Below are 57,671 nucleotides of genomic sequence, written 5' to 3'. Positions count from 1 at the left end.
GCGGATATAGGCCGCCGTGCTGTCGGCGTCGATGGCTTTGGGCAGGTCGGGCACCGACGGCAGGGTGCCCTTGAGTCCTTCTTCGTTCAGCACGCGCTCGCCCTGGATGAAACCCTGCATCTGCGGCGAGCGGCGCGGGTCGGCCACGCCCTCACCCTCGGTGCCGCGCAGCAGCAGCGCATCGGCCTTGACCAGCGCGAAGGTGGCCGCCATGGACAGCGCGTATTCGGGATGCGTGTAGCTGCTGACCACCAGCGCCTTGCCGGCGACCGGGTTCATCAGCTTGACCAGGCTGTGCGCCGGGTTGCGCAGGCCGACGGCGCGGCGCACGTCAAGCAGGCGCTTGAGCGCCGGGCTGAGCAGTTCGGTGGGGGCAAACGCCACGTCGCCAGGTGCTATGGGTTTGATATCTGTCAGCGCAGGCACACCCAGCGCAGCAAGCACTTCCGATGAAAAAACGCGTTTGGATTCGGTGGGCGTGCCATGCATCAGCACCGCCACGCCTTCGCGCGCCAGCAGCAGCGCCAGCAGCGGCGTGAGCACCGGCAGCTTGCGCGCGCCGTTGTAGCTGGGCAGCACCACGACCGGGCCGTCGCTGGCCGCCAACAAGTTCAGGCGCTGGTGCACGGCGTCGAGAAAGCCGGCCATTTCCTCGGGCGTTTCGCCCTTGATGCGCATGGCCAGGCAAAAGCCGCCGATTTCCAAGTCGGTGACGACGCCGTCGAGCACCTGGCCGAGCAGGTCGGCGGCCTGTTCGCGCGACAGCGGGCGGGCGCCGTCCTTGCCGCGCCCGATTTCCTTGATGTAGTGGCTGATGCTCATGCGGCGATTGTGCGTGAATGCAGATGACTTGCGGTTATGAGCTTAAGCCACCTGCCGAATCGGAATCACGGCGCGCGTCGGCGCTGCCATGTCGGCTCTGGCCGAGCGCAGTCTGCGCTTGAGCTCGGGAACGCAGGAGCCGCAGCTGGTGCCGCATTTCAGTGCCTGCTGCAGCGAAGCCAGGCGCGCGTCGTCGGTGTCGGCAACGGCCGCATCCTGCGCCAGCAGCGCCAGCTGGTGGTCGATGGCCACGTCGGTGACGTTCAGGCAGCTGCACACGACCTTGCCGCGCGACTGGATGGCCACCGGCGGCTTGGCCCCCGGCAGCAACAGCAGCCGGCCATAGGCCTGCGCCGGCAGCTCGTCCCGCAACAAGGTACTGATCCATGCCTCGGCACTGGTGTCGCCGGCCAGCACGAAGCCAGTCAATTCGGCCGCTTCGTGGGTGCGTGCCAGCCGCACGGTGCGACGTTGGCCTTTCCTGCGGTCGGCATAGCGCAGGATGTAGGAGCCATCAAGTCCAAAGATTCGTTCCAGCAGCGCCAGGGTTTCGTCGTTCGGCGCCTCATGGGCGGCTGCACGGAACATGATGCCGCTGCGTTCAGGCTGGGGTCCGGCCAGTGGCTTGTTGTTGGAAAACGGCACGCAGCTGGCAAAGGCAAAGGCGGCCAGCAGGGGTTTGAGCTGTTCGTGGGCGGCCAGCGCATCGCCTTTGTCGAACCACGCCATCGCCAGCAGCGACCAAGGCAGTTCGGCCTTCAATATCTTGACGGCGGCGTGCTTGAGTTCTGGCTGCTTGGAGCTTGGGCAATAGGCCGAGGTGGTCAGGGCGTTGACGCCTGCCAGCGGCTGGCCAACGCTTGACAGGCCGCTCAGGTATTCGCTGCCCCAGTGCATCGCCATGAAGGCCTGGCTGAGCGCGACTTCCGGTGAAGCCTGCACTGGCACCACGATGGAGCCGCACTTGGAGGTGACATGCACCAGGTCGCCGTCTTTGAGCAAGCGGCGCGCCATGTCCTGCCCGTTCATCTGGATCGACGGCTCGGCCACATGGCCGAACAACCGGCCCAGCGTGCCGGTGCGGCTCATTCCGTGCCACTGGTCGCGCAGGCGGCCGGTGGTCATCGAAAACGGGTAGCGTGATTCGCGCGGCTCGGCCACGGGCCGGTACACGGTGTTGACAAAATTCGCCCGGCCGTCGGGCGTGGGGAAGATGCCGTCTTCATACAGCCGGGTTTTTCCCGCCGTTTCGCCTTCATGCATCGGCCATTGCAGCGGCGCCTGCTCCAGCAGCGCATAGCTCATGCCGGTGATGTCCAGGTCGCGGCCGCGCGTCGATTCGCGGTGCTCGTTCCACAGGGCTTCGGCACCCATCGATGCATCCCCAACTGAATAAGGAAAGAGAGGCGCGGCGCTTCGTCCAGGCAAAAGCTGCTCAAGCCTGTGGGCAAAGGCCACTGCAATCGACCAGTCATGCCGCGTTTCGCCGGGCGCTGCCACGGCGGGCCGGACCCGGCTGATGCGGCGTTCGCTGTTGGTCACGGTGCCGGTCTTTTCGCCCCAGGTGGTGGCCGGCAGCAGCAGGTCGGCGTACGCGCAGGTGGCGGTGGTGGAAAACGCTTCCTGCACGATCACCAGTTCGGCCCGCTCCAGCGCGCGCCTTACAGTGGCTTGGTCGGGCATGGACTGCGCCGGGTTGGTGCAGGCAATCCACAGCGCCTTGATCTCGCCGTCAGCTGCCGCCTGGAACATCTCGACGGCGGTCTTGCCCGGTTTTTCCGGCACGGAATACACACCCCACAGCGCGGCGACTTCAGCGCGGTGTTGGGCATTCGACAGGTCGCGGTGGCCGCTCATCAGGTTGGCCATGCCGCCCACCTCGCGCCCGCCCATGGCATTGGGCTGGCCGGTGAGCGAAAACGGCCCTGCACCGGGCTTGCCGATTTGCGCAGTCGCCAAATGCAAATTGATGAGCGCGGCGTTCTTGGCCGTGCCGCTGCTCGACTGGTTCAGGCCCTGGCAATACAGGCTGAGCGTGGCGCTTGAGGTGGCAAACAGTTTGGCGGCAGCGAACAAGTCTTCTTTTTTAAGGCCGCAAACCTGCGCCACCAGGTCGGGCGTGCAGTCGCGCACCGTGGCTTTCAGTGCCTCGAAGCCGGAGGTATGGGCGGCAATGTAGGCCGGGTCGATCCAGCCTTCCCACAGCATGATGTGCAGCATGCCGTTGAACAGCATCACATCGGTGCCGGGCTGCAGCGGCAGGTAGAGGTCGGCGATCTCGGCGGTGTCGGTGCGGCGCGGGTCGCAATAAATAATTTTTAGCGCCGGATTGGCAGCTTTGGCGTCTTCAATGCGGCGGAACAAAATCGGGTGCGCGAAGGCGGTGTTGCTGCCGGTGATGAACAGGCACTGCGCGTGATTGATGTCCTCATAGCAGGCTGGCGGCGCGTCTGCGCCCAGCGTCTGCTTGTAGCCAGCGACGGCGCTGCTCATGCACAGGCGCGAGTTCGAGTCAATGTTGTTGGTGCCGATCAGGCCCTTGGCCAGCTTGTTGAAGGCGTAATAGTCTTCGGTCAGCAACTGGCCCGAAATGTAGAAGCCCACCGCGTCGGGGCCGTGATCGAGGATGATCTGCGCGAAACTTTTGGCGGTGAAATCGAGCGCGTTGTCCCAGGACGTGCGCCTGGGCGCTTCGCCACGGTGCTCGCGCCGCATGGGATGGAGCAGCCGCGTCTGCAGCGTGACCGCGCTGGATGCGGTCAGGTGCAGCGTCGAGCCCTTGGTGCACAGCCGCCCGAAATTGGCCGGATGGTCCGGGTCGCCGCGCACGCCGGTGATCTCGTTTCCCTGCGATTCGATGATCACGCCGCAGCCAACGCCGCAATAGGGACAGGTTGATCGCGTTTCAGTCATGGCGGCTCCTGCTGGCTTGGGTCAAAAAAAAGGCGTGTTCAGGCGCTGTGCGGAGTCTGCACATCAAAGGTCGCGTCGCCAATCGCGCCGGCGGATGCAGCACCCGGGCCGGCCCTGGGCGGCATTAAATCGAGCGCCAGCGATGCCAGTTCGCCGGCATCGAGGTACACCTCGCCGCCATCGACCCTGCAGGCAAAGCGGGTGGTGCAGCCTTCGTCGGGCAGCGCGGCCTGGCCGTCGCACAGGCCGATGCTCCAGTTGTGCAGCGGGCAGGCCACGCGGGTGCCAAAAACGATGCCCTGGCTCAGCGGGCCGCCCTTGTGCGGGCAGCGGTCGAGCAGGGCGAACACCTGGTCTTCGCTGTTGCGGAAAACGGCCACGTCCATGCCTTGCGGGCGCCTGACCCGGCGCGAGCCGAGCACGGGGATGTCATCGACCAGGCAGATTTTTTTCCATTCACTCATTGCGCTAACTCCTCATTGATTCCCAGGATGCGGGCGTTGTCCATCAGGCTGTGACAGCTGAAATGGCGCTGAACTGGCGCGTGTCCACGGCCGCGTCCTTGTGCTCGAACCACGGGTCGGGCTCGCCGTCGAGGGAGAACTGCAGGCGCTCCCACAGCGCTTTTCTGCGCTCGCTGTCTTCCAGCACCTGCTTCTTGACATGCTCCAGCCCGACCCGGTGGATGTAATGCACCGTGCGCTCCAGGTACCAGCCTTCCTCGCGGTAGAGCTGCAAAAACGCGCCGCTGTACTCCATCACTTGGTCGCTGGTCTTGAGCTTGACCAGGAACTGGGCGACTTCGGTCTTGATGCCGCCGTTGCCGCCCACGTACAGCTCCCAGCCCGAGTCCACGCCGACGATGCCGATGTCCTTGATGCCGGCCTCGGCGCAGTTGCGCGGACAGCCGCTGACCGCCAGCTTGACCTTGTGCGGCGAATACATGGCCCACAGCGCGCGTTCCAGGTCCTTGCCCATCTGGGTCGAGTCCTGCGTGCCGAAGCGGCACCATTCGCTGCCCACGCAGGTCTTCACCGTGCGCAGCGACTTGGCGTAGGCAAAGCCGCTGGGCATGCCGATGTCCTTCCAGACGTTGGCCAGGTCTTCCTTCTTGACGCCCAGCAGGTCGATGCGCTGGCCGCCCGTGACCTTGACGGTGGGAATGCTGTATTTGTCGGCCGCGTCGGCGATGCGCCGCAGCTCGTCGGGCGTGGTGTGGCCGCCCCACATGCGCGGAATCACGCTGTAGGTGCCGTCTTTCTGGATGTTGGCGTGGCTGCGTTCGTTGATGAAGCGGCTTTGCGGGTCGTCCTTGGCTTCCTTGGGCCAGCTGCTGATCAGGTAGTAGTTGATGGCCGGGCGGCAGCTGGCGCAGCCGTTGGGCGTGCGCCATTCCAGGAACTGGTACACGTCGGCAATCGTCAGCAGCTTGCTAGACCGGATGGCGTCGCGCACCGCCTGGTGGCCGTGGTCGGTGCAGCCGCACATGGCTTTCAGCTTGGGCGTGGCCGAGTAGTCGCCGCCGGCGGTGAACATTAGTATCTGCTCGACCAGCCCGGTGCATGAGCCGCAACTGGCGCTGGCCTTGGTGTGCTTGCGTACCTCGTCGAGCGTGAACAGGCCCTTGTCCTTGATCGCCTTGCAGATCGTGCCCTTGTTCACGCCGTTGCAGCCGCAAACCTCGGCGGTATCAAGCATGGAGGCGGCCTTGTTGTGGCCTTCATGGCCCACGTCGCCAATGTTGGACTCGCCAAACATCAGCTTGTCGCGGATTTCGGCCACGCTGCGGCCGTCGCGCAATAGCTTGAAGTAGTAGCTGCCGTCAACCGTGTCGCCGTAGAGGCAGGCGCCAATCAGCTTGTCGTCCTTGATGACCAGCTTTTTGTACACGCCGCCGAACGGGTCGCTCATGATGATTTCCTCGGCGCCGTCGCCGCCCATGAAGTCACCGGCGCTGAACAGGTCGATGCCGGTGACTTTCAGCTTGGTCGAGGTCAGCGAGCCGGTGTAGCGGCCAATGCCGAACATCGCCAGGTGGTTGGCCAGCACTTTGCCCTGCTCGAACAACGGCGCCACCAGGCCGTAGGCGATGCCCCGGTGCGCAGCGCATTCGCCGACGGCGTAGATGCGCGCGTCGGTGGTGGTCTGCATGGTGTCGCTCACGACAATGCCGCGATTGACATGCAGGCGCATTTTTTCAGCCAGCCCGGTGTTGGGGCGGATACCGACAGCCATGCAGACCAGGTCGGCCGGGATCTCGGTGCCGTCTCCCGGGTCGGCGCCCGGGACAGGCTTGAACTTGACAGTCTTGACGCGGCCGTCTTCGCCGCCGACAAGCTCCTGCGTCTGGGCACCGATCAAAAATTTCATGCCGCGTTCAGCCAGCGACTTTTGCAGCAGCTTGCCCGCCACGTCGTCGAGCTGGCGCTCCATCAGCCAGTCGCCCACGTGGACCACGGTGACTTGCATGCCGCGCTTCATCAGGCCGTTGGCCGCTTCCAGGCCCAGCAGGCCGCCGCCGATGACGACTGCATGCTTGTAGAGCACGGCGGCATCGATCATGGCCTGCGTGTCGGCAATATCGCGGTAGGCCAGCACGCCTTTCAGGTCCTTGCCCGGAATCGGCAGAATGAACGGGTTCGAGCCGGTGGCCATGATCAGCCGGTCGTACTCGGCGCTGACGGTTTCGCCTGCTGCATTGCTGGCATGCACCACGCGGCGCACACGGTCCACTTCAGTGACGGTCCAGCCGGCATGCAGCGTGATGTGGTTGTCTGTGTACCAGGACCAGTCGTTCAGCACGATCTCGTCTAACGTCTGTTCGCCGGCCAGCACGGGCGAAAGCAGGATGCGGTTGTAGTTGGGATGCGGCTCGGCACCGAACACGGTGATGTCGTAAAGCTCGGGCGCAATCTTCAGCAGCTCTTCAAGCGCACGCACGCCGGCCATGCCGTTACCAATCATCACCAGTCTGGATTTTTTCATCATGACCCCCGTGGGCAGTTCGCAAAAACAAAAAAGGCGCCCGCACGGGTTGCAGGGCCTGAGCCAGCATATCCGTGGGGACGCCATCGTCCTGAAGACCCAATCCGCCATTGCACCGGGCCTGCATGCAGCCACCATTGACCGCGTCGTTATTCATGCAAGGGTTGTGCCATGCCTTGTCCATGGCACGGTCGAGGAACAAAAAGTCTGTTTACGCATGCTGAATAAGCGCATACAGCTATCAAATAGATAGCCGCTATCGGGCGTGGCCAAGACCTTGGGTGGTGCATGGGTGCCTTGAAATTGTGCGTTGCACCCTGGCGGTGGAGGCCAGCCGGGCGCATGCCGGGGTTTCCCCTGCCGATCTTGTGCGTTCATCGCGCTTGCAAGTGGCTTGCAAGGTTTTAACACCACAATCAGCCCTTGCAGGTGTCAGGCCGCTTGCATTGCCTGCCCGTCTGGCCTGAAACTCGCATGTGCCTGTCCATTGTTTCAAGAGGGAGATCGCCATGACTGCTGTTGCCGACATTCTCAAAGCCAAGGGCGATGCCATCGTCCATTCGATCGGACCGGACGACTCGGTCTTCGATGCCCTGCAGCGCATGGCCGACAAGGGCATTGGCGCTTTGCTTGTGCTGGAAGGCGAGCAGATTGTCGGCATCGTCACCGAGCGCGACTACGCCCGCAAGATTGCCCTGAAGGGCCGCACCTCGGCACTGACGCAGGTGCGCGACGTCATGACCACGTCGGTCATGTTCGTCAAGCCCAGCCAGACCAGCGAGGAATGCATGGCACTGATGACCGACAACCGGCTGCGCCACCTGCCGGTCGTGCAGGACGACAGGCTGATCGGCCTGATTTCCATCGGCGACCTGGTCAAGAACATTATTTCCGAGCAGAAATTCGTCATCGAGCAGCTGGAACACTACATTTCCGGCCAGCGCGGCTGAAGAACCGGATCGTCACGGTTGAGAAGGAGACCGCAGTAGCAAAGCTGCCGCCTCCTGTCGTTCGCAAAGCGCTCTTAGAGACGCTTCCCTGGCGCGTCATCGGCACCACGCATGTGGCCTGGCGCGTCATCGGCACTGCGGGCGCGGCCGCGACTGCCAGTTGCGCCATCATCGGCCCCATTCCGGCCCCGGCTGTCTTCGCCACTGCTGGCTGACTTTCCGCTGCCGGAATTGGAACTGCCCGCTGAGCTGCCGCTGCTCGAACCGCTGCTTGAGCCGCCGCCTGAGTGGCCCCCGCCTGATCCGCCGCCGCCAGAGCCGCTACCGGAGCCGCCACCGGAGCCGCCACCAGAGCCGCCGCCAGAGCCGCCGCCAGAGCCGCCGCCACCGTGCGCCAGGGCGGGCGCTACGGCCAGGCCGAGAGTGACCATGGTTGCGACAGCCACTGTCAATTTCTTGAGGTTGAACATGAAAATTCTCCTGACCAAAAGCTGAAAAAAAACATGGAACCAGACAAATCAGTTATTTTGATTTGAGTAAACGCAGGTCGCAAAACTTGGCTTGAACCGGCTGTCTTTTTCTTGTTCCGCTTTATGTGTGAATATTTCCCACACACGCATTGACTTTAAAGGAAGAAGTGCTCGGGTTAAAATATTTGTGTAACTATTTCCCACGCCACGTGGTAGAGTTGTTTTTAACAAGGGCAACTTCCCCAACATGCTGACCTCGCAAACCCCTGCCACGCCTTCACCAGCACTTGTTCTGGCGCTGCGCCGCGTGCTGCGCCCCATGGTCAAGCTATTGCTCGCGCAGGGCATCACCTATCCTTACCTGGCCGAGCTGCTCAAGGCACTTTTTGTTGACATCGCCGACAAGGATTTCCGCCTTGACGCAAAGCCGCCGACCGACAGCCGCGTCAGCCTGATCTCGGGCGTTCATCGCAAAGAGGTCAATCGGCTGCGTCAGGAAATGGCTTCGGACGCTGAAATTGTTCCGTCTGTGGTCTCGCTCGGCGCACAGCTGGTGGCCGTCTGGCTGGGTTCGGCCCACTACATTGATGAATACAACCGCCCCAAGCCACTGGCGCGGTTTGTCAGCGACGGCGGTGCCCTGTCGTTCGAGGCGCTGGTGGCCGGCGTGAACAGCGACATCCGGCCGCGCGTCGTGCTCGACGAGTGGCTGCGCTTGGGGGTGGTGCGTTTCGACGAGGAGCAGCGGGTTTGCCTGAATGTGGCCGCCTTTGTTCCGGTCGAAGGCTTTGATGAAAAAGCTTTTTACTTTGGCCACAACCTGCACGACCACGTGGCCGCAGCGGCGCATAACCTCATGGGTGTGGGCAAACCGTTTCTTGAGCGCACGGTCCACTGCGACGAACTCAGCGCCAACTCCATCGCAGCACTGGCCGCGCAGTCGGAGCAAGTGGGTATGCAGGCCTTGCTGGCCATCAACAAGAGCGCCATGGCGCTGGAAGCGGCCGACGCCAGCGACACGGCGCCGCGCCAGCGCATGACGTTTGGCATCTACTTTTATGCAGAGCCGGCGATGCCCGGCAAAGAGCCGCCGCCCGACGCTTGACAAACAGAAAGAAGCACGCCGTGAACACCAGCTCAACTTTCATGCCGCGTCGTGTCTTAAGTCCTGCGGTGGCTGCCCTGGCCGCAGGACTTTTGTTGTGCGCGTCCGTGCAGGCGCAAAACATGTGCGAAACCCAGGCCTCTCTGGTCAATCCAGCCGCGCTGACGCCGGGTATTGGCGGCACCGGCGCGCCGCGGGATGAAGTGGTCGCGGGCCGACCGGGCATGGGGGGCACAGGCGTCAGCGGCGGTGGTATCGGTGGCACAGGCATCCTTGAAGGCGCGATGGGCGACACCGGCGCGGCGCGTGATGGCGTGGTTGCAGGTCGCCCCGGCATTGGCGGCACAGGCATCAACAACGGCGGCGTGGGCGGCACCGGCATTGTTGGGGTGATCACCGGTTTTGCCAGCATTTGCGTCAACGGCCTGGAAGTCAACTACGACAGCAGCACGCCGGTCATGGCCGATGGCCGAGGGGCGACGGCACGCGAACTGGCGGTGGGCCAGGTGGTTGCCGTCCGGGCTTCAGGCGCAGGGGCGCAGTTCTCGGCACGCCACATTGCCGTCATCCATGCCGTGGTCGGTCCGGTGAGTCATGTCGATGCCCGCACGGGCCAACTGGAACTGCTGGGCCAGTCGGTGTTCGCCAGCGCTCCGGGCGAGTTGTCGAACTTGCGGCCCGGCGACTGGGTGCAGGTGAGCGGCTATCGCCTGGCGTCGGGCGAGGTGGCGGCTTCACGCATCGAGCCGATTGCCGCGCGGTCGCAGGCGCAAATTACCGGGCAGATCGGGCAGGTCGACACTTTCGGTTTCACGCTCCACGGCAGCCGCGTCCGTCTGGCCAGCCTTAGCCTGCCCCCCGGCGCCGTGACGGGCTCGGAGGTGCTGGTGCGCGGCACCTGGGACGGCAGCAGTTTGCTTGCCCAGGCTATCGAGATGGATCCGACGCGCCAGGGCGTGGGCGGTGTGGAGAGGGTGGTGCTGGAAGGCTACGTGCATGCCTTGAGCGGAACTGAACTCAGCCTTGGCAGCAGCAAGATGACGCTGGCGCCCAACGTGCAGATTTCCGGCAGCAGCGGCACGCCGCTCGCGGTCGATCAACGGATCCAGGTCAGTGGCCGGGTCGGTGCTGACGAGCGCATCACGGTGGACCGGGTTGAAGTCAAAGGCGCAGGAGGGGGCTCGGGCGGTGCACAAAGCGGCAAGGGAGTGAGTTCGGGCAGCCGCAGCAAAGGCAACTCGGACCGTGGCAGCAGCGGCAAAGGCAGCTCCGACGGTTCGTCAGGATCGAGTTCCGGCTCGTCTGGGTCGAATTCTGGCTCCTCTGGCTCATCGGGTTCATCCGGCAGCGGATCCTCAGGAGGCGGCTCGTCTGGCGGTGGCAGTAGCGGAGGTGGCGGTGGCGGCGGCCGGTAAAACGACCTGAAATGCCTTCAGTCCTCGCGCGCAACAGGCCGGCCCCGTTTCCCCCTGCTGGGTCGTTGACGCAGAGGCATCCGTATTAACCGGCAAGCGGTTTTTCAACATAAAATATGCCTTTTCCGGATGGCTGGTGAGCGCGAGTAGCTATAAATTCAGTAGCAAAAATTGTCAGGCACCTTGCTCGCCGCGCGTGCCAGTCAGGGATTGCGCACCAACTCTTTCCTCTACCGCAGCCTGCAGAACCTGGCCCAGCTGCAAAGCTGATTTTGCTGGGCGGATTGCAATGCACCCATGTTGGGCGTAACACTTATCAGGCTTGGTGCATGGCATTCAACATAGACATCGGTTTTGCAACGCAGGCGGGGCGCAAGCCCGGCAACGAAGACTTCTGCGCGGCCATGCTGCCCGATCCGGGGCAGGAAGGCATGGGGTCCATCGTGGCGATTGCCGATGGCGTGAGCGCCGGCGGCATGGGCCGCGAAGCCGCCCAGACCACCGTCACCAGCCTGGTGCGCGACTACTACGCCACGCCCGAAACCTGGGACACCACCGTCGCGCTGGACCGGATCATCGCCGCCCAGAACACCTGGCTGGCTGGCATCAACCGGCGACGCCAGCCTGTCATGGGGCTGACCACGCTGACCGCGCTGGTGCTTTGCGGCCAGTCCTACACCGTGGCGCATGTCGGCGATTCGCGGGCTTATCTGCTGCGCGGCGGCGAGATGCGCCAGCTGACCCATGACCACGTGGTCAATCATCCGGATTTCAGGCACCAGCTGCTGCGCTCGGTCGGCGCTGAAGACCATGTCGTGGTGGACTACCTGCAGGGCGAACTGCTGGTGGGCGACATCTTCGTACTGGTGACCGACGGGGTGTACGGCGTGCTGACCGACCGCCGGTTGCAGGCCTTGGCCGGCCTTCAGGCGACCGACAGCGCGCCGCTGGCCAGCCAGAACCTCGTCAATGCCGCGCTGGCCGCCGGCAGCCAGGACAACGTCACCGCTGTCGTGGTGCGGGTCCTTGGCCTGCTGGACGCCAGTCTGCCCGATGTCAACCGCAGGGTGGAGGGCCTGCCGATTCCACCGCGCCTGATGAAGGTGGGCGAGGTGATTGATGGCTTGTGCGTGACGGCGCTGGTCGCCGACAGCGGCATCAACCTGCTCTACCAGGTGCGCGACAGCGCCAGCCAGTCGCTGTATGCGCTGAAGACGCTGCACCCCGCCCGGGCGCACGACGCGCAGGAGCGCACCATGCTGGCGCATGAAGCCTGGCTGGCCACCCGCATGCAGACCGGCCGCGCGGCGGACCACCTGGTGCATCTGCACGAGCGCCTGCCTAGCGGCCGCGAGCGCAGCGCCTTTTACCTGCTGTACGACTGGCACAGCGGCGACACGTTGCAGCAGCAGCTGGACCGTGGACAGAAGTTCACGGTTCAGCAAGCGCTGGCTGCCGCCACCCAGACTGCTCAGGCGCTGGCCCGGCTGCACCGCCAGTGCGTGATTCACCGCGACATCAAGCCGGCCAACCTGCACCAGGGCAAGGACGGCGTGCTGCGGCTGCTTGATCTGGGCGTGGCGCTGAGCGGGCGCGAACCCGAGGCGATGCGCCAGCTGCATGCCGGTACGCCGAGCTTCATCAACCCGGAGCAATGGGGCTACAGCGCGCTGGCGGCCGTCGGCCCGGAGGAGCTGCCTGACGCGCAAAGCGATTTGTTCGCGCTGGGCGTGACGCTGTACCAGCTGCTGACGGCCCGGCTGCCTTATGGCGAGGTGCTGCCTTACCAGTCGGGCCGCTACTACCGCGACCCGGTGGCGCCCAGCCGCACCAGGCCTGAGGTGCCGATCTGGCTGGACCACATCGTGCTGAAGGCCGTGGCGCGCGACAAGCGCCAGCGCTTTGAAACCGCAGAGGAATTGCTGCTGGCGCTGGAGCGCGGGGCTTCGCGGCCTTTGACGGCGCCGCAGGCGTCTCCTTTGATGCAGCGTGATCCGACGGCCGTCTGGAAATTGGCGCTCGGGGTGTCGCTGCTGTTCAATTTCCTGCTGGTTTATTGGTTGCTGTTTTTGCCGAAGTGACTGGTTTTTTTTGGATGAAATCGGTGTTGGAGCATATCCAGCTTTGGTTGTTTGCTATTAAATTAATAGCTTATCTGGCTCTGCATGGTTGGGCTGGCCGGGGGCTGCCCGGCCCAGCAGAGCCAAATAACCACCAAACAAGCCACAAGCACAGCAGGAAGCCATAGCGCAACTCAAGCCGAACGCGCCCGCCCACCCTTCTCCGCCCAGGTCCGCGTCCAGCGCATCTGCATCACCCGCAGCATCACCAGCATCGCCAGCGCCAGAACCGCGAACAGTAAAAATCCCCAGGCGTAGGTGCCGCCATACTGCTTCGACAAGCCCATCGCGCTCGGCACCAGGCCGCCGCCCAGCGCGCCAATTTCGCCGATCATCGAACCGGCCACGGCCGTGGCCATCGGCCAGCGCAGCGGCACCAGCTGGAACAAAGCGCCATTGCCAGCCCCCAGCGCGGCAAAACAGAGCATCACCAGCAGCGTCGTGAGCACCAGCGAACCACCGGCCAGACCGCACAGCATCAGCGTGACGGCCACTGTGACCAGCACGATGGTCAGGGTGTTGATGCCGCCCCAGCGGTCCGAAATCCAGCCGCCAAACACGCGCAGCGCCGCGCCCATGAAGGCCGCCAGCATCGTCAGCTGGCCAGCCTGCACCTTGCTGACCGAGAACTGGTCGTAGTAGTAGGTCGGCAAAAATGTCGCCAGGCCGATGAAGCCGCCAAACGTCACGGCGTAGATCAGGCTGAAGGCCCAGCCGTCTTTTTCATACAGGCAGGCGATGTGCTGCTTGAAGCTGGCATGCTTGTCGAGGTCGTCGGGTTCCTTGGCGAACACGATCATCACCACCATGGGAATGCTGATGGCGACAGCGGCAAAGCCGTACACCGTGACCCAGCCAAAGGCCTGCGCCAGCGGCGGCGCGATCAGCACCGAAACGGCGGTGCCGACATTACCCGCACCGACCAGGCCCATCGCCAGCCCCTTGTGCCGCGCCGGAAACGAGCCGGAACCCAGCGACAACGCCACGCCAAAACTGGCGCCGGCAATACCCAGCAGCACGCCCATGGCCAGCAGGTCGTTGAAGCTCTTGACAAAAAAGAAGCCGAAGAGCATGGCCACGGCAATCAGCCCCATCTCGACCAGCGTGGCCTTCTTGCGGCCGATGTACTGCGACAGCAGGCCGAGCGGGAAGCGCATCAAGGCGCCGGCGATGATCGGCACCGACAGCATCAGCCCCTTTTGCGCCGGGCTCAGGTTGAAGGTTTCCGAGATGAAGGGCGCCATGGCGCCGTTGAGCACCCAGATGCAGCACGAGAACGCGAAATACAGGAAGGCAGCGAACAGGGTGGGGGAGTGTCCGGACTTGAGGAATTGCTTGAAGAAGTTCACTGGAGAATGCCCGTGAAAAAGTGCGAATTGCCAAACAGGAAAAAAACCGGTGCCCGCCCGTGGGCTGTTGCATCGAGTTTTCCGGCACCCGCGTTGCGGGTGTTTGACGCGAAACGAGCGGCCACTCAGGCCGTCAGTTTTTCGACATGCGCCTGGCGCGTGTACAAAAAGTCGATCACCGCCTTGCGGTAGTGCAGGTACTGCGTGCTTTCGGCCAGTTCGACGCGGTTGCGTGGGCGCGGCAGGTCAACGCTGAGCACTTCGCCAATCGTCGCCGACGGGCCGTTGGTCATCATCACGATTTTGTCGCTCAGCAGCACCGCCTCATCGACATCGTGCGTCACCATGACGACCGTGCTCTGCGTGTTGGCGACGATCTGCAGCAGCTCGTCCTGCAGCTTGGCGCGGGTCAGCGCATCGAGCGCGCCGAAGGGCTCGTCAAGCAGCAGCACCTTGGGCTCCATCGACAGCGCACGGGCAATGCCGACGCGCTGCTTCATGCCACCCGAGATTTCGCCGGGGCGCTTTTGCGCTGCGGCCGTCAAGCCGACCATCGTCAGCACCGCATCGGTGCGCGCCTTCAGCTGGGCCTTGCTTTGCGTGGCGGAAAACACGCGCTCGACGGCCAGGTAGACGTTCTCGAAGCAGGTCAGCCACGGCAGCAGCGAGTGGTTCTGAAACACCACCGCGCGCTCCGGGCCGGGGCCGGCGATCTCGCGGTTGGCGCACAGCAGCACGCCCTGCGTGGGCATCGTCAGGCCGGCGATCAGGTTGAGCAGCGTCGATTTGCCGCAGCCCGAATGACCGATCAGCGCGACGAATTCGCCCTTGGCGACCTTGAGGTTGACGTTCTGCAGCGCGCAGAACGGGCCTTTCTTGGTCTTGAAAACCTGCTCGACGCCCTGGATGTCGATGTACTGGGGATTGACGGGGGTGTTCATGGTCATGTTCCTTGGGTTGGGTCGGCAGCTCAGTTCTTGACTTCTTCAAACGTGAACGCCGTGGCCAGCTTGATCAGCGCAAACTCCAGCGCCAGCCCGACGATGCCGATGACGAAAATCGCGATGATGATGTTCATGACGTTGAGGTTGTTCCACTCGTCCCAGACCCAGAAGCCGATGCCGACGCCACCAGTCAGCATCTCGGCCGCGACGATCACCAGCCACGCCGTGCCGACAGCCAGCCGCACGCCGGTCAGCATGTAGGGCAGCACCGAGGGGAACAAAATTTTGGTGACGATCTTCCATTCCGACAGGTTCAGCACACGGGCGACATTCATGTAGTCCTGCGGCACGCGCTGCACGCCAACGGCGGTGTTGATGACCATGGGCCAGATCGAGCAGATGAAAATCGTCCAGATGGCGGCCGGGTCGGCGCCCTTGAACACCAGCAGGCCGATCGGCAGCCAGGCCAGCGGCGACACCGGCCGCATCAGGCTGATGAGCGGGTTGAACATGCGGCTCAAAAACGTGAAGCGGCCAATCAGGAAACCGGCCGGAATGCCGACGATGGCGGCCAGGCCAAAGCCGAGCGCCACGCGCTTGAGCGAGGCCAGCACGTTCCAGCCGACGCCCTGGTCGTTCGGGCCGTTGCGGTAGAACGGGTCGCTGAACAGTACGACGGCTTGCAGGAAGGTGTCCTTGGGCGAGGGAATGCTGGCCTTGGTGGCCATGGATACCAATTCCCAGACAAGCGCCAGCAGGCCAAGTCCGAGCAGTGGCGGCAGGACGTGCAACCACAACGCAGAAAAATCCCGCCGGGGTGTCGCGGACAAGGCCGCACCCGTCTTTTTATGGTCTTTTACGGTCTTTGCGCTCGCCTCATCTACATTGGCAGCTATCGAATGCGTAGCGCTTCGCTCCACGCTGGCGGTAGTCGGCGGGGCGCTTTCAAGCGGGCTGTGAAATACGGCACTGACCATGGCGTCACCTCTTCAAAAGTAATTCAACGAAAAATCAAAGGGCGGTTTCAGGCGTGAACCTTGAAGCTGTCGGCGTACTTTTTCGGGTCCTTGCCGTCCCAGACCGTGCCGTCGATCAATTTGCTGGTGCGCATCACGTCCTTCGGAACGCTCACCTTGGCGGCGCTGGCAGCCTGCTTGTAGATGTCGATCCGGTTGATCTGCTTGGCCACGGCCAGGTAGTCCGGGTGCTCTTTCATCAAGCCCCAGCGCTTGTGCTGCGTCAAAAACCACATGCCGTCGGACAGGTAGGGAAAGTTCACCGCGCCGTCGTTGAAGAACTTCATGTGGTTCGGGTCGTCCCACGTTTTGCCCATGCCGTTCTGGTAGCGGCCCAGGATGCGCTGGTTGATGGCGTCGACGCTGGTGTTGACATAGGCCTTGCCGGAGATGGTTTCGGCCATCCTGCTTTTGTTCGCCAGGCTGGCGTCAATCCATTGGCCCGCCTCCAGGATGGCGGCGGTCACGGCGCGGGCGGTGTTCGGGTATTTCTGGGTGAATTCGGCGGTGGTGCCCAACACCTTTTCCGGATGGTCTTTCCAGATGTCCTGCGTCGTCACGGCGGTGACGCCAATGCCGTCCATGATCGCGCGCTGTCCCCAGGGTTCGCCGACGCAAAAACCATCCATGTTGCCGATGCGCATGTTGGCGACCATCTGCGGCGGCGGCACGGTGATCACCTTGGCGTCCGACATCGGGTTGATGCCGTTGGCCGCAAGCCAGTAGTAAAGCCACATGGCGTGGGTGCCGGTCGGGAAGGTCTGGGCGAAGGTGTATTCGCGCTTTTCGCTGGCCATGAGTTTTGCCAGGCCGGGGCCATCGACGGCGCCCTTGTCGGCGAGCTTCTTGCTCAGCGTGATCGCCTGGCCGTTGTTGTTGATCGTCATCAGGACGGCCATGTCCTTTTTGGGCCCGGCGGTGCCTAAATGCACGCCGTAGATCAGGCCATACAGGACATGGGCAAAGTCGAGCTCGCCGTTGACCAGCTTGTCGCGCACGCCGGCCCAGCTGGCTTCCTTGCTCGGGATGATGGTCACGCCGTATTTCTTGTCAATGCCGAGCACCGACGCCATCACCACCGAGGCGCAATCGGTCAGTGGAATGAAGCCGATCCTGACTTCCTTTTTCTCTGGCGCGTCCGAGCCCTGCGCATAGACGGCGGCGCGCAATGCCGGGCTGATGCCCACGGCACCCACGGCGGCGGCCTGCAGCACGCTGCGGCGTGAGAGGGAAGGTTTGAGCAGGTCTGTCATGTCAGCAACTCCTGGAAATGAAAAAATAAAACAAAAAAGGCGTTCGACCGGAGCCGGCACACAAGGGGTGTGAGGGCAGGGGACGAACGCCTTTGTTCTGGGACTTTCTGCTTCGCCATTGAAGCCGAAGGTCCGGTGTCGTAGTTATTGCAAAAGCTGTGCCAACTGAACAGAAGGCTTGATCAACGCTTAAAATTTAAGATAAATAGGGCTGTGGCGCTTGTCCTGCTTGCGCAAGCAGCTATTAAATAAATAGCATTTTGATTTTTTGCGATTCAAGGCCCCGTTTTCCTGGAGACGCACTGCGGTTGTGCACTGCACCATTTCGGCCTGGGCTGACTAGCCCAGCAGGTCAGCCACATCCAGCATGCGCTGCGCCACGTCGCCCAGCCGCAGGCCCTTGTCCATGGCCGCCTTGCGCAGCTTTTCGTACGCGGCCTGTTCAGACAGGCCCTGGCGCTGCATCAGCAGGCCCTTGGCCCGGTCAATGATCTTGCGGTCTTTCAGTTCGGTGCGCACATCGGCCAGTTCGCGGCGCAGCCCTTGTTCGTGCTCAAAGCGCGCCATGGCCACGTCCAGGATCGGGCGGATGCGCGACGTCGCCAGGCCGGCAACAATATAGGCGCAAACCCCAGCGGCTACCGCGTCCTTCACGTGGCGGGTGTCGTCGTCATTGGTGAACAGCACGATGGGCCGGCGCTCGTCGCGCGTGGCCATGACGACGTGTTCGAGCGAGTCGCGGGCATCGCTTTCGGCGTCGACGATGATCATGTCGGGCTGCAACTGCGCCAGCCGTTCGCGCAAAAAGGTGTCGGCTGGCAGCGTGGCAACCAGATTGAATCCGCCTTCGAGCAGGCCGATGCGCAATTGGCGCGAGCGCTCGGCCAGCGCCACGGCAGCCTCGTCACCGGTATCGGCAACCATCAGGTCCGGTGCAATGACCACCAGGCGCAGGGAATGGGGCAATGTCATGGTGTCTACAAGCAAAATTTATGCCGATGGTGGGTTTTGCCGGGAAGGCATCCGGTTTTCGTGCACGGTCGGGGCATTGCGGCACGCTGCCCTGCGCAGGCCACCGCAGGTGCCACCACAGCGCAGGTCCTTGCGCTTAGAATCATTTCCGCTTCGGGGTGCAGTCCGGTCAGTGATGGCAGGGCGGCTGAGATGGTTTCACCAAACCCGCGAACTTGATTTCGGGTCATGCCGACGTAAGAAGAGCTGTCAGGACAGGGTTCACTCCCGCCATCACGACTTTCGGAGCACCCTGCCACCGCAGACTCTTGAAGGAATGACGACCATGGATGCCCTTGACAACGCAACACCCGCCCGCCCGCAAGCGCTTGCCGACCCGATCGTTGACGGCGTGCTGGCTTTCATAGCGCAGGATGGCGTCACTGACGACGCCTTCAACGCCCAGGCTTTGGCGTTGTTTGCCTACCAGTTTGCCCACAACACACCGTTCCAGCGCTTTTGCCGGCAACGCGGCAAGACGCCGCGAACGGTCAAGACCTGGCAAGACATTCCGGCCGTTCCCATCAGTGCCTTCAAGGCCCTGTGCCTGACCTGCCAGCCACCCTCCAGCACTGACCGTGTGTTCATGACCAGCGGCACCACGCAGGGCGACGTCAAGGGCAAGCACCACCATCCGACCCTGGCGGTGTACGACGCCTCAATGCGCGCCAACTTCGCCCGGCGCTTCATGCGCGGCCAGAGCAGCATGGCCATGGGCATCTTATTTCCCACCGAAGAGGTGATGCCGAACTCATCGCTGGCGCACTACCTGGCGCTGGCGCTGCAGACCTTTGGCGCGGACGACAGTCGCTACTTCATCGACGCCGCCGGGCTGGACACGGCGGGCGTGTGCGCGGCGCTGGCGCAGGCCGAGGCCATGGCGCAGCCCTATGCGCTGCTGGGCGCGTCCTACAGCCTGGTGCACCTGATGGATGCACTGGCGCAGCAGGGACGAAAATTTGCCCTGCCGGCAGGCAGCCGGGTGCTGGACACCGGCGGCTTCAAGGGCCAGTCGCGTGAGATTCCCATGGCGCAGTTCTATGCGCAGCTGACGGCGCTGCTGGGCGTGCCGCCCGAGGACTGCATCAACATGTACGGCATGACCGAGCTGAGCACGCAGTTCTACGACAACGGCAGTGCGCAGCTGCCGGCGGTCAAGTCGGGCCCGCACTGGATCCGCTCGCGCCTGGTGAACCCGTTGAGCGGCGCGGAAGTGGCGCATGGCGAGCAGGGCGTGCTGGCGCACTGCGACCTGGCCAATTTCAACTCGGTGACGACCATCCTCACGGAAGACGTCGGCGTGGCGGTCACGGACGGATTTTTGCTAGTTGGCCGCGCCGAAGGCACACAGGCCAAGGGCTGCTCGCTGGCGGTGGAAGAATTTTTGCAGGCCGCCCGCGCATGACGGTGTGGCATGCCGTGGCCGGCTACCTGCCGGGCTTCAAGGCTGATGAACTGGCGTGGCAGACGCTGCATTTCGGCAGCGGCAGCGAACGGCTCGAAGTGGCCGTGCCGGTATTGAGCCAGGTGCAATGGGCGGCCCTGGCCGAGCGCGTCAAGCAGGGCAGCCGGGCCTACCTGAAGACGCGCACGGTGTCGCAAATCATTGCGCTGGTCGACAGCGCCATTGCGCGGCTGCTGGACCGCAGCGACCCGTATCGCCAGCAGGCCGACCGGCTGCTCCCGCTGGTCACCGGCTACGACCCCGAGACGGTGCGGCTGGGGCTGACCAGTTACCTGAAAACTTTTCGCCAGCCGCAACTGCAACGCTTCGTGGCCGAGGATTTTGCCAACCCCAAGCTGCTCGATGAATTCCAGCCGCGCCCCAAGGGCGGCTTTGCCAAGGCCGTGGGGCCGGAACTGCTGGTGCACGTCTGGGCCGGCAATGTACCGGGTTTGCCGCTGTGGAGTCTGATTTCAAGCCTGCTGGTCAAGTCGGGCAGCATTGGCAAATTGCCCAGCGCCGAGCCGCTGTTTGCCGGCTGGTTCGCCCACCTGCTGGTGGAACTGGACCCGGCGCTGGCCGACTGCCTGGCAGTAGGGTGGTGGAAGGGCGGTGACGCGCCGCTGGAGCAGGCGTTGTTTGCGCAGGCCGACGTGGTGCTCGCCTATGGCGGCAATGGCGCGCTGCAGGCATTGCGCGCGCAGGTGCCCGTCACCACGCGCTTTCTGGGGTATGGCCACAAGCTCAGTTTTGGCATGGTGGCCCGTGCTGCGCTGGATGCGCGCAAGGCCCCGGCCACGGCGCAGCAGGCAGCTTGCGACGTGGTGCGCTACGACCAGCAAGGCTGCTATTCACCACAGTTGTTCTACGTCGAGCGCGGCGGCAAGGTGGCGCCGCAGGCCTTCGCGCACTACCTGGCGCAAGCCATTGCCAGCCTGGAGCCGCGGTTTCCGCGACGCACGCTGGCGCTGGACGAGGCCAGCGAGGTGGCGCGCTGGAACCAGGCGCAGGAGCTGCGGCTGATGACGCAGCCCGGTGCCAGCCTGATGGGCGATGCGGACACGCCTTGGCGCGTGGCCTATGCCGATCAATTGCAAGGGTTGGCGCCCAGCGCGCTGAACCGCACCGTGCTGGTGGTGGCGGTGGACGACCTGGCGCAGGTCTTTCCTGAAATTGCCCGAAGCCGCGTTTATTTGCAGACCGTGGGCCTGGCGGCCGCGCCCACGGAGTTGTTTGCGCTGGCCGAGTTACTGGGGCAGGCCGGTGTGACCCGTATCTGCGCGCTGGGCAGCATGACCTCGCCCGAGGCAGGATGGCACCATGACGGACGCTTCAATTTGCTGGACCTGGTCCAGATGGTCGAGATTGAACAATCGGCCGAACTCGCCGCTGAAGGCTTTGCCCCTTATGTCGATTAGCGCCCTGGGCTGTAAAAACGGGCGCCAGCCATGAGTTTCCTGGACATGGCGCAGGTCAGCTACACCTATCCGGGCTGGCCGGCCGTGGTTGACCGGGTGGACTGGCGCATCGCGCAGGGCGAGTTCCATTGCCTGGTGGGCCGCAGCGGCTGCGGCAAGACCACGCTGCTCAAACTGGCTGCCGGCTTGCTGCAGCCCAGCGCCGGGGTGATACGCCTGCAAGGCGTGCCGCACACCCGGCCGGGCCCCGAACTGGGCTTTGTCTTTCAGTCGCCGACATTGCTGGAGTGGCGCACCGTGCTTGACAACGTGCTGCTGCCGCTGTCGCTGCGCCATCCGCCTGCGCTGCAGGAAGTGGCCAAGGCGCGCGAACTGTTGTCGCTGATGGGCCTGTCGGCCCTGGAAAATCACTACCCGCGCCATCTGTCGGGCGGCCAGCAAAGCCGGGTGGCGATTGCCCGTGCGCTGGTCGTCGAGCCCGCCTTGCTGCTGCTGGACGAGCCGTTTGCTTCGCTCGACGCCATCACCCGCGAAGACCTGCAGGACGATCTGCTGGCGCTGTGCCGCCTGCGCCAGACCACGGTGTTTTTCGTCACGCATGACATCAGCGAAGCGGTCTACCTGGCCGACCGGGTGGCCGTGATGGCGGGCGGGCGCATCTGCCAGGACCTGCCGGTGGCGCTGCCCCGGCCGCGCGGACGCGACGTGCGCTACAGCCCGGCCTTCAACGCGCTGTGCGCGCAGCTCAGGGCGGGCATGGATGGCAGTGGAGGCGCGCAATGAGCGCTCGCCGAACCCACTTTTTTGCCTGGCTGCTGTTTGCTGCCGGGCTGCTGGTCTGGGAGATGGCGGCGCGCGAGCTCAAGCTGTCGGCGCTGGTGCTGCCTCCGCCGTCTCTGGTGTTTGACGCGCTGTACAAAGGCTTGCTGTCGGGCTACCTGGGGCCGCACCTCGTGCAGACGGTGCTGGAGCTGGTGCTGGGACTGGTGGCCGGCGGCGTGCTGGGGTTGGTCGGCGGCGTGGCGCTGGGTGAATCGCCCAGCCTGCGGCGCCTGTTGATGCCTTATGTCATCACCAGCCAGGTCGTTCCCAAGCTGGCGCTGGCGCCGCTGTTCATTGTCTGGTTCGGCTTTGGCATGACCTCGACGGTGGTGATCACGGCGCTTGTGTGCTTTTTCCCGCTGATGGAAAACACCATGACCGGATTGGGTCAGGTCGACCGGCAGCGGCTGGAGCTGTTTCGCATGCTGGGCGCCACGCGCTGGCAGACGCTGCTGCGGCTCAAGCTGCCCTCGGCGCTGCCCGGCATCCTGGGCGGCTTTCGCGTGGCCGTGGTGCTGGCGCTGGTCGGCGCTGTCGTCGGCGAGTTCATTGGCGGCAGTTCCGGCCTGGGCGCGCTCATCATTGCCGCGCAGGGCATGATGGACACGCCGCTGATGTTTGCCGTGCTGGTGCTCATCACCTTGCTCGGCCTGCTGCTGTACCAGTTGTCTATCCTGCTTGAAAAACGCCTGCTGGCGTCACGTATCACCCTGCTTCCCAAACAAACTCCATTATGAAAAAAATCTTGCATTCTTCGCTTGCCCGTCGCTCATTTACCCGGCTGGCTGCAGCTGCCACCGCTGTCGCACTGCTTAACCCCAGCCTGGCCGGCACCGCCTTGGCCGCATCAGCTGCGCCGCCCGCCAGCCTGGAGAAATTCGTTGTTGCCGGCTGGAGCAAGCCGATCACCGAAGTGACCAACCTGCTTGTCGATGAAGACAAGGGTTTTTTCAAGGCCAAAGGCATTGAGTTGCGTTACGTACCGGGCGCGGGTGGCGGCGACGCGCTGCGCAACCTGCTGACCGGACAAGCCGATATCGCCTTCACCGACCCGGGTTCCTTTTTCTCGGCGCTGGAAAAAGGGGAAAAGCTGCGTGCCATTTACGACATCTATCCGCAAAACGTCTTCAACGTGGTCTCGCTCAAGGGCAGCAATATCAACAAGCCGGCAGACCTGAAAGGCAAAAAGATTGGCGTGTACAGCCTGTCCAGCGGCACGCGGCAGAACCTTCTGGTGCTGCTGCATCAGGCCGGTCTGAGCGAGTCGGATGTGACTATTGTGGTGACAGGCTTGCTCAATTTCGCGCCACTGATGCAGGGCCAGGTGGATGCCACCGCCGCCACCGACACGGGCTTGCTGGTTGGCCGGCAAAAAGGTCTTGCCGATGTCAATGTCATGGAGGTGAAGGACACCCTGAACGTCTCTAGCGACCTGTTTGTCGTGCGCGAGGATACCTATCAGCAAAAAAAGCCGCTGCTGCGCCAGTTTCTGGCAGCTTACCGCGACAGCGCCGCCTGGATGATCAGGCAACCCGACGAGGCGGCTGCGCTGGCGGTTAAATATGCGATTGACGGCAAGGACGCTGCCATCAATCGCGAAATCATCGGCCTGCGCAACCTGGCCAGTGTGTCGGCCATGACGCGCAAAAACGGGCTGGGTGCTTTTGACCTCGCGGTGCTGCAAAAAGCCGCTGACACCTACCTTGCGCTGGGGCTGGTGCAGCGCCCCATCAAGGTTTCGGAGGTGGTTAGCCAGGACCTGCTGCCCGCGCCATGAGCACCGCAGCCCACGGCGCAAATGCCCTGAAATTCAAGGGTCAGGTGGTGCTGGTCACCGGCGCCAGCCGGGGCATAGGTGCGGCCATTGCGCTGGCCTTCGCCCGCGAAGGCGCGCTGGTGGTCGTCAACTACCTGCGTAACGAAGCGGCCGCCAATGCGGTGGTGGCGCGCTGCCAGGACGTGGGCGGCGATGGCCTGGCGATTCAGGCCGATGTCTGTTCCGAAGCGGCGGTTCAGGCCATGGTGGCGCAGGTACTGGACGAAGTCGGCCGCCTCGACGTGGTGGTCAACAACGCGTTCAGGGCCTTCAGCTTCGACCCCGACCAGCGCAAGATGTTTTGGGAACTGGCCTGGAGCGACTACGAGGCGCAGGTGGACGGCGCGGTTCACGCCGCCTACAACGTTTGCCAGGCCGTGCTGCCGCATTTCAGGCAGCGCGCCCGGGGCAGCATCGTCAACATGGTGAGCGATCTGGTCGAGCGGCCGTCCATTCCTTACCATGACTACACCACGGCCAAGTCCGCGCTGGTGGGCTTCAGCCGCAACCTGGCCGTCGAGCTGGGGCCGCTGGGCATACGCGTCAACTGCGTCGCGCCCGGACTGGTCTATCCCACGTCGGCCAGCCAGGGGACGCCTGAAGAGGTCAAGGCGATGATCGTCGGCCAAACGCCGCTGCGCCGGGTGGCCACGCCCGACGACGTGGCCGGGCCGGTGCTCTTCTTGGCCTCGGACTGGAGCCGCTTCATGACGGGCCAGGTGCTGTTTGTCGATGGCGGGCTGGTGATGAAGTAGGGTGGGCAATGCTGGCCTAGGGGCTTAAGCGCGTCGCCTAAACTAGCCGCCATGTTTGAAAAAATGCTGGTTCTTGGAATTGAGTCGAGTTGTGATGAAACCGGCGTGGCGCTGGTCGATGCCAGCGGCACAGGCGTGCCGCGCCTGCTGTCGCACGCCTTGTTCAGCCAGATTGCCATGCACCAGCCCTTTGGCGGCGTGGTGCCCGAGCTGGCCAGCCGCGACCACATCCGGCGCGTGCTGCCGCTGACGCAGGAAGTCATGCAAAGCGCACAGCGCACGCTGGCCGATGTCGATGTGGTGGCCTACACGCGCGGCCCGGGCCTGGCCGGCGCCCTGTTGGTCGGTGCCGGCGTGGCGTGTTCACTCGCCGCTGCGCTGGGCAAGCCGGCGATGGGCGTGCACCATCTTGAAGGCCATTTGCTGTCGCCTTTTCTGAGTGCCGATCCGCCCGAATTCCCGTTCGTGGCGCTGCTGGTGTCGGGAGGGCATACCCAGTTGATGCGGGTCGATAGCGTCGGCAGCTACGAGCTGCTTGGCGAAACGATTGACGATGCAGCCGGTGAGGCTTTCGACAAGTCGGCCAAGCTGATGGGCATGCCTTATCCGGGCGGGCCGCACCTGGCAAAACTCGCCCTTGAAGGCGACGGTGCGGCCTTCAAGCTGCCCCGGCCCTTGCTGCACAGCGGCAACCTGGATTTTTCATTCGCCGGCCTGAAGACCGCCGTGCTGACGCAGGCCAAAAAGTTGGGCGACGACCTGGAAAGCCGAAAGGCCGACCTGGCCGCGTCCACGCAGGCGGCCATCGTCGACGTGCTGGTCAAAAAAACGTTGGCTGCCCTGTCGCAAACCGCGCTTAAGCGGCTGGTGGTGGCAGGCGGCGTTGGCGCCAACGCCTTGCTGCGCAGCCAGCTCAATGCGGCTTGCCGGCAGCGCGGTATCCGCGTGCATTACCCCGAGCTGGCGTTCTGCACCGACAACGGCGCGATGATCGCCATGGCCGCCGGCATGCGTCTGCAGGCCGGACTGGTCGATTTGCAGGGGCTTCAGGGCAGCTACACCTTTGACGTGAAGCCGCGCTGGAATCTTTCGGAATTCCAGCCCCGACCCGTTCCGATGGGCTGAACGCCTGATCATTCGGCGGGCTCGACCACGTCTGTCTGGCTTGCATTCTGACGCCATCAACACAGGAATTTCTCTCTTCTCTTATGCAAATTATTTTCAAGCGCACCGCCGCCGCCTTGGGTCTTAGCCTTTCATTGCTGGCCCAGGCGCAGCCCGTTTCCCCGCCGCCGGTGCGCATCGCGCTGATCGAAAGCCTGTCTGGTTCCTTTGCCAACACCGGGGAGGCCGTGTTCCGCAACCTGGTCTGGGCCACCGAACGCGTCAATGCGCGCGGTGGCGTCAAACTGGCCGACGGTGCGCACAACCTGGTGGTTGAGCGCTACGACAACAAGGGCCAGAACGAGGAATCGCTGGCTGCCCTGCGTTCGGCGATTGACGACGGCGTGACCGTGATCGCACAGGGCAATTCGTCGGCTGTGGCGGCGGCACTGATCGATGCCATCAACAAACACAACGAACGCGAGCCCGGCAAGCGCGTGCTGTTCCTGAACTATTCGGCGGTTGATCCCATTTTGACAAACGAGAAGTGCAGCTATTGGCATTTCCGCTTCGACGCCCATGCCGACATGCGCATGGCTGCGCTGATGGACGTGTTCAAGGACGATGCGGCGGTCAAAAAGGTCTATCTGATCGGCCAGGACTACAGCTTTGGCCAGGCCGTGCTGCGCGAAGGGCGCAAGCAAATTGAGGCGCAGCGGCCCGATGTACAGATCGTCGGCGACGAGTTGCATCCAATCGGCCGCGTCAAGGATTTCATTCCCTATGCGGCCAAGATCAAGTCCAGCGGCGCGCAGGCGGTGCTGACGGGGAACTGGGGCAATGACCTGACGCTGCTCATCAAGGCTGCCAGGGAAGTCGGCTACGACGGCAAGTTCTACACCTTCTATGGCAATGCGCTGGGCGTGCCCGCTGCGCTCGGCGATGCCGGTGTCGGCAAGGTGATTGCCGTGGCCGACTGGTTCCCCAACACGCCGGGCGCGGCCTCGGAGAATTTCTACCAGTCGTTTCGCCAGCGCTTTCCCCGGCCGCAGGACGACTATGTCCACATGCGCATGCAACTGATGGTGGAAACGCTGGCCCAGAGCCTGGAAAAAGCCGGCAGCAGCGAAGCAGGTGCCGTCGCCGCGCAGATGGAAAATGCCACAGTAAATTTTTCTGGTTTCAAGGGCCGCATGCGTGCCAGCGACCACCAGTTTCAGCAGCCACTGGCGGTGGCCATGATGGGCAAGCAGGGCGCGCCTGGCGTTAAATTCGATGTTGAGGGATCGGGCTACGGTTTTCGCATCATCAAGGCCATTTCAGCCCAGCGCGCCGAGCAGCCGACCACCTGCCAAATGGTCCGCCCCTGAGCTTTTATCCTGCCGATTTCATTTTTTTCAATCTCAAAAAGGGCGTACATGCGACAGACAGTCCTGAATCTCGAGGAATCCATGATCCGTCAGGTGGCCAATGCGGGCATGGGCCGCAGCGACGTGCTGAAGTTCTGGTTTGGCGAAAGCGACGAGGCCACACCTGCGTTTATCCGCGATGCCGCGATTGCTTCGCTTCAGTTGGGCGAAACGTTTTACGCGCACAACCTCGGCTTGCCGGAGTTGCGCGACGCCATTGCCGCGTATTCCACCGGCCTGCGTTGCCCAGGCGCCGCACCGATTCGGGTCGACCGCATTGCCGTGACCTCGGGCGGTGTCAATGCGCTGATGCTCGCCGTGCAGGCGCTGGTCGATGCAGGTGACGAGGTGGTTGCGGTGACGCCGGTCTGGCCCAACCTGACGGCGCAGCCGATGATCATGGGCGCCAAGCTGCGCTGCGTCAGCCTCAAGCCGGTGGCAGGCGAATGGCGGCTTGACATGGCTGAGCTGCTCGCTGCCATCACGCCGGCCACCAAACTGCTGATCGTCAATGCGCCGAACAATCCCACCGGCTGGACGATGAGCCGGGCCGAGCAGGCTTCGATCCTGGCGCATTGCCGATTGACCGGTACCTGGATTCTGGCCGACGAGGTCTATGAGCGGCTGTACTTTGATCACACGCCCAATGGCTGCGCGCCCAGCTTTCTGGACATTGCCGACCCCGAAGACCGGTTGGTTGTGGCGCACAGTTTTTCCAAGAGTTTTTTGATGACCGGCTGGCGCCTGGGCTGGCTGGTGATGCCGGCGTCAATGACACCGCACATGGGCAAGCTGGTGGAGTTCAATACCTCCTGTGCGCCGGTGTTCATCCAGCGTGCCGGGCTGGTCGCGCTGCAGGGGACCAACGACGTCACGCCCCAACTGGTGGCGCACCTGAAAACCTGCCGCGATACGCTGGTGCCGCTGCTGCAGGCACTGCCCGGTGTGGAAGTGGCCACCCCCAAGGGCGGCATGTACGCTTTTTTCAGGCTGTCCGACCAAGACCGATTCGGTGATTCGCTGGAAACCGCCAAGCGCCTGGTGGTCGAGGCCGGGCTCGGCCTGGCGCCAGGCAATGCCTTCATGGTCAACCCGACACCACAAGCGCAGGGTTGGATGCGCTGGTGTTTTGCCAGCCACGATGTGGTCAGGCTGGAGCAGGGCGTGCAGCGGTTGCAGCGATGGCTTGCGCTATAATGTGAGGCTCTGAGATGTATGCGGCGGCTTGAAAAAGCAGCCCGTACCACCAGAAATCACGACGAAAGCGGTCATCTCCCAATTGTGGGAAATCTGCTTCGCTCGCCAGTCGCAACACCGTTGCAAGAGGAAAACCCATGATCGCAAAATCAATCAAGGCCGAGATTGTCAAGGACAATGCCCGTTCCGCCACCGACACCGGCAGTCCTGAAGTCCAGGTCGGCCTGCTGACTGGCCGTATCAACGAATTGATGCCCCACTTCAAGACCCATGCGAAAGATCACCACGGTCGCCGCGGCCTGCTGCGCATGGTGAGCCGCCGCCGCAAGCTGCTGGACTACCTGAAGTCCAGGGATGCAGGCCGCTACATTGCGCTGATTGCCAAGCTTGGCCTGCGTAAATAATCGGTAAACCCATCGAAAAGCGCCTGAGTTAGTTCACTAGCTCAGGCGTTTTGCACTTCAAAACTGCAAAAAAACCTGTTCAAACTTCAGTCGTGCCCATGGTGTGACTGATGACTTCGGAGCAAGGCCCAGTGAGCACGCGCTGTGTCATTCCACAAGACAAGCCCTGCAGAGTTCCACTTGCAGGCGTTTTATGGAATGGCATCGTGTTCAACCAGCCGCCGCTCCGGGCTTTCGGTACAGCCTGACGTGCCCTGAAAAAATGGAGAAAACACATGAGCATTTTCAATAAAGTCACCAAGTCCTTTCAGTGGGGCCAACACAAGGTCACGATGGAGACTGGCGAAATGGCGCGCCAATCCGGCGGCGCCGTGCTGCTGGACATGGACGGCACTGTCGTTCTGGCCACCGTGGTCGCCAAGAAGGATGCCAAGCCCGGCCAGGATTTTTTCCCGCTGACCGTTGACTACCTGGAAAAGACCTATGCCGCAGGCCGTATTCCCGGCAGCTTTTTCAAACGCGAAGGCCGCCCGAGCGAATTCGAAACGCTGACCTCGCGCCTGATCGACCGCCCTATCCGCCCGCTGTTTCCCGAAGGCTTTTTCAACGAAGTGCAGGTCGTGATCCACGTGCTGTCGCTCAACCCTGAAGTCGAAGGCGACATTCCCGCGCTGATCGCTTCGAGTGCCGCGCTGGCGATTTCCGGCATTCCGTTCAACGGCCCGATCGGCGCGGCCCGCGTGGCCTGCATCGGTGGCGAGTTCGTGCTGAACCCCGGCAAGACCCAGCTCAAGGATTCCACCATGGACCTGGTCGTGGCCGGTACCGAAGTCGCCGTGCTGATGGTCGAGTCCGAAGCCAAACAGTTGTCCGAAGAAATCATGCTGGCCGCCATCGTGTTTGGCCACGAGCAGGGCAACATTGCCATCAACGCCATCCATGAACTGGTGCGCGATGCCGGCAAGCCGGTCTGGGACTGGCAGGCGCCCGCCAAGGACGAGGTGCTAATCGCCAAGGTCGGTGCGCTGGCCGAGGAAAAGCTGCGCGCTGCCTACCAGATCCGCAACAAGCAGGCCCGCACACAGGCCACGCGTGAAGTAACCGCTTTGACCAAGACCGGCCTGAAGGCCGAAGGCGTCGAATTTGACGGCGTGACCGTCGAAGGGATGCTGTTCGACATCGAAGCCAAGATCGTCCGTAGCCAGATCCTGGCCGGTGACCCACGCATCGACGGCCGCGACACGCGCACCGTTCGCCCGATTGAAATCCGCAACAGCGTGCTGCCGCGCACCCACGGTTCGGCGCTGTTCACGCGTGGCGAAACCCAGGCGCTGGTCGTCACCACGCTGGGCACCGAGCGCGACGCGCAGCGTATCGACGCCCTGAGCGGCGACTACGAAGACCGTTTCATGCTGCACTACAACATGCCTCCGTTCGCCACTGGCGAAACCGGCCGTGTCGGTAGCCCGAAGCGCCGCGAAATCGGCCACGGACGTCTGGCCAAGCGTGCGCTGATCGCCGTGCTGCCTAGCAAGGAAGAATTCCCGTACACCATGCGCGTGGTCAGCGAGATCACCGAGTCCAATGGCTCGTCGTCGATGGCTTCGGTCTGCGGTGGCTGCCTGTCGCTGATGGACGCCGGTGTGCCGATGAAAGCGCATGTGGCGGGCATCGCCATGGGCCTGATCAAGGAAGACAACCGTTTTGCCGTGCTGACCGACATCCTGGGTGACGAAGATCATCTGGGCGACATGGACTTCAAGGTGGCCGGCACCACGTTCGGTATCACCGCGCTGCAGATGGACATCAAGATCCAGGGCATCACCAAGGAAATCATGCAGGTCGCGCTGGCCCAGGCCAAGGAAGCCCGCATGCACATTCTGGGCAAAATGCAGGAAGCCATGGGCCAGGCGAATGCCGAAGTGTCCGACTTTGCGCCTCGCCTGTACGTCATGAAGATCAACCCCGAGAAAATCCGCGACGTGATCGGCAAGGGCGGTGCTGTCATTCGCGCGCTGACCGAGGAAACCGGCACGCAGATCAACATCGAGGAAGACGGCACCATCACCATCGCCTCGAACGACAGCGCCAAGGCTGATGAAGCCAAGCGCCGCATCGCCGAAATCACCGCTGAAGTCGAAATCGGCAAGGTCTACGAAGGCGCGATCACCAAGATCCTGGACTTCGGTGCGCTGGTCAATTTGATGCCCGGCAAGGACGGTCTGCTGCACATCAGCCAGATCGCCCACGAGCGTGTCGAGAAGGTCACCGACTACCTCCAGGAAGGCCAGATCATCAAAGTCAAGGTCATGGAAACTGATGAAAAAGGCCGCGTCAAGCTTTCCATGAAGGCACTGCTGGACCGTCCTGTTCATCAGGGTTGATTCGTAATTCGCTATAGATTTTGTAGCTGTCAGTGCATGCTTGGTGTGCGCTGGCAGCACAAATGACCGGGAAACATCATGAGAGTCATTGAAATCACTTCTTTTGGCGCGCCTGAAGTGCTTCAGATGGGTACGCGTCCAGACCCTGTGTGGGCTGCAGGCGAAGTGCTAATCCGCGTGCGTGCCAGCGGCATCAACCGTCCTGACGTGCTGCAGCGCACTGGCAATTACCCAGTGCCGCCCGGCGCGTCCGACATCCCCGGGCTGGAAGTGGCCGGCGAGATCGTCAACGGTGATGCTGCTGCGATGTCGGCGGCCGATTTGAAAATCGGCGACCGGGTGTGTGCTTTGGTCGCGGGTGGAGGTTATGCCGAACTGTGCGTAGCGCCTGTCGGGCAATGCCTGCCAGTGCCTGAGGGGCTGAGCGACACCGAGGCAGCCTCGCTGCCTGAGACGTTTTTTACCGTGTGGAGCAATGTCTTTGAACGTGCACGTCTGCAAAAAGGCGAAACCCTGCTTGTGCAGGGCGGCTCCAGCGGCATCGGCGTGACTGCGATCCAGATTGCCAAAGCGATGGGCGCCACAGTGCTGGCGACAGCAGGCACTGACGAAAAGTGCGCGGCCTGCGTGGCACTCGGCGCCGACCATGCGATCAACTACAAAACCAATGATTTCGTCGAGCAGGTCAAGACGCTGACGAAAGGGCAGGGCGTCGATGTCATCCTCGACATGGTCGGCGGCTCTTACGTCGCGCGTGAGGTCGAATGCCTGGCCGAGGATGGCCGGCTCGTCATCATTGCCGTGCAGGGCGGTGTCAAGGCCGAGTTCAACGCCGGCATGGTGTTGCGCAGGCGGCTGACGATCACCGGATCGACCCTGCGGCCACGTTCGCTGGAATTCAAGACGGCCATTGCAGCGGCGCTGAAGGAAAAGGTCTGGCCTTTGATCTCCAGCGAGGCGATCAAGCCCGTTATTCACAGCACCTTTGCTGCAGCCGACGCTTCCCGTGCGCACACCCTGATGGAATCGAACCGGCACATAGGCAAGATCGTCCTGACCTGGTAATCAGCAGGCAACACCCAAAGAACCTTATGAAAAAGCTGATTGCAGGAAACTGGAAAATGAACGGCAGTGTGGCTGCCAATGAAGAACTGCTAGCGGCCCTTGCTGCAGGGCTGGCACAAGGCCAGGTCTGCGAAGTGGCCGTGTGTGTCCCCGGACCTTATTTGATGCAAGTCCAGTCCCTGATGTCGAAATACACGGCGCTGTCGGCTTTGGACCTGGGCGCGCAGGACGTGTCTGCTCAGGGTTCGGGCGCATACACCGGCGAGGTCAGTGCTGACATGCTCAAGGAGTTTGGATGTCGCTACGCCATTGTCGGCCATTCAGAACGACGCCAATACCATGCTGAAACCGATGCGCTGGTGGCTGAAAAAGCCAGGGCCGCGCTCGCAGCAGGCGTCACACCCATCGTTTGTGTAGGTGAAACGTTGGCTGAGCGTGAAGCTGGCCGAACTGAAGAAGTCGTCAAGCGCCAACTGGCGGCCGTGATCCATGCCAACGGGCACTGCATCAGCGAGGTGGTGGTTGCTTATGAGCCGGTCTGGGCCATCGGTACAGGCAAGACCGCCTCACCAGAAGAAGCCCAGGCCGTGCATGCGGTGCTCAGGGCTCAGTTGAAAGCGGCGACCGACCAGTCGGCCCGTATCAAGATACTGTATGGCGGCAGCATGAACGCTGCCAATGCAGCTACTTTGCTGGCCCAGCCGGACATTGACGGAGGGCTGATAGGCGGTGCTTCGCTCAAGGCTCCTGACTTTTTGAAAATTATTGCTTCTGCGTCGGTTTGACGGGCAGAATTCGCTACTAAATTAGGAGTAATCATGAATTTTTTACTGACTGCAGTACTGGCCGTCCAAATGTTGTCCGCGCTGGCGATGGTGGGCCTCATTCTGGTTCAGCATGGCAAGGGCGCCGACATGGGTGCAGCCTTTGGCAGCGGCGGTTCTGGAAGCTTGTTCGGCGCCAGTGGAAGTGCCAATTTTCTGTCACGCACGACCGGGGTACTGGCTGCGTTGTTCTTTGCCTGCACCCTCTTGCTTGCTTATTTTGGAGGGGTGCAACAGCCTCGCAGCGGTTCGAGTGTTCTGGACGGTATGGCTGTCATGGCTCCAGCCCTTCCCGCATCAGGCGCAGCGCAAATTCCTGGCACATCTGCACCCGCATCTGTCAATACGGCAGTTCCTTCAGTACCAGTTGTGCCTGCTTCAGGCGCGGGTCAAATTCCCACGAAATAAGACAACAAAGCCAAGGCTTCAAAGTGAAACCTTGCGATTTCAGGGTAAACTCTAAGACTGTCTGGAAAGCAAAAAAGCTGCAAAGTTTCCTCAAGCCATCCAGGCAAAAGCAAGTATCGCGGACGTGGTGAAATTGGTAGACACGCTATCTTGAGGGGGTAGTGCCGAAAGGTGTGCGAGTTCGAGTCTCGCCGTCCGCACCAAATTGAATAGTATCGGCAGCATGCCCCGGTGGCTGCTTTCGGCTCAAACGGCAAACTCGCACAAGCCGTGCAGGCAATCTGCGCGGCTTTCTTTGCGAGTGGCTTTTCAAAAGTTGAAACCCACGATGAACCTCGACCAATACCTTCCTGTTCTCTTGTTTGTCTTGGTGGGTGTGGGTGTCGGTATCTTGCCGATGGTCTTGGGTCGCTTGCTGGGGCCTGTCCGGCCGGACAGCGAAAAGAACTCTCCTTACGAATGCGGTTTTGAGGCTTTCGAAGACGCCCGCATGAAGTTCGACGTGCGTTACTACCTGGTCGCCATCCTGTTCATCCTTTTTGATCTTGAAATTGCTTTTCTGTTTCCGTGGGCGGTTTCACTCAAGGAAATTGGCCCGCTTGGATTTTGGTCGGTCATGGTTTTTCTCGGCATCTTGGTCGTCGGATTCGTCTACGAGTGGAAAAAAGGTGCGCTGGACTGGGAATAAGAGTGCGCTGTACTGGGGTTTAGGAAAAGCCTTACAAAGGTGTTTTCAAAAGGATACGGGTATGTCACTTGAAGGTGTTTTCAAAGAAGGCTTTGTGACCACGAGCTACGACTCGGTGGTCAACTGGGCCAAGACCGGTTCACTATGGCCCATGACCTTTGGTCTGGCTTGCTGTGCCGTGGAAATGATGCATGCGGGTGCTGCGCGCTATGACATTGACCGTTTTGGTATGTTGTTTCGACCCAGCCCGCGTCAATCCGATCTCATGATCGTTGCCGGAACCTTGTGCAACAAGATGGGCCCGGCGCTACGCAAGGTTTACGATCAAATGGCAGAGCCGCGTTGGGTGATTTCCATGGGGTCGTGTGCCAATGGCGGTGGTTATTACCATTACAGTTATTCCGTCGTTCGTGGCTGTGATCGTATCGTGCCGGTGGATGTGTATGTGCCCGGTTGCCCACCAACCGCAGAGGCATTGCTTTACGGCATTATCCAGTTGCAACAGAAGATTCGCCGGACCAACACGATTGCGAGGGCTTGATGACATTGTCCTCTCCTCCTGTTTCAATTTCACAGTTGGCTGAAACGATTGCATCGGCATTGGCTGGCAAAGCTAAAACAGTCAAGATTGCACTTGGGGAAATCACAGTAACTGTGTCGGCTTCCGATTATCTGGTGGCCGCAACATTGCTTCGTGATACTCCAGCATGCAAATTTGAGCAATTAATGGACCTTTGCGGACTGGACTATTCCGAATACAAAAATGGCCAATATGATGGCCTGCGCTATTGTGTTTCGTTGCATTTGTTATCTGTCAGTCTTAACCAACGGGTCCGGCTAAAAGTATTTTGTCCCGACGACGATTTTCCTGTAATCGATTCGGTCAACGGCATATGGAATTCCGCCAATTGGTTCGAGCGTGAGGCTTTTGACCTTTATGGCATTGTTTTTGAGGGTCACAACGACCTGCGTCGCATTCTGACTGACTATGGTTTTATTGGACATCCGTTTCGCAAAGATTTTCCAACCACCGGTCATGTGGAAATGCGTTACGACGCCGAGCAAAAACGTGTAATTTATCAGCCTGTCACCATCGAGCCGCGCGAGATGATTCCCCGCGTGATTCGCGAGGAAAACTACGGCGGTCTTCAATAGGCGGTTTTCGCAAGAGATTAGACATGGCTGAAATTAAAAACTACACGCTCAATTTTGGACCGCAGCATCCGGCAGCGCATGGCGTTTTGCGCCTTGTGCTCGAACTTGACGGAGAAGTGATCCAGCGCGCCGACCCGCATATCGGACTACTGCACCGAGCAACCGAAAAACTGGCCGAAAGCAAAACTTATATTCAGTCTTTGCCTTATATGGACAGACTTGACTATGTGTCAATGATGTGCAATGAGCATGCGTACTGCCTGGCCATCGAAAAACTGATTGGTGTGGATGTGCCGGTTCGGGCGCAATACATCCGTGTGATGTTTTCCGAAGTCACCCGTTTGCTCAACCACTTGATGTGGCTGGGCGCGCACGGCATCGACTGCGGCGCAATGAATATGTTGATTTATTGCTTTCGCGAGCGCGAAGTGCTGTTCGATATGTACGAGGCGGTGTCTGGCGCCCGCATGCATGCAGCGTATTTCCGTCCGGGTGGGGTGTACCGCGACCTGCCTGAAAGCATGTCGCAGTACAAGGTCAACAAGATTCGCAATGCCAAGGCGATTGATGCTTTGAACGAAAATCGTCAAGGCTCGCTGCTGGACTTCATCGACGACTTTGTGAAAAAGTTTCCAAAGCTGGTTGATGAATATGAAACCCTCTTGACCGATAACCGCATCTGGAAACAGCGCACCGTCGGCGTCGGCGTGGTGTCACCCGAGCGGGCATTGAATCTGGGTTTTACCGGTCCCATGCTCAGAGGTTCGGGCTTCGCCTGGGATCTGCGCAAACAGCAACCCTACGAAGTCTATGAGCATATGGATTTCGATATTCCGGTGGGTAAAACCGGTGACTGCTATGACCGCTATCTGGTGCGTATTGCCGAAATGCGCCAGTCCAATCGAATCATCAAGCAGTGCGTGGACTGGCTGCGTGTCAATCCTGGACCAGTGATCACCAGCAACCACAAGGTGGCACCTCCGAACCGCGAATCCATGAAGTCAAACATGGAAGAGCTGATTCACCATTTCAAGTTGTTCACTGAAGGTTTTCACGTGCCAGAAGGTGAGGCCTATGCCGCCGTCGAGCATCCCAAGGGTGAGTTTGGCATCTATATCGTCAGTGATGGCGCTAACAAACCATACCGGCTGAAGATCCGTCCACCTGGTTTTTCCCATCTTGCGGCCATGGATGAAATGGCCCGCGGTCACATGATTGCCGATGCCGTGGCGGTGATTGGCACGATGGATATCGTGTTTGGTGAAATTGACCGCTAACCGTATGACTTCTTCAATGATTTCTGAAAAAACTCAAGCGCTTTTTGACCGCGAAGTTGCAAAGTATCCATCTGACCAGAAGCAGTCGGCTGTCATGGCCTGCCTGCAGATCGTGCAGCAGGAACAGGGCTTTGTCAGCGCTGAAAGCGAAAAAATAGTGGCTGAATATTTGGGCATGGCACCAATTGCAGTTCATGAAGTCACGACCTTCTACAACATGTACAACCAGCGCCCAGTGGGCAAGTACAAGTTCAATGTCTGCACGAATCTGCCTTGCCAGTTGCGCGACGGTGCCAAGGCGCTGCACCATCTTGAGCAAAAACTCGGTATCGTGATGGGTGAAACAACGGCAGACGGCTTGTTCACGCTTCAGCAGTCTGAATGTCTGGGTGCTTGTGCCGATTCGCCGGTGATGCTGGTGAATGACATCCACATGTGCAGTTTCATGAGCAACGAAAAACTGGACCAGCTGGTTGATGGTCTAAAAATAGCGAAGGCTTAAGTCTATGACGCTTCCATTAAATTCCGGCGAAAACGCAATTGCCGAGTCCTTGCTGTCGCAATTTACAGCCACTGGGGTGCAGTCCTGCTTTCATGGCAGACATATCCACCCGCAAATCCTTGCCGATCTTGATGGTAGTAATTGGCGCCTTGATGACTACGAAGCCCGTGGCGGCTATCAAGCGTTGCGCAAAATTCTTGGCCAGGATGGTGGCGCTGGATTAACGCCCGACCAAGTCATTGCCGAAGTCAAGGCCAGCGGCTTGCGAGGCCGGGGTGGTGCGGGTTTTCCGACCGGTCTCAAGTGGAGCTTCATGCCACGCCAGTTCCCGGGTCAGAAGTATCTGGTCTGCAATTCTGATGAAGGCGAGCCAGGCACCTGCAAAGACCGTGACATCATGCAATACAACCCGCACAGCGTGATCGAAGGAATGGCGATTGCTGCTTATGCCATGGGTATCAGCGTCGGCTACAACTACATCCACGGCGAAATTTTTGCCACTTATCGCCGTTTCGAGGCAGCGCTGGATGAAGCGCGTGTTGCAGGCTTGTTGGGTGACGGTATTCTGGGAAGCGGCTTCAATTTCCAGCTTCATGCGTCGCATGGTTTTGGTGCCTATATTTGCGGTGAAGAAACCGCTCTGCTGGAGTCCCTGGAAGGCAAGAAGGGCCAACCGCGTTTCAAGCCGCCGTTTCCGGCAAGCTTCGGGCTGTATGGCAAGCCCACCACCATCAACAACACCGAAACCTTTGCTGCCGTGCCATGGATCATCCGCAATGGTGGCTCGGCCTACCTTGAGTGCGGCAAGCCAAACAATGGCGGCACCAAGATTTATTCAGTTTCCGGCGATGTTGAATTGCCTGGAAACTACGAAGTCCCGATGGGAACGCCCTTCGCCAAACTGCTGGAGTTGGCTGGCGGTGTTCGCAAGGGTCGCACACTCAAGGCTGTGATTCCAGGTGGGTCATCGTCGCCGGTGTTGCCTGCGACCATCATGATGGAATGCACCATGGACTATGACTCGATTGCCAAAGCTGGATCCATGCTGGGCTCAGGGGCAGTGATCGTTATGGATGATTCCCGCTGCATGGTCGAGTCTTTGAAGCGTCTTTCATACTTTTACATGCATGAATCGTGCGGTCAATGTACACCATGTCGCGAAGGAACGGGCTGGCTGTGGCGTGTGGTGGACCGCATCCACAACGGACTTGGTCGTGCCAGCGATCTGGACCTGCTCAATTCGGTAGCCGACAACATTCAGGGGCGAACGATTTGCGCCTTGGGCGATGCCGCAGCCATGCCGGTGCGCGCCATGATCAAGCACTATCGACATGAATTTGAAGCGATGATTCCAAAAATTGAATCACCTCCTGCCATGAATCCAAGCACCGTTCAGTCGATCAGTCGAACTGCGGCACAAGCCTGAACTGCGGAAAGAAAAAAATATGGTTGAAATAGAACTGGACGGCCAGAAGGTAGAGGTGCTTGAAGGCAGCACGGTGATGCATGCAGCTGAAAAAGCAGGTACCTATATTCCGCATTTCTGTTATCACAAGAAGCTGAGCATTGCCGCCAACTGCCGCATGTGCCTCGTCGACGTGGAAAAGGCGCCTAAACCCATGCCTGCATGCGCTACACCTGTCACGCAAGGCATGGTCGTGCACACCAAGAATGATAAAGCCATCAAAGCCCAGAAGGGCGTGATGGAATTTTTGCTGATAAATCATCCTTTGGACTGCCCGATTTGTGATCAGGGTGGAGAATGCCAACTGCAGGATCTTGCTGTAGGCTACGGCGCTGGTGAATCCCGGTATCAGGAAGAAAAGCGCATGGTTTTCCACAAGGATGTGGGACCCTTGGTTTCTATGCAGGAAATGAGCCGTTGCATACACTGCACCCGTTGCGTTCGTTTTGGACAGGAATTGGCCGGCGTGATGGAGTTGGGCATGTCGCACCGAGGCGAGCATGCTGAAATTGAAACTTTTGTGGGCATGTCGGTGGACTCGGAATTGTCCGGCAACATGATTGATCTTTGCCCGGTGGGCGCACTGACCAGCAAGCCGTTTCGCTACAGCGCCCGTACTTGGGAGTTGTCGCGCCGCAAGTCGGTCAGTCCTCATGACTCGACAGGTGCCAACCTGATCGTCCAGGTCAAGCATGACAAAGTAATGCGCGTGCTGCCGCTTGAAAACGAAGCTGTCAACGAATGCTGGATTGCAGACCGCGACCGTTTTTCCTATGAAGCCCTTAATACCGATGACAGGCTAACTCGCCCCATGCTCAAGCAGGGCGGTGAATGGAAAACGGTTGACTGGCAAACTGCACTTGAATATGTCGCCAATGGACTGAAACAGATCAAAACAGAGTACGGTGCCGACAGCATTGGCACACTTGCAAGCCCTCACAGCACGCTGGAAGAACTCCATTTGGCGTCTTCCCTGATGCGCGGGATTGGCAGCGAAAATATTGACTATCGCTTGCGCAATGCAGATTTCACCTCATCATCTTTGATTCGATGGCTCGGCACTTCCATTGCTTCGCTGTCGCAACTGCAGCGCGTCCTGGTGGTTGGCTCCAACCTGCGCAAGGACCATCCCTTGTTTGCACTGCGTATCAGGCAGTCGATCCGAAATGGCTGTGTGCTCAGTACGGTTAATTCTCTGAAAGAACTGCCCATAACGGATGCATGGGCAATGCCTGTCTCCAACGCGCTGCTGGCATCGTCTGAAAACTGGGCGCAATCGCTGGCCAATGTTGCCGCGGCAATTGCTGTTGAAAAGGGAGTGATCGCTCCCGTTTCCGGCGAAATCACTGAGACGGCAAAAGCAATAGCACTGTCTTTGATGAGTGGTGAGCGCAAAGCGATCCTGCTTGGTAATGCCGCTGCGCATCATGCCAATGCTTCCAGTCTGCTGGCACTGGCCAACTGGATAGGAGAGCAATGCGCCGCCAGCGTGGGTTTCCTGACGGAAGCTGCCAACACCGTTGGCGCACAATTCGTTAATGCACTCCCAGGCAAAGGGGGGTTGAATGCAGGCCAGATGCTCGATGGAAGACTCAAGGCCGTAATTCTGCTGAACAGCGAACCTGAATTCGATTCTGCTCCCGGTGTTCAATCCAAAGCTTCACTTAATTCTTCACAGATGGTTGTCACCTTGAGTCCTTTCAAGGCCAACATGAGTTTCAGCGATGTGATGTTGCCGATTTCTCCTTTTACCGAAACTCCAGGCACTTTTATCAACGCTGAAGGTCGTATCCAGAGTTTTCATGCAGTGGTCAAGCCCAATGGGGAAACGCGTCCTGCATGGAAAGTCCTGCGCGTACTGGCCAATTTGCTGGGTTTGTCAGGCTTTAATTTTGAATCGTCAAGCGATGTGCTAAAGAGCATTGGTGATGCCGGTGCCAGTCACATTGCTTCAGATCGATTGGGCAATTCAATCAAGCACGAGGTGGATGTTTCTGCCGTGAGTGGTCCTGCACCAGTGGTGGCAAGCATTTACCAACTCGATGGGTTGGTCAGACGTGCTACTTCGTTGCAGCTGACAGCCGATGCGCGTAAGGCTGCAAGTTTTGAAGGGTCGGGCGCATGATTGATGGAATATATGCAACGGGGCAAGGCTTGATGGGAGGAATTTGGCCTGCCACTGTCTGGCCTGTTCTCTGGGTGCTTATCAAAATTGTGGCAGTACTGGCACCGCTGATGGGATGCGTGGCTTATCTCACTTTATGGGAAAGAAAAGCCATTGGTTTTACACAGGTTCGCCTTGGTCCAAATCGAATCGGACCATTCGGCCTCCTGCAGCCGATTGCTGATGCACTCAAGCTGCTGACCAAAGAAATCATCATTCCCACAGCAGCCAGCAAGGGCTTGTTCGTGTTGGGTCCGATCATGACCATCATGCCAGCACTTGCAGCCTGGGCGGTGATTCCGTTTGGTCCTGATGTGGCGTTGGCCAATGTGAACGCTGGCTTACTGTTTATCATGGCCATCACTTCTCTGGAAGTTTACGGCGTCATCATTGCTGGCTGGGCTTCAAATTCCAAGTATGCGTTTTTGGGTGCAATGCGCGCATCGGCACAAATGGTGAGCTATGAAATCGCAATGGGCTTTTGCCTTGTGGTGGTGCTGATGGTTTCCGGCAGCTTGAACATGACAGATATTGTCATGAGCCAAGGCTCAGGCATGGCTGCCAGCAGGGGCCTTACCTTCCTGTCATGGAACTGGCTGCCTTTGCTGCCTATCTTCGTCGTATATTTTATTTCCAGTCTGGCAGAAACCAACCGTCACCCGTTCGACGTGGTGGAAGGCGAATCTGAGATCGTGGCTGGTCACATGGTGGAATATTCGGGCATGTCGTTTGCCATGTTCTTTTTGGCTGAATACGCCAACATGATTCTGGTTTCTGTTCTTTGTGTGCTGTTGTTCCTCGGCGGCTGGTTGTCGCCAATTGACCATGCATTGTTCAACTGGATTCCCGGCTGGATCTGGTTGGGTCTGAAGAGTTTCGTGGTCGTCACGATTTTTCTATGGGTTCGTTCAACATTTCCACGCTTTCGCTACGACCAGATCATGCGCTTGGGTTGGAAAATCTTTATACCTGTAACCCTGGTCTGGTTGGTGGTCGTTGGGGCCTGGATGCAGACCTCTTACAACATCTGGAAATAGGCAAAAAAGTCATGTCTGCTGTCGCATCCGTCAAGGATTTTGTCTCAAGTTTCATGTTGACCGAACTGCTCAAGGGCATGGCCCTGACCGGAAAATACATGTTCAGCCGCAAAATCACGATTCAGTTCCCTGAAGAAAAAACCCCATTGAGTCCACGTTTTCGCGGACTGCATGCATTACGCAGATACGAAAATGGAGAAGAGCGCTGCATTGCGTGCAAGCTTTGCGAAGCGGTGTGTCCGGCGCTTGCGATCACTATTGAATCGGATGTTCGCGAAGACGGCAGCCGACGTACATCGCGTTACGACATTGATCTGACCAAATGCATTTTTTGTGGATTTTGCGAAGAAAGCTGTCCGGTCGATTCCATTGTTGAAACACATATTCTGGAATACCACGGTGAAAAGCGGGGGGACTTGTATTTCACCAAAGAAATGCTGCTGGCCGTAGGCGACCGTTATGAGAGCGAAATTGCTGCCAACCGGGCGGCAGATGCCAAATACCGCTGAAAAATCGGCTCCATTGTTCGCTTTTGTAAGTAGAAAGAATCCCATTCAACATGGACGCTAAAACAGGTCTTTTTTACGTGTTTGCCGCAATACTGCTCTTTGCGGCGTTTCGCGTCATCACTGCACGCAATCCGGTGCACGCTGCACTTTTTCTGGTACTGGCATTTTTTCAGGCATCTGCTATCTGGATTTTGCTTGAAGCCGAGTTTTTGGCGATCACTCTGGTGTTGGTTTACGTGGGTGCTGTGATGGTGCTTTTCCTTTTCGTGGTGATGATGCTGGACATCAACCTGGACAGCGCAAGAAAGGGATTTTGGAAGCATTTTCCGCTGGCTGGAACAGTGGGCGCGGTTATTGCACTGGAAATGTCATACGTCTTGATGGGTGGTTTTCGTGAGCCGCCACAAGGTGCATCAGCCGCTGTGCCAGGCGACCTTGCGGCCCAGGTGTCCAACACCAAGGAATTGGGAAAGTTGCTTTATTCGCAATATATCTATCCACTTGAAATCGCAGCCGTGATTTTGCTGGTGGCCATTATTGCGGCTATTGCCTTGACCTTGCGTGAGCGCAAGGATTCTAAGCGAACCAATCCGGCAGAGCAGGTTCGTGTGAAGGCACAAGACCGTGTCAGGCTTGTCAAGATGAAATCAGTTGTTGCCGCACCTGACATTTTGCCTGCCGCATCGCTTGAGGAAAAAAAATAATGATGCTTACTCTTGGACATTTTCTTTCACTTGGCGCCATGCTTTTTGCCCTGTCTGTCATTGGTATTTTTTTGAACCGGAAAAATCTTATCGTGCTGCTCATGGCCATTGAACTAATGTTATTGGCCGTGAATATGAATTTTGTTGCATTTTCTTATTATCTGAATGACATGGCGGGCCAGGTATTTGTATTTTTCATACTGACTGTCGCGGCGGCAGAATCTGCCATTGGTCTCGCGATTCTGGTGCTGCTGTTCCGCAATAAATCCAGTATCAACGTCGACGACCTCAATACGCTTCAGGGTTGACAACAAGATGAGCCAAACCCTTTCTGCATCGACGTTGCTGGCCGTTCCGCTGGCACCTCTAACCGGCGCGCTGCTGGCCGGGATTCTTGGAACCACTTTTGGTGGCAACTGGATAGGACGCCGTCTCGCGCACACCCTGACCATTCTGGGTGTTTTTGTAGCCTTCATCATTTCTGCCATGACACTGCAAAGTGTCGTCGGTGATGGTGCGCGGTTTAACGAAACGCTTTACACATGGATGATGGTGGGCGACCTGAAGATGGAGGTTGGTTTTCTGGTAGATGGTTTGACCGCCATGATGATGTGCGTGGTGACTTTTGTTTCGCTCATGGTGCATATCTACACCATCGGCTATATGGAAGAAGATGCGGGCTACAACCGTTTCTTTGCCTATATTTCTCTGTTTACGTTCTCCATGCTGATGCTGGTGATGAGCAATAACATGCTCCAGCTGTTCTTTGGCTGGGAAGCGGTAGGCTTGGTTTCCTATCTGCTGATCGGTTTTTGGTTCAACAAGCCCAGTGCGATCTTTGCCAATATGAAGGCTTTCCTGGTAAACCGGGTCGGCGACTTTGGCTTTATTCTGGGGATTGCGCTGATTGCTGCTTACGCAGGTACGCTGAACTATGGCGAGGCTTTTGCAAAAGCCGACGAGCTTTCCAGGCTGACATTTCCCGGCACTGGCTGGATGTTGATCACCGTAATCTGTATTTGCCTGTTCATCGGTGCCATGGGCAAGTCGGCCCAGTTCCCCTTGCACGTCTGGCTGCCCGACTCCATGGAAGGTCCAACACCGATCTCGGCGCTGATTCATGCCGCGACCATGGTCACGGCGGGTATTTTCATGGTGGCCCGGATGTCGCCGCTGTTTGAACTTAGCGATACGGCGTTGAGTTTTATCATGGTCATTGGTGCCATCACCGCGTTGTTCATGGGCTTTCTGGGCATCATCCAGAACGACATCAAGCGGGTCATTGCCTATTCCACGTTATCTCAACTGGGCTATATGACCGTGGCGTTGGGCGCATCAGCCTACTCGGTAGCCGTCTTTCACCTGATGACCCATGCGTTTTTCAAGGCCTTGCTCTTTCTGGGAGCTGGCTCTGTGATCATTGGGATGCACCACAATCAGGACATACGTTGGATGGGTGGCGTGCGCAAGTACATGCCCATCACTTGGATCACCTTTTTGTTAGGTTCGCTGGCCCTCATCGGCACACCATTCTTTGCCGGTTTTTACTCTAAGGACAGCATTATTGAGGCTGTGGCCGAAAGCCATCTATGGGGCAGTGGCTTTGCTTATTTCGCTGTCTTGGCAGGTGTTTTTGTAACTGCTTTCTACTCTTTTCGGCTGTATTTCCTTGTCTTTCATGGCAAGGAACGCTACGACCAGAATCCTGATGCGCACCATGATTCACATGACGACCACAGTCATCACGATGCTAACCACGAACCCCATGAATCTCCGTGGGTCGTGACTTTGCCATTGGTTTTGCTGGCCATTCCGTCGGTCATCATCGGTTTTCTAACGATTGAGCCGATGCTGTATGGTGAATTTTTCAAAGATGCGATTTTTGTCAATCTGGAACGGCATCCCGCCATGGAAGAAATGGCTGCGCTGTTTCATGGGCCCCTCCAGATGGCAACGCATGGCTTGACTGCGCCTCCTTTCTGGCTCGCCCTGTGCGGTGTAGTACTGGCCTATTACATGTACATGGTCAATCCTGCCTTGCCTGCAGCCATCAAGCGCAACCTGAGCCCTATCTACACACTGCTCGAAAACAAGTACTACCTCGACTGGTTCAATGAAAACGTCATTGCACGGGGCATGCGTGGACTTGGTACTGTGTTTTGGAAGGTAGGTGACCAGATGGTGATTGATGGCGCGCTGGTCAACGGTTCCTGGAAGCTCGTTGGTTGGGTGTCCAGCATGGTCAGGCGCCTGCAATCGGGTTACATCTATCACTATGCCTTTGGCATGATTCTCGGCATTTTTGTGTTGATGACGTATTTCGTCTGGCTCAACCGATAAATACAATCTAGAAGAAGAAGGAAGAGAAAAATGGGATTGTTGAGCCTCGCCATCTGGGTGCCGATTTTTTTTGGTGTCGGTTTACTGGCCCTGGGTAAGGAAAGTCATGTGCGCACCGTTCGCTGGATCGCACTGATCGGCGCCACCATCAGTTTTCTGGTCACGTTGCCCCTGTATACAGGTTTCGAATTGGGCACGTCGGCCATGCAATTCGTTGAGAAAAGCAGCTGGATTCCACGTTTCAACATGAATTACCACTTGGGAGTGGACGGCATTTCGCTGTGGTTTGTGCTCTTGACGGCATTTATCAATGTGGTGGTCATCATCGCCAGCTGGGAAGCCATCACGACCCGTGTCAACCAGTACATGGCGTCCTTTTTGATCTTGAGCGGCCTGATGATTGGTGTTTTCGCAGCGCTGGACGGTATGCTTTTTTACGTCTTCTTTGAAGCTACATTGATTCCAATGTACCTGATCATTGGAATTTGGGGCGGACCGAACAAGATATACGCAGCCTTCAAGTTTTTCCTTTACACGCTGCTTGGCTCACTGCTGATGCTGGTTGCGCTTATTTTCTTGTACAACAAGTCGGGCGGTAGTTTCGACATTCTGGCGTGGCACCAACTTCCCCTTTCAGCCACAGCGCAGACCCTTCTTTTCTTTTCTTTCTTTGCCGCGTTTGCTGTCAAGGTTCCAATGTTTCCGGTGCATACCTGGCTGCCTGATGTCCACGTTGAAGCGCCAACCGGCGGCTCTGCCGTGCTGGCAGCGATCATGCTCAAGTTAGGCGCTTACGGATTTTTGCGTTTTTCAATGCCAATCGTGCCCGATGCTTCGCGCGAGTGGGCATGGTTGATGATTACCTTTTCCCTGATAGCCGTGATCTATGTGGGCTTGGTGGCGCTGGTCCAGCGTGACATGAAAAAGCTTGTAGCCTATTCATCGGTAGCGCACATGGGTTTTGTGACGCTCGGTTTTTTCCTGTTCAACGACCTGAGTGTTTCGGGCGGCATTGTCCAGATGATTGCACACGGGTTTGTTTCTGCCGCCATGTTCCTGTGTATTGGTGTGCTGTACGACCGTGTGCATTCGCGCGAGATTGCAAGTTATGGTGGCGTCGTCAACACCATGCCCAAGTTCGCAGCCTTTGCACTGTTGTTTGCCATGGCCAATTGTGGATTGCCGGCAACCGCAGGCTTCGTGGGCGAATGGATGGTGATTCTGGGTGCAGTCAAGTCGAATTTCTGGATTGGCATGGCGGCGGCTTCGGCACTGATCTCGGGTGCGGCTTACACGCTGTGGATGTACAAGCGTGTGTACCTCGGCCCTGTGACGAATGAAAAGGTCAAGAACTTGCTTGATATCAATAGTCGAGAGTTTCTGATGCTGGCGATGCTGGCTGTCGCAGTGCTCTACATGGGTATTTATCCCAAGCCGTTTACCGATGTGATGAACACGTCTGTGGCTGACTTGCTAAGGCATGTCGCGCTTTCGAAACTGAACTAAGAAAACTCAAAGAATTCAGATGATTGACAAACTCAGTTGGATCGCGGTTTATCCGGAACTTGTTTTATTGGTGATGTCCTGCGTTATCGCGCTGGTCGATCTGGGCGTCAAGACGCCACGACGCTCGCTCACCTATGGGTTGACGCTGCTGACCCTTGCAGTAGTAGCCATCATGGAAGCCAATACGGCACTCGGCGGACAGGTTTTTTATGGGTTTGGCAACATGGTGGTGGTGGACCCCATGGGCAGCTGGATGAAATGCTTTGCAAGCATTGCCTTGATGGTCACCATCGTCTATGGCCGGCCTTATGCCGCTGACCGCGACATGCTGCGCGGTGGTGAATTCTTTACGCTGAGCCTGTTTGCCTTGCTGGGCATGTTCGTGATGATTTCAGGCCATAACTTCCTGGTGCTCTACATGGGCCTGGAATTGATGGCGCTGTCCAGCTACGCACTTGTCGCCTTGCGCCGGGACGACGCGCAGGCAACCGAAGCCGCCATGAAATATTTCGTTCTCAGTGCACTGGCTTCCGGTTTCCTGCTTTACGGCCTTTCCATGCTTTATGGCGCTACCGGCTCGCTGAACATCAATGAGGTTTTCAACGCCATTGCCAGTCGGCAGGTCAAGCATCAGGTACTGGTATTCGGTCTGGTTTTCATTGTGTCGGGACTGGCTTTCAAGCTGGGAGCAGTGCCATTTCATATGTGGTTACCCGACGTTTACCATGGCGCACCGACTGCCGTCACGCTGATCATCGGCGGTGCACCGCAGCTGGCTGCATTTGCGATGACGATTCGCCTTCTTGTCGAAGGCCTGCTGCCGCTGGCGATTGACTGGCAGCAGATGCTGGCATTGATGGCGATAGGATCCCTGCTGATTGGCAACCTGGCCGCTGTGGCGCAGACCAACCTCAAGCGCATGCTGGCGTTTTCGACCATTTCCCAGATGGGCTTTTTGCTGCTGGGTCTTTTGGCGGGGGTGGTCAATGGCAATCAACTCAACACTGAATCGGCTTACAGCGCCGCCATGTTCTATGCCTTGACCTACGTACTGACCACACTTGCCGCTTTCGGCATCATTTTGCTGCTGGCCCGTAATGGGCACGAATCCGAAGAAATCACCGATCTTTCCGGGTTAAACCAGCGCAGCCCCTTGTACGCCGGTGTCATGGCAATGAGTATGTTTTCTTTGGCCGGACTGCCCCCGCTGGTAGGCTTCTACGCCAAGTTGGGTGTGCTGCAGGCCTTGATCTCGTCAGGCAAGACAAGTTATCTGGTACTGGCTGTCTTTGCCGTGATGATGTCGTTGATTGGTGCTTTCTACTACCTTCGGGTGATTAAAGTCATGTACTTTGACGCCCCTCACTCCCACAATGCGCAGCCAATCAATGCGCCGGCTGATGCCCGGATTGTGCTGGCCATCAATGGCGCGCTGCTTTTGGTGCTGGGCATTGCCCCAGGCGGTTTGATGGCCCTGTGTGCCCAGTCGATCAACAGCATCGTCAACTCGCTCGGAGTCTGAGGTTGGACCAGACTGTTTCGGTATGGCTGGTAGTAGTGCTTGCCTTGTTAATGGCTAACATGCCTTTTGCCAGCAATAGGCTATTTGCAGTCTACGCACTCAATTCGCCTAAAAATCTAGCCGTCCGGCTGGCAGAATTATTGGTTTGGTATTTGGTGGTGGGTGGCGTGGGCCTGTACCTTGAGCAGCGAAATGGGCAAATTGCACCTCAGGGCTGGGAGTTTTATGCGATCACAGGAACCCTTTTTCTGACGTTTGCCTTTCCCGGTTTTACCTACCGCTATTTGTTTAAGCACCGATCATGACGACTGAACCTAATACGCAGGACAGCGTTGCGGGTGACGTTTCTCAACTGGCTGAAATAAAAATCAGTTCCGACGAGATCCTTGCCGGGAATTTTCTTCAGATCTGCCGCGATACGGTCAGTCTTCCCGATGGACGGCATACCACGCGCGAATATGTGGTCCATCCAGGTGCCGTGATGATCATTGCGTTGCTGGATGACGGACGCGTGGTGCTGGAGCGCCAGTTCCGGTATCCGCTGCATGCCGTGATGGTCGAGTTTCCTGCGGGAAAACTTGATGCCGGCGAATCATCGTTGGCTTGCGCCAAACGCGAACTGCAGGAAGAAACGGGCTATACCGCGCGTGAGTGGGTCAAAGCAGGCGTGCTGCATCCGGCTATTGCTTATTCCACTGAATTCATCGACATCTGGTTTGCACGCGGATTGACACTTGGCGAGCAACAACTCGACAGCGGCGAATTTCTAGAGGTGTTCAGCGCGACACCTGACGAGTTGATGAAATGGTGCGCCAGCGGCAAGGTGACCGATGCCAAGACGCTCACCGGGATGCTGTGGTTGGCGAACATGTTGTCGGGTGCATGGACATTGCAATGGCAGGCAGCACAGCCTTAACGGTCTTGCCATACTGCGACCATGAAAGTCCTGAATCTACGTTGTTCGCGCCTGCATTCGTTTGAAGGCTGGTTCGGTTCGGAATGTGAATTCCAGGACCAGCAACAACGCGGTCTGATGGCCTGTCCCCTGTGTGCCGACACCAGCATTCAAAAAATGCCCAGCGCTCCCCGGCTCAATTTTGGCGGGCATTGCGCCCCTGAAACTGGCCCAAGCCGCACTGACCCTGAGGCGCCTTCCCATTCCAGGGGTAATTCTGTGTCGCAAGACCAAACGGCGCATACTAGTCAAGCAAAAAGCACGCTGTCGGAACCCGACCTTGCCGCACAGGCTGCCTTTTTGAACGCTTTGCGTCAAGTGGTGGCAGGGACCGAAGACATGGGCACGCGCTTTGCCGAGGAAGCTCGCAGAATGCACTATGGGGAAGTCGAAGCGCGCAGTATTCGCGGCCAGGCCAGCGCACGCGAGGCAGTGGAACTTTTGGAGGAAGGGATTGAGGTCCTCCCGCTGCCCATGCTCGCCGCCCTCAAGGAAACCCTGCAGTAGCAGGCCATCACACGGCAGGCCGTTTACGCCTGCCGTTTGACAACCTGGCAACCATCAGGGGTACAGGCCGCGCAGTTCGCGCGTATGCAGGATTCGCTGGCAGGCCACGATGAAAGTGGCTGTGCGCAGGCTGACCTTTTTTTCCTGTGCGACTTGCCAGACGGCTGCAAAGGCGGTCTTCATGATTTTCACCAGACGTGCGTTGATCTCGTCCTCGTCCCAGAAAAAGCTGGAAAAATCCTGCACCCATTCAAAGTAGCTGACCGTCACGCCCCCGGCATTGGCAATCACGTCGGGCAGCACCAGGACATTGCGTTCCTGCAGGATGTCGTCGGCTGCAGGGGTCGTCGGTCCGTTGGCGCCTTCAATGATCATGCGGGCCTTGATGCGGCCGGCATTGGCGGCGGTAATCTGTTGCTCCAGCGCTGCCGGAATCATGATGTCGCAATCGACGCCCCAGAACTCTTCGTCGGCGATGACGTCGGCATCGGCAAAGCCGGCCACGCTACCCGTGTTGGCCACATGCTGCAACAGTGCGGGAACATCCAGTCCGGCATCACTGAAAATCGTGCCGCCATGGTCCTGAACGGCAACGATGCGTGCGCCCGTTTCTGCAAACAGCTTGCCAGCCACACCGCCCACATTGCCAAAACCCTGCACGGCAACCCGGGCCGTGGCAATGTCCATTCCGATGTGCCGTGCCGCTTCCGTGCCTACTGTGAACACGCCGCGTCCGGTGGCTTCGCGCCGGCCCAATGAGCCACCCAGGTCAACAGGTTTGCCCGTGACAACGCCGGTTGCGGTGGAACCAGTGTTCATGGAATAGGTGTCCATCATCCAGGCCATGATCTGTTCGTTGGTGTTCACATCGGGCGCTGGAATGTCCTTGTTGGGGCCGATGATGATGCCGATTTCGCTGGTGTAGCGGCGCGTCATGCGTTCGAGTTCGCCGAGCGAGAGCTTTTTCGGGTCGACGCGAATGCCGCCCTTTGCGCCGCCGTAGGGCACATTGACGGCAGCATTCTTTACCGACATCCATGCCGACAGCGCCATGACCTCGGACAAGGTGACATCCTGGTGAAAGCGAACGCCGCCCTTGCCGGGCCCACGCGAAACATTGTGCTGCACGCGGTAGCCTTCAAAATGCGCCACCGTGCCGTTGTCCATGTGAATCGGCACATCGACTATCAAAATGCGCTTGGGTCGCTTGAGGGTTTCGGCCCAACGCGCCAGGCTTCCCAAATGTGGAATGACCCGGTCGACCTGCTGGAGATAATTTCCCCACGGTCCAAGGTTGTCGGCCTGAAGGTAGGACGGAAGGGACGAGCCCGCCACGATCGTACTTTCACCTTCAGCAGCATTTTGTGACATAAGAAATCCTTGTAAAAAAATTAAGGTAGCGCAGCTTAAAGCGCGCAACCTCGACTGTCCAAGGCCTACTTTATGCGTATTTATGCATTAAATGCATAGTTTTTGAAAATTGCCCCGAAATTCGTTCGGATGGCTAATTGGAACATTGCGTAACACTGGGCCGTTCGAAGAAGTTTCAATCAATAGCATGTCAAGTTTGTCAGCAGCCAGCCAGCCAGCCAGCCAGCCAGCCAGCCAGTCAGTCAGCAGTGCGGGGCTTCGTGCGAAACGTTTTCCCTGTGGGGGGTTATGCCACGAACTGAAGCGCAGCCAGACGCGCATACACCTGGTTGGTAGCCATCAGCTGTTCGTGACTTCCCTGTTCCACGATGCGGCCATGGTCGATCACGACGATCCGGTCGGCCTTCTTGACCGTCGCCAGCCGGTGCGCAATGACCAGCGTGGTGCGGTCCTTCATGGCGGACTCGAGCGCCGCCTGCACCATGCGCTCGCTCTCGGCGTCCAGCGCGCTGGTGGCTTCGTCGAGCAGCAGCAGTGGCGAATTCTTCAGCATCGCCCGCGCAATCGCGATGCGCTGGCGTTGTCCGCCCGACAGGCGCACGCCGCGTTCGCCCAGGAAGGTGTCGAAGCCTTCGGGCAGCGCGCTGATGAATTCGTGCGCAAACGCAGCCTGGGCTGCGGCCTTGACGTCCTCGTCCGTCGCGTCCGGCTTGCCGTAGCGGATATTTTCCAGTGCAGTGGTCGAGAAAATCACCGCATCCTGGGGCACCAGGCCGATGCGGCCACGCAGATCTTCCAGCGACATGTCGCGGGTAGCGACGCCGTCGAGTTCAATCCGGCCCGAAGCCGGGTCGTAAAAGCGCAGCAGCAGCTGGAACACCGTGCTTTTGCCCGCACCGCTGGGGCCGACGATGGCGATGGTTTCACCCGGCGCCACGCTCAAGTTGAAATCCACCAGCGCCGGCTGCGTGGGCCGGGAGGGGTAGTGAAACGTGATGTTTTCAAATTTAATAGCACTCCCTGCCCGTGTGACATGCGCAGCAAGCGGATTCGAAGGGGAAGTGACAGGGGACTCGCTGTCCAGCAGTTCCATCAGCCGTTCGGTGGCGCCTGCTGCGCGGAGCAGGTCGCCGTAGACCTCGCCGAGCACCGCCGCCGCGCTGGCCAGGATGATCACATAGACCACCGTCTGGCCCAGATGGCCGGCGGAGATGTCGCCGCGCATCACTGCCTGTGTGCCTTGGTACAGACCCCAGAGCAAAGCTGCCGAGGTGGCGATGATGATGAATGCCACCAGCACCGAGCGCGCTTTTGTGCGGCGAACGGCAATGGCGAAGGCATCGTCCGTGGACCGGTCGAAGCGTGCCGCCTCCCGGTCTTCGGCGGTGTAGCTTTGCACCACCGGAATGGCATTGAGCACTTCGGCGGCAATTGCGCTGGAGTCGGCCACGCGGTCCTGGCTGGCGCGCGAGAGCTTGCGCACGCGCCGTCCGAACCACATGGAAGGCGCGACGATCAGCAGCAGCGCACCAAGCACCTGCACCATTAAATAGGGGTTGGTGAACACCAGCATGCCCAGCGCGCCCACGCCCATGACGGCGTTGCGCAAACCCATGCTCAGCGACGAGCCCACCACCGTCTGCACCAGCGTGGTGTCGCCCGTCAGGCGCGACAGCACCTCGCCGGTTTGTGTGGTTTCAAAAAACTCCGGGCTTTGCCGGAGCACATGCGAATACACCGCGTTGCGAATGTCGGCCGTGACGCGCTCGCCCAGCCAGCTGACGGTGTAGAAGCGCCCGGCCGAAAAAAGACCCAACGCAGCCGCCACGCCAAACAGCTCGAAAAAATGGGTTCGTAGCGCCATCAGTTGCTCGCCTTTGTCGGCCGCGCCCATGCCGCCGTCGATCAGCCCGCGCAAGGCCAGCGGAAACACCAGTGTCGCCACGGCGGCCATCACCAGGAAAAGCACTGCCAGGCCGATGCGTCCTGAATACGGCCGCAGAAAAGGAAGCAGCCCCGACAGCGACCGGGGCGATCCCTTGGCGGGCGGGGAATTTGGAAGGATTGAAGTGCGGGAGGGAAGGGGCGTCGCGGTGGAAGTAACCATGAGGGTTATTTTATCGTTAAAGCTTGGCATTGCAAACACAGGCTTGACAATAGTTGCCCAAGCAAGTATTATTCAGGTTATGGATTCAACCTACAATTCCGCCCCTCGCCAAGAAGCCTCTGCCAGCCCTCCGGCTGATTTCTACCGTGCAGAAAGCTACACGCCTGACGACAGCATTGGCTACATGATGCGACGCATCATTTCCCTGGTCGCGCAAGGCGTCGAGCGCGAACTCGAACCCTCGGGCCTGACCAATGCGCAATGGGTGCCCATGTTCAAGCTCTACATGGGCTGCGCTTCGACTGCTGCTGAACTGGCGCGCCAGTGCGAGCTTGACGCCGGCTCGATGACGCGACTGCTGGACCGTTTGGAAGCCAAGCAACTGTGTAGCCGCATCCGTTCGTCAGACGACCGGCGGGTGGTCAACCTGGAACTCACCGATGCGGGACGCGCGGCAGCTCAGGAGATTCCTGCGGTTCTCTGCGGCGTACAAAACGCATTGCTGGCCGGTTTTTCGGCCGAAGAATGGGAAATCCTCAAAAGTTACTTGCGCCGCATGCTGGACACAGCGCAAACGCTTCACGCATCGACAGAAAAAAATGATAAATAAATCCCCAACTTTCTGTGACGAAGAACGCGCACAGGCTTGCACCGAACTGGCGTGCACCCCCGGCGGGGCTGCCTTGCCCGTGTGGCGCGCCTCGGTGCGCATGGCGCTGGTGTCTGCGGCCAGCGTGGTGGCGGCCGGCTTGATTGCCACTGGCATGGTGGGGTGCGCCGACATGTCGGGCATTGCGCCGCAGGCGAGCCTGCGGGATGCCGCGTCGCTCGGTCTGGGAACGATGGTTGCCCAAGCCCAGCCGCAGACAACGGTGGCGACTGAATGGTGGCGCGACTTTGGCGATGAAACGTTGAACACCCTGGTCGCCCGATCGCTTGAAGCCAGCCCGAATTTGAAGCTGGCGCAAGCCCGTCTGGCGCGTGCGCAAGCCGTCACGGAAGTGGCTAATGCCGCCATGCTGCCGCAAGTCAATGGCCAACTCGATCTGACGCGCCAGCGCTACACCGCCAACGGCGCAGTGCCCCCGCCGCTGGCCGGTTCGATCCGTGACAGCGGAACAGCGCAGCTGGCTGCCAGCTGGGAGCTTGACTTTTTCGGCAAGAACCGGGCGGCGCTCGATGCCGCACTGGGCAGCGCCAATGCGGCCGAGGCCGATGCCCAGGCGGCCCGCGTGCTGCTGGCCAGCCAGGTCGCCCGAAGCTACTTTCAGCTGGTGCGGTTGAACGAGCAGTCCGCCGTGGCGCGCCGCACGCTGGCGCAGCGCGAACAAACCCTCCAACTGGTCACTGACCGCGTCAATGCCGGCCTCGACACGCGGCTGGAGTTGCGCCAGAGCGAAGGCGGCCTGCCCGAAGCGCGCCTGCAACTGGAGGTCATTCAGGAACAGATGGCGCTGACACGCAACGCGCTCAATGCACTGACGGGTCAATCAAATACTGCTTCTGCGCTTATTCCATCAGCACAATCAGCTATTAAAAATGTAGTGCTTGCAGCGGTGATTCCCGCTGACCTGCTGGGCCGCCGCGCCGACATTGCCGCTGCGCGCTGGCGCGTCGAAGCGTCGTCGAGCGATGTGGCAAATGCCAAAACCCAGTTTTACCCAAACATCAACCTGGTCGCTTTTGCCGGTTTTTCCAGTATTGGCCTGGGCAATCTGCTGAACTCGGGCAGCCAGCAATGGGGCGTCGGTCCGGCCATACGCCTGCCGATTTTCGAGGCTGGCCGGCTGCGCGCCAGCCTGCGCGGCAAAACGGCTGATCTGGATGCTGCCGTCGAAAGCTACAACGCCGCTGTGGTCGACGCGGTGCGCGATGTTGCCGACCAGGTGGCGTCTTCCCAAGCCATCAGCCGTCAGCAGGCCGAACAGCACGCGGCGCAGGATGCGGCCGAAAGTGCCTACGACATCGCCGTGCAGCGTTACAAGGCCGGGCTCGGCAATTACCTGAATGTGCTGACGGCCGAAACCAGTGTGCTGGCCCAGCGCCGGCTGGGTGTTGACCTGGCGGGCAGGGCGCTCGATACGCAAGTCGCGCTGATTCGCGCGCTGGGTGGCGGTTATGCGTCCAAGTCAGTGCCCGCCGCGCAAGAGAATTCAAAAATCATAGCTGTCAGTGCCCGTCCCTAAAGCGCAAACAGCCTGTCTGACCAATAAAACAACTTTGGCCAACCGTTTCTGAACAGCGCTGCAGCCGCGCAAGCCATTTCCAACACACATTGAACGACACCATGAACGCACCCCAAGTTCCTGCTTCTTCCGCTAACCCGGCCAACTCCGCTTCCCCCAGCCCGGACGCGCCCGTCCAACGGCCCGGGGGCAATCCCAAGCGCAAGAAGGCGCTGACGGCGCTTGCCAGCATCGTGGTCGTCGCCGGCCTGGGCTGGGCGGCTTATGAATACCTGGTGGCCAGCCATTACGAATCGACCGACAACGCCTATGTCCAGGGCAACATCATCCAGATCACACCGCAAATCGGCGGCACTGTCGTGGGGCTGATGGCCGACGACACTGACTTTGTCAAGGCCGGCCAGCCGCTGGTGCAGCTCGACCCGGCCGATGCCCGCGTGGCACTGGACCAGGCCGAAGCCGCACTGGCCCAGGCGGTGCGCCAGGCGCGCACGGTGTATGCCAACAACGGCCCGCTGAGCGCGCAGATCACGTTGCGCAATGCCGAGGTGAGCAAGGCCAACAGCGACATCGCGCGCGCCGCCGACGACCTGGCGCGCCGCCAGTCGCTCGCCGGCAATGGCGCGGTGTCCAAAGAAGAACTCGGTCATGCGCAAACGCAACTGGCCAATGCAAAAAGCGCGCTGGCGGCTGCGCAGGCCGGCGTCGTGGCCGCACGCGAACAGCTTGCCAGCAACCAGGCGCTGACCGACGGCACGGCCATCGAGCAGCATCCCGCGGTGCTGGTGGCGGCGGCCAAGGTGCGCGAGGCATTTCTGGCTTCCCAGCGCACCGCCCTGAGCGCGCCGGTCGATGGCTATGTCGCCAAGCGCACGGTGCAGTTGGGCCAGCGGGTGGCTGCCGGCATGCCGCTGATGGCGGTGATTCCGCTGAACGAGGTCTGGGTGGATGCCAACTTCAAGGAAGTGCAGTTGCGCGATATCCGCATCGGGCAGCCGGTGACGCTGGTGGCCGACCTGTACGGCAAGAAGGTGGACTACCGCGGCACCGTGGCCGGCCTGGGCGTGGGCACCGGTGCGGCGTTTTCGCTGCTGCCAGCGCAAAACGCCACGGGCAACTGGATCAAGGTGGTCCAGCGCGTGCCGGTGCGCATCGCATTGGAACCAGCCCAACTTGCCCAACATCCCCTGCGGGTGGGCCTGTCGATGGAGGCCGAAGTCGATATCAGCAACAAGGAAGGCAAGGCGCTGGCCGATGCGCCACGCGATGCCGCCCAGTCGCACACTCAGGCGTTTGCCATGCAAGACGATGCCGGCGACGAGGAAGTCAGGCGCGTGATTGCCGCGAATTCCGGACGGTCCGTCAAGACGGGCAAGACGGTCAACACCGACGGCAAAGCGTTGGTTTCTTCGTCACTTGCCGGCGGACAGGCTGCGCTGCCACATTGATCAGACTGTTTTTCATAACGTTCCGTCAAGGCTTTCATGGCGACTGCAACCCCCTCCGCATCCGATTTCCTTCCGCCGCCGCCGCTGAGTGGCTCGGCCCGCATGTGGGGCACGCTGGCGCTGTCGGCCGCCACCTTCATGAATGTGCTCGACACGTCGATTGCCAATGTGTCGCTGCCGGCCATTGCGGGTGACCTGGGCGTCAGCCCGACCCAGGGCACCTGGGTGATCACCAGTTTTGGTGTGGCCAACGCGATTGCCGTGCCGCTGACCGGCTGGTTGTCGCAGCGTTTTGGCCAGGTTCGGCTTTTTACCACCAGCATCATCCTGTTCGTGATCATGTCCTGGCTGTGCGGACTGGCGCCGAACATGACCACGCTGATTTTTTTCCGCGTGTTGCAGGGGCTGGTGGCCGGTCCGATGATTCCGCTGTCGCAGGCGCTGCTCCTGTCCAGTTATCCGAAAGCGCTGGCCGGGACGGCGATGGCGCTGTGGTCCATGACCACGCTGGTCGCGCCGGTCATGGGGCCATTGCTGGGCGGCTGGATCACCGACAACATTTCGTGGCCGTGGATTTTCTACATCAACATTCCCGTGGGTTTTGGCGCGGCCTTCATCACCTGGAGCATTTTCCGAAACCGGGAAAGCCAGACCCGCAAGCTGCCTATCGACTCGATTGGTCTGGCGCTGCTGGTGATCTGGGTCGGCGCACTGCAGATCATGCTCGACAAGGGCAAGGAACTGGACTGGTTTCATTCTGGCCAAGTCATTGCGCTGGGTATTGTGGCGCTGGTCGGGCTGATCGCCTTTGTGATCTGGGAGCTG

51 protein-coding genes, 1 tRNA gene and 1 riboswitch (2 of these 53 cut by a window edge) are annotated in these 57,671 nt (G+C 59.8%); of the genes, 40 read left to right on the top strand and 12 right to left on the bottom strand.

Annotated elements, in window-relative coordinates; all coding sequences use genetic code 11:
- The 4 genes in view from ybiB to nirB are tightly spaced (at most 43 nt apart) and all read right to left on the bottom strand, a layout consistent with a single transcriptional unit that may run on beyond the window.
- Positions 1-822: the 5' portion of a DNA-binding protein YbiB gene (gene ybiB, locus IWX87_RS11085; protein WP_196863580.1), read on the bottom strand. The gene continues 84 nt to the left of window position 1, outside the view; the window shows 822 of its 906 coding nt (coding positions 1-822); it begins with the start codon at positions 820-822; the stop codon falls past the left edge of the window.
- A gap of 42 nt (positions 823-864) precedes the next feature.
- Positions 865-3,735, bottom strand: a complete 2,871-nt coding sequence (locus IWX87_RS11080; protein WP_196863579.1) for a nitrate reductase — start codon at positions 3,733-3,735, stop codon at positions 865-867.
- Between the two features lie 38 nt (positions 3,736-3,773).
- Positions 3,774-4,199: a nitrite reductase small subunit NirD gene (gene nirD / locus IWX87_RS11075; protein WP_196863578.1), complete on the bottom strand. Its 426-nt coding sequence runs from the start codon at positions 4,197-4,199 to the stop codon at positions 3,774-3,776.
- 43 nt (positions 4,200-4,242) lie between these two features.
- Entirely contained in the window at positions 4,243-6,720 is a 2,478-nt protein-coding gene (gene nirB, locus IWX87_RS11070) for a nitrite reductase large subunit NirB (RefSeq protein WP_196863577.1), read from the bottom strand.
- Between the two features lie 509 nt (positions 6,721-7,229).
- Here nirB and IWX87_RS11065 point away from each other — a divergent pair.
- A complete protein-coding gene (locus IWX87_RS11065) occupies positions 7,230-7,670 on the top strand; it encodes a CBS domain-containing protein (protein ID WP_196863576.1) in 441 nt (146 codons plus the stop codon).
- A gap of 74 nt (positions 7,671-7,744) precedes the next feature.
- On the opposite strand, the gene IWX87_RS11060 is transcribed toward IWX87_RS11065, so the two are convergent.
- Positions 7,745-8,140 carry a hypothetical protein gene (locus tag IWX87_RS11060; protein ID WP_196863575.1) on the bottom strand — a complete coding sequence of 132 codons (396 nt, stop codon included), beginning with the start codon at positions 8,138-8,140 and terminating at the stop codon, positions 7,745-7,747.
- Between the two features lie 247 nt (positions 8,141-8,387).
- Here IWX87_RS11060 and IWX87_RS11055 point away from each other — a divergent pair, with 247 nt between their 5' ends.
- The 3 genes from IWX87_RS11055 (at position 8,388) to IWX87_RS11045 (ending at position 12,741) form a co-directional block, all read left to right on the top strand.
- Complete coding sequence (locus tag IWX87_RS11055) at positions 8,388-9,245, top strand: DUF6502 family protein (RefSeq protein ID WP_196863574.1); 858 nt, start codon at positions 8,388-8,390, stop codon at positions 9,243-9,245.
- Between the two features lie 20 nt (positions 9,246-9,265).
- Positions 9,266-10,660, top strand: coding sequence for a DUF5666 domain-containing protein (locus IWX87_RS11050; RefSeq protein WP_196863573.1), 1,395 nt, complete (start codon positions 9,266-9,268; stop codon positions 10,658-10,660).
- Positions 10,661-10,989: 329 nt separating this feature from the next.
- Entirely contained in the window at positions 10,990-12,741 is a 1,752-nt protein-coding gene (locus tag IWX87_RS11045) for a bifunctional protein-serine/threonine kinase/phosphatase (RefSeq protein WP_196863572.1), read from the top strand.
- Between the two features lie 173 nt (positions 12,742-12,914).
- Here the strand turns inward: IWX87_RS11045 and IWX87_RS11040 are convergent, their stop codons facing one another.
- The 5 genes from IWX87_RS11040 to IWX87_RS11020 all read right to left on the bottom strand — a co-directional run bounded on the left by IWX87_RS11040 (position 12,915) and on the right by IWX87_RS11020 (position 18,314).
- Positions 12,915-14,129, bottom strand: a complete 1,215-nt coding sequence (locus IWX87_RS11040; protein WP_196863571.1) for an MFS transporter — start codon at positions 14,127-14,129, stop codon at positions 12,915-12,917.
- Between the two features lie 125 nt (positions 14,130-14,254).
- The gene (locus IWX87_RS11035) at positions 14,255-15,070 is read right to left on the bottom strand and encodes an ABC transporter ATP-binding protein (protein ID WP_196863570.1); all 816 of its coding nucleotides are present in this window, start codon (positions 15,068-15,070) and stop codon (positions 14,255-14,257) included.
- A 29-nt stretch (positions 15,071-15,099) separates the two neighbouring features.
- The gene (gene ntrB / locus IWX87_RS11030; RefSeq protein ID WP_196863569.1) at positions 15,100-16,050 is read right to left on the bottom strand and encodes a nitrate ABC transporter permease; all 951 of its coding nucleotides are present in this window, start codon (positions 16,048-16,050) and stop codon (positions 15,100-15,102) included.
- Positions 16,051-16,097: 47 nt separating this feature from the next.
- A complete protein-coding gene (locus tag IWX87_RS11025) occupies positions 16,098-17,342 on the bottom strand; it encodes a CmpA/NrtA family ABC transporter substrate-binding protein (protein WP_196863568.1) in 1,245 nt (414 codons plus the stop codon).
- A 339-nt stretch (positions 17,343-17,681) separates the two neighbouring features.
- Complete coding sequence (locus IWX87_RS11020; protein ID WP_196863567.1) at positions 17,682-18,314, bottom strand: ANTAR domain-containing response regulator; 633 nt, start codon at positions 18,312-18,314, stop codon at positions 17,682-17,684.
- Positions 18,315-18,458: 144 nt separating this feature from the next.
- Positions 18,459-18,574, top strand: a riboswitch (TPP riboswitch).
- A gap of 65 nt (positions 18,575-18,639) precedes the next feature.
- On the opposite strand from IWX87_RS11020, the gene IWX87_RS11015 reads away from it, so the two are divergent.
- From IWX87_RS11015 to IWX87_RS10860, 32 genes are all read left to right on the top strand, one after another.
- A complete protein-coding gene (locus IWX87_RS11015) occupies positions 18,640-19,758 on the top strand; it encodes a long-chain fatty acid--CoA ligase (protein WP_196863566.1) in 1,119 nt (372 codons plus the stop codon).
- Entirely contained in the window at positions 19,755-21,215 is a 1,461-nt protein-coding gene (locus tag IWX87_RS11010; RefSeq protein ID WP_196863565.1) for an acyl-CoA reductase, read from the top strand. Before IWX87_RS11015 ends, IWX87_RS11010 begins: the two co-directional genes overlap by 4 nt.
- A gap of 30 nt (positions 21,216-21,245) precedes the next feature.
- Positions 21,246-21,998, top strand: a complete 753-nt coding sequence (locus IWX87_RS11005) for an ABC transporter ATP-binding protein (RefSeq protein ID WP_196863564.1) — start codon at positions 21,246-21,248, stop codon at positions 21,996-21,998.
- On the top strand, positions 21,995-22,774 hold the full coding sequence (locus IWX87_RS11000) for an ABC transporter permease (RefSeq protein WP_196863563.1): 780 nt from the start codon (positions 21,995-21,997) through the stop codon (positions 22,772-22,774). Before IWX87_RS11005 ends, IWX87_RS11000 begins: the two co-directional genes overlap by 4 nt.
- On the top strand, positions 22,771-23,814 hold the full coding sequence (locus IWX87_RS10995; protein WP_196863562.1) for an ABC transporter substrate-binding protein: 1,044 nt from the start codon (positions 22,771-22,773) through the stop codon (positions 23,812-23,814). Before IWX87_RS11000 ends, IWX87_RS10995 begins: the two co-directional genes overlap by 4 nt.
- Positions 23,811-24,608, top strand: coding sequence for a 3-oxoacyl-ACP reductase (locus tag IWX87_RS10990; protein ID WP_196863561.1), 798 nt, complete (start codon positions 23,811-23,813; stop codon positions 24,606-24,608). The genes IWX87_RS10995 and IWX87_RS10990 overlap by 4 nt, the downstream gene beginning before the upstream one ends.
- A 63-nt stretch (positions 24,609-24,671) precedes the next feature.
- Entirely contained in the window at positions 24,672-25,733 is a 1,062-nt protein-coding gene (gene tsaD / locus IWX87_RS10985; RefSeq protein WP_196863645.1) for a tRNA (adenosine(37)-N6)-threonylcarbamoyltransferase complex transferase subunit TsaD, read from the top strand.
- 83 nt (positions 25,734-25,816) lie between these two features.
- A complete protein-coding gene (locus tag IWX87_RS10980; protein ID WP_196863560.1) occupies positions 25,817-27,082 on the top strand; it encodes a branched-chain amino acid ABC transporter substrate-binding protein in 1,266 nt (421 codons plus the stop codon).
- A 30-nt stretch (positions 27,083-27,112) separates the two neighbouring features.
- Entirely contained in the window at positions 27,113-28,318 is a 1,206-nt protein-coding gene (locus tag IWX87_RS10975) for a pyridoxal phosphate-dependent aminotransferase (protein WP_280757858.1), read from the top strand.
- A gap of 137 nt (positions 28,319-28,455) precedes the next feature.
- On the top strand, positions 28,456-28,722 hold the full coding sequence (gene rpsO, locus IWX87_RS10970; RefSeq protein ID WP_196863558.1) for a 30S ribosomal protein S15: 267 nt from the start codon (positions 28,456-28,458) through the stop codon (positions 28,720-28,722).
- Between the two features lie 275 nt (positions 28,723-28,997).
- The gene (pnp, locus tag IWX87_RS10965) at positions 28,998-31,106 is read left to right on the top strand and encodes a polyribonucleotide nucleotidyltransferase (protein WP_196863557.1); all 2,109 of its coding nucleotides are present in this window, start codon (positions 28,998-29,000) and stop codon (positions 31,104-31,106) included.
- 78 nt (positions 31,107-31,184) lie between these two features.
- Entirely contained in the window at positions 31,185-32,171 is a 987-nt protein-coding gene (locus IWX87_RS10960; protein WP_196863556.1) for an NAD(P)H-quinone oxidoreductase, read from the top strand.
- Between the two features lie 26 nt (positions 32,172-32,197).
- Positions 32,198-32,956 (top strand): triose-phosphate isomerase, encoded by a 759-nt coding sequence (gene tpiA / locus IWX87_RS10955; RefSeq protein WP_196863555.1) that lies wholly within the window; start codon positions 32,198-32,200, stop codon positions 32,954-32,956.
- Positions 32,957-32,989: 33 nt separating this feature from the next.
- Entirely contained in the window at positions 32,990-33,403 is a 414-nt protein-coding gene (secG, locus tag IWX87_RS10950) for a preprotein translocase subunit SecG (protein WP_196863554.1), read from the top strand.
- A 118-nt stretch (positions 33,404-33,521) separates the two neighbouring features.
- Positions 33,522-33,606, top strand: a tRNA-Leu gene (locus tag IWX87_RS10945).
- A gap of 125 nt (positions 33,607-33,731) precedes the next feature.
- Positions 33,732-34,091, top strand: coding sequence for an NADH-quinone oxidoreductase subunit A (locus IWX87_RS10940; RefSeq protein WP_196863553.1), 360 nt, complete (start codon positions 33,732-33,734; stop codon positions 34,089-34,091).
- Between the two features lie 61 nt (positions 34,092-34,152).
- Positions 34,153-34,632 carry an NADH-quinone oxidoreductase subunit B family protein gene (locus IWX87_RS10935; protein ID WP_011800826.1) on the top strand — a complete coding sequence of 160 codons (480 nt, stop codon included), beginning with the start codon at positions 34,153-34,155 and terminating at the stop codon, positions 34,630-34,632.
- Positions 34,632-35,246, top strand: a complete 615-nt coding sequence (locus IWX87_RS10930) for an NADH-quinone oxidoreductase subunit C (RefSeq protein WP_196863552.1) — start codon at positions 34,632-34,634, stop codon at positions 35,244-35,246. Before IWX87_RS10935 ends, IWX87_RS10930 begins: the two co-directional genes overlap by 1 nt.
- 23 nt (positions 35,247-35,269) lie before the next feature.
- Complete coding sequence (locus IWX87_RS10925; RefSeq protein WP_196863551.1) at positions 35,270-36,523, top strand: NADH-quinone oxidoreductase subunit D; 1,254 nt, start codon at positions 35,270-35,272, stop codon at positions 36,521-36,523.
- A 16-nt stretch (positions 36,524-36,539) separates the two neighbouring features.
- The gene (nuoE, locus tag IWX87_RS10920; protein ID WP_196863644.1) at positions 36,540-37,025 is read left to right on the top strand and encodes an NADH-quinone oxidoreductase subunit NuoE; all 486 of its coding nucleotides are present in this window, start codon (positions 36,540-36,542) and stop codon (positions 37,023-37,025) included.
- Between the two features lie 4 nt (positions 37,026-37,029).
- A complete protein-coding gene (gene nuoF / locus IWX87_RS10915; RefSeq protein ID WP_196863550.1) occupies positions 37,030-38,451 on the top strand; it encodes an NADH-quinone oxidoreductase subunit NuoF in 1,422 nt (473 codons plus the stop codon).
- Between the two features lie 19 nt (positions 38,452-38,470).
- Positions 38,471-40,615 carry an NADH-quinone oxidoreductase subunit NuoG gene (gene nuoG, locus IWX87_RS10910; RefSeq protein ID WP_196863549.1) on the top strand — a complete coding sequence of 715 codons (2,145 nt, stop codon included), beginning with the start codon at positions 38,471-38,473 and terminating at the stop codon, positions 40,613-40,615.
- A complete protein-coding gene (gene nuoH, locus IWX87_RS10905; protein WP_196863548.1) occupies positions 40,612-41,691 on the top strand; it encodes an NADH-quinone oxidoreductase subunit NuoH in 1,080 nt (359 codons plus the stop codon). Before nuoG ends, nuoH begins: the two co-directional genes overlap by 4 nt.
- A gap of 11 nt (positions 41,692-41,702) precedes the next feature.
- A complete protein-coding gene (gene nuoI / locus IWX87_RS10900; RefSeq protein WP_029524391.1) occupies positions 41,703-42,200 on the top strand; it encodes an NADH-quinone oxidoreductase subunit NuoI in 498 nt (165 codons plus the stop codon).
- 50 nt (positions 42,201-42,250) lie between these two features.
- Positions 42,251-42,904, top strand: coding sequence for an NADH-quinone oxidoreductase subunit J (locus IWX87_RS10895; protein WP_196863547.1), 654 nt, complete (start codon positions 42,251-42,253; stop codon positions 42,902-42,904).
- The gene (nuoK, locus tag IWX87_RS10890) at positions 42,904-43,212 is read left to right on the top strand and encodes an NADH-quinone oxidoreductase subunit NuoK (protein ID WP_036810385.1); all 309 of its coding nucleotides are present in this window, start codon (positions 42,904-42,906) and stop codon (positions 43,210-43,212) included. The genes IWX87_RS10895 and nuoK overlap by 1 nt, the downstream gene beginning before the upstream one ends.
- Positions 43,213-43,219: 7 nt before the next feature.
- Positions 43,220-45,244 carry an NADH-quinone oxidoreductase subunit L gene (gene nuoL, locus IWX87_RS10885; RefSeq protein ID WP_196863546.1) on the top strand — a complete coding sequence of 675 codons (2,025 nt, stop codon included), beginning with the start codon at positions 43,220-43,222 and terminating at the stop codon, positions 45,242-45,244.
- A 30-nt stretch (positions 45,245-45,274) separates the two neighbouring features.
- Positions 45,275-46,750 carry an NADH-quinone oxidoreductase subunit M gene (locus IWX87_RS10880; protein WP_196863545.1) on the top strand — a complete coding sequence of 492 codons (1,476 nt, stop codon included), beginning with the start codon at positions 45,275-45,277 and terminating at the stop codon, positions 46,748-46,750.
- Between the two features lie 19 nt (positions 46,751-46,769).
- Positions 46,770-48,272, top strand: a complete 1,503-nt coding sequence (gene nuoN, locus IWX87_RS10875) for an NADH-quinone oxidoreductase subunit NuoN (protein ID WP_196863544.1) — start codon at positions 46,770-46,772, stop codon at positions 48,270-48,272.
- 2 nt (positions 48,273-48,274) lie between these two features.
- The gene (locus tag IWX87_RS10870; RefSeq protein ID WP_196863543.1) at positions 48,275-48,577 is read left to right on the top strand and encodes a DUF2818 family protein; all 303 of its coding nucleotides are present in this window, start codon (positions 48,275-48,277) and stop codon (positions 48,575-48,577) included.
- Positions 48,574-49,188 (top strand): NUDIX domain-containing protein, encoded by a 615-nt coding sequence (locus tag IWX87_RS10865; RefSeq protein WP_196863542.1) that lies wholly within the window; start codon positions 48,574-48,576, stop codon positions 49,186-49,188. Before IWX87_RS10870 ends, IWX87_RS10865 begins: the two co-directional genes overlap by 4 nt.
- A gap of 21 nt (positions 49,189-49,209) precedes the next feature.
- Entirely contained in the window at positions 49,210-49,734 is a 525-nt protein-coding gene (locus IWX87_RS10860) for a DUF1178 family protein (RefSeq protein ID WP_196863541.1), read from the top strand.
- Positions 49,735-49,788: 54 nt separating this feature from the next.
- Here IWX87_RS10860 and IWX87_RS10855 read toward each other — a convergent pair whose 3' ends face one another.
- The gene (locus tag IWX87_RS10855; protein WP_196863540.1) at positions 49,789-51,105 is read right to left on the bottom strand and encodes a Glu/Leu/Phe/Val dehydrogenase; all 1,317 of its coding nucleotides are present in this window, start codon (positions 51,103-51,105) and stop codon (positions 49,789-49,791) included.
- Positions 51,106-51,391: 286 nt separating this feature from the next.
- Positions 51,392-53,212, bottom strand: a complete 1,821-nt coding sequence (locus IWX87_RS10850) for an ABC transporter transmembrane domain-containing protein (RefSeq protein WP_196863539.1) — start codon at positions 53,210-53,212, stop codon at positions 51,392-51,394.
- A gap of 79 nt (positions 53,213-53,291) precedes the next feature.
- Between IWX87_RS10850 and IWX87_RS10845 the strand changes: the two genes are divergently transcribed.
- The 4 genes from IWX87_RS10845 to IWX87_RS10830 all read left to right on the top strand — a co-directional run.
- Positions 53,292-53,822, top strand: coding sequence for a MarR family winged helix-turn-helix transcriptional regulator (locus tag IWX87_RS10845; protein ID WP_196863538.1), 531 nt, complete (start codon positions 53,292-53,294; stop codon positions 53,820-53,822).
- Between the two features lie 100 nt (positions 53,823-53,922).
- Positions 53,923-55,398 carry an efflux transporter outer membrane subunit gene (locus IWX87_RS10840; RefSeq protein ID WP_196863643.1) on the top strand — a complete coding sequence of 492 codons (1,476 nt, stop codon included), beginning with the start codon at positions 53,923-53,925 and terminating at the stop codon, positions 55,396-55,398.
- Between the two features lie 101 nt (positions 55,399-55,499).
- Positions 55,500-56,846 carry an HlyD family efflux transporter periplasmic adaptor subunit gene (locus IWX87_RS10835; protein WP_196863537.1) on the top strand — a complete coding sequence of 449 codons (1,347 nt, stop codon included), beginning with the start codon at positions 55,500-55,502 and terminating at the stop codon, positions 56,844-56,846.
- 36 nt (positions 56,847-56,882) lie between these two features.
- Positions 56,883-57,671 carry the 5' portion of a DHA2 family efflux MFS transporter permease subunit gene (locus tag IWX87_RS10830; protein WP_196863536.1) on the top strand. It continues 786 nt past the right edge of the window, so only the first 789 of its 1,575 coding nucleotides appear in the window; it begins with the start codon at positions 56,883-56,885; its stop codon lies beyond the right edge, outside the window.

Source organism: Polaromonas sp. CG_9.7, from assembly GCF_015752205.1.
Classification (GTDB): domain Bacteria; phylum Pseudomonadota; class Gammaproteobacteria; order Burkholderiales; family Burkholderiaceae_C; genus Polaromonas.
Note: the sequence above shows the minus strand (reverse complement) of the source record. Positions and strands in the feature narration are given on the sequence as shown.

Excerpts from the sequence above, each read along its gene's own strand:
- IWX87_RS11080 (WP_196863579.1), bottom strand. The coding sequence starts at position 3,735 with ATGACTGAAACGCGATCAACCTGTCCCTATTGCGGCGTTGGCTGCGGC.
- nirD (WP_196863578.1), bottom strand. The coding sequence starts at position 4,199 with ATGAGTGAATGGAAAAAAATCTGCCTGGTCGATGACATCCCCGTGCTC.
- nirB (WP_196863577.1), bottom strand. The coding sequence starts at position 6,720 with ATGAAAAAATCCAGACTGGTGATGATTGGTAACGGCATGGCCGGCGTG.
- IWX87_RS11065 (WP_196863576.1), top strand. The coding sequence starts at position 7,230 with ATGACTGCTGTTGCCGACATTCTCAAAGCCAAGGGCGATGCCATCGTC.
- IWX87_RS11060 (WP_196863575.1), bottom strand. The coding sequence starts at position 8,140 with ATGTTCAACCTCAAGAAATTGACAGTGGCTGTCGCAACCATGGTCACT.
- IWX87_RS11055 (WP_196863574.1), top strand. The coding sequence starts at position 8,388 with ATGCTGACCTCGCAAACCCCTGCCACGCCTTCACCAGCACTTGTTCTG.
- IWX87_RS11045 (WP_196863572.1), top strand. The coding sequence starts at position 10,990 with ATGGCATTCAACATAGACATCGGTTTTGCAACGCAGGCGGGGCGCAAG.
- IWX87_RS11035 (WP_196863570.1), bottom strand. The coding sequence starts at position 15,070 with ATGAACACCCCCGTCAATCCCCAGTACATCGACATCCAGGGCGTCGAG.
- ntrB (WP_196863569.1), bottom strand. The coding sequence starts at position 16,050 with ATGGTCAGTGCCGTATTTCACAGCCCGCTTGAAAGCGCCCCGCCGACT.
- IWX87_RS11025 (WP_196863568.1), bottom strand. The coding sequence starts at position 17,342 with ATGACAGACCTGCTCAAACCTTCCCTCTCACGCCGCAGCGTGCTGCAG.
- IWX87_RS11020 (WP_196863567.1), bottom strand. The coding sequence starts at position 18,314 with ATGACATTGCCCCATTCCCTGCGCCTGGTGGTCATTGCACCGGACCTG.
- IWX87_RS11015 (WP_196863566.1), top strand. The coding sequence starts at position 18,640 with ATGGATGCCCTTGACAACGCAACACCCGCCCGCCCGCAAGCGCTTGCC.
- IWX87_RS11010 (WP_196863565.1), top strand. The coding sequence starts at position 19,755 with ATGACGGTGTGGCATGCCGTGGCCGGCTACCTGCCGGGCTTCAAGGCT.
- IWX87_RS11005 (WP_196863564.1), top strand. The coding sequence starts at position 21,246 with ATGAGTTTCCTGGACATGGCGCAGGTCAGCTACACCTATCCGGGCTGG.
- IWX87_RS11000 (WP_196863563.1), top strand. The coding sequence starts at position 21,995 with ATGAGCGCTCGCCGAACCCACTTTTTTGCCTGGCTGCTGTTTGCTGCC.
- IWX87_RS10995 (WP_196863562.1), top strand. The coding sequence starts at position 22,771 with ATGAAAAAAATCTTGCATTCTTCGCTTGCCCGTCGCTCATTTACCCGG.
- IWX87_RS10990 (WP_196863561.1), top strand. The coding sequence starts at position 23,811 with ATGAGCACCGCAGCCCACGGCGCAAATGCCCTGAAATTCAAGGGTCAG.
- tsaD (WP_196863645.1), top strand. The coding sequence starts at position 24,672 with ATGCTGGTTCTTGGAATTGAGTCGAGTTGTGATGAAACCGGCGTGGCG.
- IWX87_RS10980 (WP_196863560.1), top strand. The coding sequence starts at position 25,817 with ATGCAAATTATTTTCAAGCGCACCGCCGCCGCCTTGGGTCTTAGCCTT.
- rpsO (WP_196863558.1), top strand. The coding sequence starts at position 28,456 with ATGATCGCAAAATCAATCAAGGCCGAGATTGTCAAGGACAATGCCCGT.
- pnp (WP_196863557.1), top strand. The coding sequence starts at position 28,998 with ATGAGCATTTTCAATAAAGTCACCAAGTCCTTTCAGTGGGGCCAACAC.
- IWX87_RS10960 (WP_196863556.1), top strand. The coding sequence starts at position 31,185 with ATGAGAGTCATTGAAATCACTTCTTTTGGCGCGCCTGAAGTGCTTCAG.
- tpiA (WP_196863555.1), top strand. The coding sequence starts at position 32,198 with ATGAAAAAGCTGATTGCAGGAAACTGGAAAATGAACGGCAGTGTGGCT.
- secG (WP_196863554.1), top strand. The coding sequence starts at position 32,990 with ATGAATTTTTTACTGACTGCAGTACTGGCCGTCCAAATGTTGTCCGCG.
- IWX87_RS10940 (WP_196863553.1), top strand. The coding sequence starts at position 33,732 with ATGAACCTCGACCAATACCTTCCTGTTCTCTTGTTTGTCTTGGTGGGT.
- IWX87_RS10935 (WP_011800826.1), top strand. The coding sequence starts at position 34,153 with ATGTCACTTGAAGGTGTTTTCAAAGAAGGCTTTGTGACCACGAGCTAC.
- IWX87_RS10930 (WP_196863552.1), top strand. The coding sequence starts at position 34,632 with ATGACATTGTCCTCTCCTCCTGTTTCAATTTCACAGTTGGCTGAAACG.
- IWX87_RS10925 (WP_196863551.1), top strand. The coding sequence starts at position 35,270 with ATGGCTGAAATTAAAAACTACACGCTCAATTTTGGACCGCAGCATCCG.
- nuoE (WP_196863644.1), top strand. The coding sequence starts at position 36,540 with ATGATTTCTGAAAAAACTCAAGCGCTTTTTGACCGCGAAGTTGCAAAG.
- nuoF (WP_196863550.1), top strand. The coding sequence starts at position 37,030 with ATGACGCTTCCATTAAATTCCGGCGAAAACGCAATTGCCGAGTCCTTG.
- nuoG (WP_196863549.1), top strand. The coding sequence starts at position 38,471 with ATGGTTGAAATAGAACTGGACGGCCAGAAGGTAGAGGTGCTTGAAGGC.
- nuoH (WP_196863548.1), top strand. The coding sequence starts at position 40,612 with ATGATTGATGGAATATATGCAACGGGGCAAGGCTTGATGGGAGGAATT.
- nuoI (WP_029524391.1), top strand. The coding sequence starts at position 41,703 with ATGTCTGCTGTCGCATCCGTCAAGGATTTTGTCTCAAGTTTCATGTTG.
- IWX87_RS10895 (WP_196863547.1), top strand. The coding sequence starts at position 42,251 with ATGGACGCTAAAACAGGTCTTTTTTACGTGTTTGCCGCAATACTGCTC.
- nuoK (WP_036810385.1), top strand. The coding sequence starts at position 42,904 with ATGATGCTTACTCTTGGACATTTTCTTTCACTTGGCGCCATGCTTTTT.
- nuoL (WP_196863546.1), top strand. The coding sequence starts at position 43,220 with ATGAGCCAAACCCTTTCTGCATCGACGTTGCTGGCCGTTCCGCTGGCA.
- IWX87_RS10880 (WP_196863545.1), top strand. The coding sequence starts at position 45,275 with ATGGGATTGTTGAGCCTCGCCATCTGGGTGCCGATTTTTTTTGGTGTC.
- nuoN (WP_196863544.1), top strand. The coding sequence starts at position 46,770 with ATGATTGACAAACTCAGTTGGATCGCGGTTTATCCGGAACTTGTTTTA.
- IWX87_RS10865 (WP_196863542.1), top strand. The coding sequence starts at position 48,574 with ATGACGACTGAACCTAATACGCAGGACAGCGTTGCGGGTGACGTTTCT.
- IWX87_RS10860 (WP_196863541.1), top strand. The coding sequence starts at position 49,210 with ATGAAAGTCCTGAATCTACGTTGTTCGCGCCTGCATTCGTTTGAAGGC.
- IWX87_RS10855 (WP_196863540.1), bottom strand. The coding sequence starts at position 51,105 with ATGTCACAAAATGCTGCTGAAGGTGAAAGTACGATCGTGGCGGGCTCG.
- IWX87_RS10850 (WP_196863539.1), bottom strand. The coding sequence starts at position 53,212 with ATGGTTACTTCCACCGCGACGCCCCTTCCCTCCCGCACTTCAATCCTT.
- IWX87_RS10845 (WP_196863538.1), top strand. The coding sequence starts at position 53,292 with ATGGATTCAACCTACAATTCCGCCCCTCGCCAAGAAGCCTCTGCCAGC.
- IWX87_RS10840 (WP_196863643.1), top strand. The coding sequence starts at position 53,923 with ATGGCGCTGGTGTCTGCGGCCAGCGTGGTGGCGGCCGGCTTGATTGCC.
- IWX87_RS10835 (WP_196863537.1), top strand. The coding sequence starts at position 55,500 with ATGAACGCACCCCAAGTTCCTGCTTCTTCCGCTAACCCGGCCAACTCC.